Genomic DNA, 54,951 nt, shown 5'->3' with positions numbered 1-54,951 from the left:
ACGTTGCTCACGTGGATGGGAGCCTCCTGCGTCACGATGCCGCCCTGCTGGGCGCCGCGCTGCGTCGAGGAGATGCGGGTGTGCTTCTTCACGCGGCCCACGCCCTCGACCAGCACGCGCTGGTCCTTGGGGTAGGCGGCGATGACGCGACCCTTCGCACCCTTGTCCTTGCCGGACAGGACGACGACGGTGTCACCCTTCTTGACCTTCATGGACGGCGTCTTCTTGTTGTCAGCCATGGCTCACAGCACCTCCGGAGCGAGCGAGATGATCCGCATGAAGCGCTTGTCGCGGAGCTCCCGGCCGACGGGGCCGAAGATGCGCGTACCGCGCGGGTCGCCGCTGTCGCGGATGATGACCGCGGCGTTCTCGTCGAAGCGGATGTAGGAGCCGTCGGGACGACGCCGCTCCTTCACCGTGCGGACGACGACGGCCTTGACCACGTCGCCCTTCTTGACGCCGGCACCCGGCAGCGCGTCCTTGACGGTGCCGACGATGACGTCGCCGATGCCCGCGTAGCGTCGCCCGGAGCCGCCGAGCACGCGGATGCAGAGGATCTCCTTCGCACCGGTGTTGTCGGCGACTCGCAGCCGCGACTCCTGCTGGATCACGTCCTACTCCCAAATCTTGTGGTGACAGCCGGGCCGGAACGGTGAACCGGCTGTCCGGCATCCGCGTGCGGACGCACCGGCGGCGTGGCCGCCGGTGCGTCCGAAGCACGGGTACCGGGATGCGGCGCGCGGCCCCCGTGAAGGGGACACGGTGCGCGCCAGTCGTCCAGAGTACGCGTATCGCTCTGGTGTTGTGCTACGGCCCCGGAGGACCGCCCTTACTTGGCCTTCTCGAGGATCTCGACCAGCCGCCACCGCTTGGTAGCCGACGTCGGCCGGGTCTCCATGATCTGCACGCGGTCACCGATGCCGGCGACGTTCTGCTCGTCGTGGACCTTGAGCTTGCTGGTCCGGCGGATGACCTTGCCGTAGAGGGCGTGCTTCACGCGGTCCTCCACCTCGACGACGATGGTCTTCTCCATCTTGTCGCTGACCACCAGGCCCTCGCGGACCTTCCGGTACCCGCGGCCGGCCAGGCCGGGGCCCGAGGCTTCCTGGGTCTCGCTCATGCCACACCCTCGTTCGGGGCGACCGAGAGACCCAGCTCGCGCTCGCGCATGATCGTGTAGATCCGGGCGATGTCGCGGCGGACGGTCTGCAGTCGCCGGTTGTTGTCCAGCTGGCCGGTGGCCACCTGGAACCGCAGGTTGAACAGTTCTTCCTTCGACTCACGCAGCCGCGAGGCGAGCTCGTCGGCAGAGAGCTCGCGCAGCTCCGGAGCGGTCAGACCGGCGGCCATCACACTTCCCCTTCACGCGTGATGAAGCGGCACTTCATCGGGAGCTTGTGGATCGCGCGGCGCATGGCCTCGCGCGCCACCGGCTCGGCGACACCCGACAGCTCGAACATGATGCGGCCGGGCTTGACGTTGGCGACCCACCACTCGGGCGAACCCTTGCCGGAACCCATGCGGGTCTCGGCCGGCTTCTTGGTGAGCGGACGGTCCGGGTAGATCGAGATCCACACCTTTCCGCCACGCTTGATGTGCCGGGTCATGGCGATACGGGCGGACTCGATCTGCCGGTTCGTCACGTAGGCGGGCTCGAGGGCCTGGATCGCGTACTCACCGAAGTTGATCGCGGTGCCGCCCTTGGCGCGACCGCCACGGTCGGGGTGGTGCTGCTTGCGGTGCTTGACGCGCCGTGGGATGAGCATGGGTCAGCTCTCCGTGTTCTCGGTCGTCTCGGTCGCGGTGGTCTCGGCGGCCTGCTCCACGGCGGGAGTGGCCTCCGGACCGGCGACCTCGGCGACGGTCGTCTCGGGAGCGACGTCGCCGGACGTGACGGCGACGGTGCTCTCGGCGGTGTCGGTGGCCGGGCCGGTCGAGGACTCGACGGCGGCGCGGCCGGCCTCGGTCCCGCCGGCGGTGGTGCCGGACGAACCCGAACGACGCTGCGGGCGCTGGGCCCGCTCACGGCGCTGCTGACGCTCCGCGAGGGCCGCCAGGGCCTCCCGCTCGGCGCGCGAGCCGCTGACGTCACCCTTGTAGATCCACACCTTCACGCCGATGCGGCCGAAGGTCGTGCGGGCCTCGTAGATGCCGTAGTCGATGTTCGCGCGGAGCGTGTGCAGCGGCACCCGGCCCTCGCGGTAGAACTCCGACCGGCTCATCTCGGTGCCGCCGAGGCGACCCGAGCACTGGACCCGGATGCCCTTGACCTGCGGGCTGCGCTGGGCCGACTGCATGGCCTTGCGCATGGCGCGGCGGAAGCTGACGCGGCTGGACAGCTGCTCGGCGACGCCCTGGGCGACGAGCTGGGCGTCGGACTCGGGGTTCTTGACCTCGAGGATGTTCAGCTGCACCTGCTTGCCGGTGAGCTTCTCGAGCTCGCCGCGGATGCGGTCGGCCTCCGCGCCGCGACGGCCGATGACGATGCCCGGCCGGGCGGTGTGGATGTCGACGCGGACCCGGTCACGGGTGCGCTCGATCTCGACCTTGGAGATGCCGGCCCGCTCCATGCCCTTGGACATGAGCTTGCGGATCGCGACGTCTTCCTTGACGTAGTCCTTGTACAGCTTGTCCGCGTACCACCGGGACTTGTAGTCGGTGGTGATCCCGAGCCGGAACCCGTGCGGGTTGACCTTCTGACCCACTAGCGGGTCCCTCCCCTCGTGTTGTTCTGCTGGGTCGCCGGGCCGGACTGACCGGTGTCCCGGCGAGCCTTGCGCGACTTCTGCGCGAGGACGTCGCTGGAGGCGACCTCGCTCACCTCGACGGTGATGTGGCTGGTCCGCTTGTTGATGCGGAACGCCCGGCCCTGCGCACGCGGACGGATCCGCTTGAGGGTGGGGCCCTCGTCGACGTAGGCGGCGCTGACGACCAGCGCGGCCGGGTCGAGCTGCAGGTTGTGCTCGGCGTTGGCCACCGCGCTGGCGACGACCTTGGCCACCGGCTCGCTGGCGCTCTGCGGCGCGAAGCGGAGCAGGGCCAGGGCCTCGTCCGTGGGCAGGTAGCGGATCAGGTCCACCACCCGGCGGGCCTTCATGGGGGTCACGCGGACGAACCGGGCCGTAGCCCGGGCGACCGGCGCCTCCTGTCCCAACTGGGAAGTCATCTGAATCTCTCTCTACCTGGTCAGCCCCGCCGCGAGCGGCGGTCGTCCTTGATGTGCCCACGGAACGTGCGGGTGGGCGCGAACTCGCCGAGCTTGTGCCCGACCATCGCCTCGGTCACGAAGACCGGGACGTGCTTGCGACCGTCGTGCACGGCCAGGGTGTGGCCGAGCATGTCCGGGATGATCGTGGAACGACGCGACCAGGTGCGGATCACGTTCTTGGTGCCCTTGGCGTTCTGCGCGTCCACCTTGGCGAGCAGGTGGTCGTCGACGAACGGGCCCTTCTTCAGGCTGCGTGGCATGTCTGTCGGCTCCTATCCCGCTCAGCGCTTCTTGTTGGTGCGCCGGCGGCGCACGATCAGGGCATCACTGGCCTTCCGCTTGCGCGTCCGGCCCTCCGGCTTGCCCTTCGGGTTCACCGGGTGGCGACCACCGGAGGTCTTGCCCTCACCGCCACCGTGCGGGTGGTCGACCGGGTTCATGGCGACACCGCGGACGGTCGGGCGCTTGCCCTTCCACCGCATGCGGCCGGCCTTGCCCCAGTTGATGTTCGACTGCTCGGCGTTGCCCACCTCGCCGACGGTGGCGCGGCAGCGCACGTCGACGTTGCGGATCTCGCCCGACGGCATGCGCAGCTGCGCGAAGCGACCTTCACGGGCGACCAGCTGGACGCTGGTACCCGCGGAACGGGCGATCTTCGCGCCGCCACCGGGACGGAGCTCGATGGCGTGAACGACGGTGCCGACGGGGATGTTCCGCAGCGGCAGGTTGTTGCCCGGCTTGATGTCGGCCGAGGGGCCGCACTCCACCGTGTCGCCCTGCTTGAGGCGGGCCGGCGCGATGATGTAGCGCTTCTCGCCGTCCGCGAAGTGCAGGAGGGCGATCCGCGACGTGCGGTTCGGGTCGTACTCGATGTGCGCGACCTTGGCGGGCACGCCGTCCTTGTCGGCCCGGCGGAAGTCGATCAGCCGGTAGGCCCGCTTGTGACCGCCACCCTGGTGGCGAGCGGTGACCTTGCCGTGGACGTTGCGCCCACCGCGGCCGTGCAGCGGCCGGACCAGCGACTTCTCGGGATGGTCGCGGGTGACCTCGGCGAAGTCGGCGACGCTGGAGCCGCGGCGGCCCGGCGTCGTCGGCTTGTACTTACGGATAGCCATTGCTGACTCAGTCCCTGTCTCTATCTCTGGTCCGTGGGTCCGGGCGCGTCAGGCGCCCGGGCCCCCGAAGATCTCGATGCGGTCGCCGGGAGCGACGGAGACGATGGCGCGCTTGGTGTTCTTGCGCCGCCCCATCTGCGTGCCCCGGCTGCGCTTGCGCTTGCCCTGGCGGTTGATCGTGTTCACGCCGAGGACCTTTACGTTGAAGATCTGCTCGACAGCGATCTTGATCTGGGTCTTGTTCGCCTCGGGCAGCACGATGAAGGTGTACTGGTTGCCGTCGAGCAGCCCGTAGCTCTTCTCGGAGATGACCGGGGCGAGCAGGACGTCCCGGGGGTCGCGGACGCTCATGCCTGCTCCTCGGTGGTCTCGGTGGTGCCGTCCTCGCTGGGCGCGGTCGCGTCAGGGCCGGCGTTGGCGGCTTCGGCCTGCTCGACGGGGGCCTTGGCGGCCTCGTCGGCGGTGTCGGGAGCAGCCTTCTTGGCCGGCGCCTTCTTGGCAGCGGCCTTCGTCGCCGGGACCTCGGCCTCGGCGGCCGCGGCCTTCTTCGCCGGCGCCTTCTTGGCGGCCGCCTTCTTGGCCGGGGCCTCGGCAGCGGTCTCGACGGTGCCCTCGCCCTCGGCGGGAGCCACCGACGGGAGCCCACCCGGAGTCACACGGGTCGAGACGTCGGGCTTGGCGGCACCGCCGCTGCGGCCCTCGACGTACTCGGCCAGCGCCGACTCCGTGAAGACGACCTCGTCGGCCACCAGCACGTCGTAGGTGTTGAGCTGACCGGCCTCGATCAGGTGCACCTGCGGCGCGTTGCGCAGGCTGACCCAGTTGAGGACGTCGTCCCGGTCGAGCACGACCAGGACCCGCTGCGCCTGGGTCACCGCGTTGAGGGTCGCCAGGGCGGCCTTGGTCTTCGGGGCGTCGCCGTCGACGAAGGCGGAGACCACGTGCACCCGGCCCTCGCGGGCCCGGTCGGAGAGGGCACCGCGCAGGGCGGCGGCCTTCATCTTCTTCGGGGTCTTCTTCGTGTAGTCGCGCGGCGTCGGGCCGTGCACGATGCCACCGCCGGCGAACTGCGGCGCGCGGGTCGAGCCCTGACGGGCGCGGCCGGTGCCCTTCTGCCGGTACGGCTTGGCGCCACCACCGCTGACCTGACCACGGGTCTTGGTCGAGTGCGTGCCCTGGCGGGCGGCGGCGAGCTGCGCGACGACGACCTGGTGCATCAGGGAGACGTTCGCGTCCGCGTCGAAGAGCTCACCGGGCAGCGTCACGCTGCCGGTGGTCTCCCCCGCCGGGGTGCGGACGTCGACCTGGCGGTCGGTGCGCGTCTCGATCGACTGGCTCACTTCTTGTCACTCCCCACGGGGCCGCCCTTGACCGCGGAGCGGACCAGGACGAGACCGCCCTTGGGACCGGGGACCGCACCCTTGATCAGGATGAGCCCGCGCTCCGCGTCGACCTTGTGCACGACCAGCGAGAGCGTGGTCGTCTTCACCGCACCCATGCGGCCGGCCATCTTCAGGCCCTTGAACACGCGGCCCGGGGTGGACGCGCCACCGATGGAACCGGGCGACCGGTGCTTGCGCTGGGTGCCGTGCGACGCGCCGAGGCCCTTGAAGCCGTGACGCTTCATGACGCCGGCGGTGCCCTTGCCCTTGCTGGTGCCGATGACGTCGACCTTGGCCACGCCGTCGAACACGTCGGCGGTCAGCTCCTGGCCGACCGTGTAGTCGCCGGCGTCCTCGGTGCGCAGTTCGACCAGGTGCCGCCGCGGCGTGACGCCCGCCTTGGTGAAGTGCCCGCCCTCGGGACGGTTCACCTTGCGCGGGTCGATCTCACCGAACCCGAGCTGGACGGCCGAGTAGCCGTCGACCTCGGGGGTGCGCACCTGGGTCACCACACACGGGCCCGCCTTGACGACGGTCACCGGCACGAGGCGGTTGTTCTCGTCGAAAACCTGGGTCATCCCCAGCTTCTCGCCGAGGAGACCGCGAAATGTGCTCGCCATGTCTGCTGACTGCCCTTACTGGATGTTGACGTCGACCGAGGCCGGCAGGTCGATGCGCATGAGCGCGTCGACCGTCTTCGGCGTCGGGTCGAGGATGTCGATGAGCCGCTTGTGCGTGCGCATCTCGAAGTGCTCGAACGAGTCCTTGTACTTGTGCGGCGAACGGATCACCGCGTACACGTTCTTCTCCGTCGGCAGAGGCACCGGGCCGACCACACGCGCTCCGGTCTTGGTGACCGTCTCCACGATGCGCCGCGCCGAGGCGTCGATCGCCTCGTGGTCATAGGCCTTCAGCCGGATGCGGATCTTCTGTCCCGCCATCGCTGTCTTCTGCTCCTGCCGATCGGTTGTGAAAGTTCGAGTGGGTCTGCTGACCCGGGGGTGGGTCCGCGAGGACCCGGTGGTGGGCGGCGGCCGACCTGCGGCCGCCGCCCACCGGGGGGTGTTACTTGAGGATCTTGGTGACCCGGCCGGCGCCGACGGTGCGGCCACCCTCACGGATGGCGAACCGGAGGCCCTCCTCCATGGCGATGGGCTGGATGAGCTCCACCGTCATCTCGGTGTTGTCGCCGGGCATGACCATCTCGGTGCCCGCGGGCAGCGTGACCACGCCGGTGACGTCCGTCGTCCGGAAGTAGAACTGGGGACGGTAGTTGTTGAAGAACGGCGTGTGACGGCCACCCTCGTCCTTCGAGAGGATGTAGACCGAACCCTCGAAGTTGGTGTGCGGGGTGATCGAGCCGGGCTTCACGACGACCTGGCCGCGCTCCACGTCCTCGCGCTTGATGCCGCGGAGGAGCAGACCGACGTTGTCACCGGCCTGGCCCTGGTCGAGCAGCTTGCGGAACATCTCGACGCCGGTGACGGTCGTCTTCGTCGAACCCTCGCGGATACCGACGATCTCGATCTCCTCGGAGACCTTGACGATGCCACGCTCGACGCGGCCGGTCACGACCGTGCCACGACCGGTGATGGTGAAGACGTCCTCGACGGGCATGAGGAACGGCTTGTCGATCTCGCGCTCCGGCTCCGGGATCGCGGTGTCGACGGCGTTCATCAGCTCCATGAGCTTGTCGCCCCACTCGGCGTCGCCCTCGAGGGCCTTGAGCGCGGAGACGCGGACCACGGGGACGTCGTCGCCCGGGAACTCGTACTCGGAGAGCAGCTCGCGGACCTCGAGCTCGACGAGCTCGAGGATCTCCTCGTCGTCCACCATGTCGGCCTTGTTGAGGGCCACCACGATGTAGGGGACGCCGACCTGGCGGGCCAGGAGGACGTGCTCCTTGGTCTGCGGCATGGGGCCGTCGGTCGCCGCGACCACCAGGATGGCGCCGTCCATCTGCGCCGCACCGGTGATCATGTTCTTGATGTAGTCGGCGTGACCCGGGCAGTCCACGTGCGCGTAGTGACGGTTCTCCGTCTGGTACTCGACGTGGGCGATCGAGATCGTGATGCCGCGGGCCTTCTCCTCGGGCGCCTTGTCGATCTGGTCGAAGGCGGACGCCTCGTTGAGGTCCGGGTACTTGTCGTGCAGGACCTTGGTGATCGCCGCGGTCAGCGTCGTCTTCCCGTGGTCGATGTGCCCGATGGTGCCGATGTTGACGTGCGGCTTGGTCCGCTCGAACTTGGCCTTGGCCACTGGGTTCCTCTCTTCGTGTCTTCGCAGTCGTGCGCGTGCTCTGGGGCTTGCGGTAGTGCTCGGGTGGTGCCGGGGTTACTCGCCGGTCGCCTTGGCGATGATCTCCTTGGCGACGTTGGCCGGGACCTCGGCGTACGAGTCGAACACCATGGTGTAGCTCGCCCGCCCCTGGGTGCGGCTGCGCAGGTCGCCCACGTAGCCGAACATCTCCGACAGCGGCACCAGGGCCCGGACGACTCGGGCGCCGGAGCGCTCCTCCATCGCCTGGATGGTCCCGCGGCGGGAGTTCAGGTCACCGATGACGTCACCCATGTAGTCCTCGGGGGTGACGACCTCGACGGCCATCATCGGCTCGAGCAGGGCCGGGCTGGCCTTGCGGGCGGCCTCCTTGAAGACCATCGAGCCGGCGATCTTGAAGGCCATCTCCGAGGAGTCGACCTCGTGGTACTGGCCGTCGATGAGGGTGGCCTTGACGCCGACCATCGGGTAGCCGGCGAGGATGCCGTACTGCATGGCGTCCTGCATGCCGGCGTCGACCGACGGGATGTACTCCCGCGGGACGCGCCCACCGGTCACGGCGTTGACGAACTCGTAGGTCGGGCCGTCGGCCGTGACCTCGAGGGGCTCGATCGTGACCTGCACCTTGGCGAACTGGCCGGACCCACCCGTCTGCTTCTTGTGGGTGTAGTCGACCTTCTCGGCCGCCTTGCGGATCGTCTCGCGGTAGGCCACCTGCGGCTTGCCGACGTTGGCCTCGACCTTGAACTCGCGCCGCATGCGGTCGACGAGGATCTCCAGGTGGAGCTCGCCCATGCCGGAGATGACCGTCTGACCGGTCTCCTCGTCCAGCTTGACCTGGAAGGTCGGGTCCTCCTCGGCCAGCTTCTGGATGGCCGTGCCCAGCTTCTCCTGGTCGCCCTTCGTCTTGGGCTCGATGGCGACCGAGATGACCGGCGCGGGGAACGTCATCGACTCGAGGATGACCGGCTTCTGCGGGTCGGAGAGCGTGTCACCCGTCGTGGTCTGCTTCAGGCCGTTGACGGCGACAATCTCGCCGGCGCCGACGCCCTGGCGCTCCTCGCGCTTGTTCGCGTGCATCTGGTAGATCTTGCCGACCCGCTCCTTGCGGTCCTTGGTGCTGTTGAGCACCGGGGAGCCGGCGTCGAGCTTGCCCGAGTACACGCGGACGTAGGTGAGCTTGCCGAGGTGCTGGTCGGTCTGGATCTTGAAGGCCAGCGCGGAGAAGGGCTCGTCCTCGTCGGCGTGCCGCAGGACCTCGGTCTCGCCGTCGAGCGCGGTGCCGACGATCGCCTCGATGTCCAGCGGGCTGGGCAGGTAGTCCGTGACCGCGTCGAGCAGGGGCTGGACGCCCTTGTTCTTGAACGCGGTGCCGGTGAGGACCGGGTTGACCTGGCCACCGATCGTGGCCTTGCGGATCGCGGCCTTGAGGCGCTCGACGGAGATCTCCTCGCCACCGAGGTAGGACTCCATGAGCTCGTCGTCGAAGTCGGCGATGCCCTCGAGCAGCTTCTCGCGGTACTCGGCGGCCTGGTCGGCGAGCTCGGCCGGGATCTCCTCGACGGCGTAGTCCTCGCCCATCTTCGTCTCGCCGCGCCAGGTGAGCGCGCGCATCTGCACCAGGTCGACGACGCCGATGAAGTCGGCCTCGGCACCGATGGGCAGCTGGAGCACGAGCGGGTTCGCCGCGAGGCGCTCCACCATCATGTCGACGCAGCGGAAGAAGTTCGCACCGGTGCGGTCGAGCTTGTTGACGAAGCACATGCGCGGGACGCCGTACTTCTCCGCCTGCCGCCAGACCTGCTCGGTCTGCGGCTCGACGCCGGCGACACCGTCGTAGACGGCGACGGCACCGTCGAGCACCCGCAGCGACCGCTCCACCTCGACGGTGAAGTCGACGTGCCCGGGGGTGTCGATGATGTTGATGTCGTAGCCGTTCCAGGTGCACTTCGTCGCGGCCGACGTGATGGTGATGCCGCGCTCCTGCTCCTGCTCCATCCAGTCCATCGTGGCCGCGCCGTCGTGGACCTCACCGATCTTGTACGTGATACCGGTGTAGAAGAGGATGCGCTCCGTCGTCGTGGTCTTGCCGGCGTCGATGTGCGCCATGATCCCGATGTTGCGGGTCTTGGCGAGCTCGGCCTTGTTGGCCATGTCCTACTCCTCTTCGTTGCGGTCCGCGTGCGGGTCGTCCGGGGGTCGCCCGGTGTCCCGCGGGCGGCGGGCGCCGGTGGTTACCAGCGGTAGTGCGCGAAGGCCTTGTTCGACTCGGCCATCTTGTGCGTGTCCTCGCGCCGCTTGACGGCAGCACCGAGGCCGTTGCTCGCGTCGAGCAGCTCGTTCATGAGGCGCTCGGTCATCGTCTTCTCGCGACGGGCCCGGCTGTACTGGATCAGCCAGCGCAGGCCGAGCGTGGTGCTCCGCGAGGGACGGACCTCGACCGGGACCTGGTAGGTCGCGCCACCGACGCGGCGGCTGCGGACCTCGAGGGCCGGCTTCACGTTGTCCAGCGCGCGCTTGAGCGTGACGACCGGGTCGGTGTCGCTCTTGGCGCGGCAGCCCTCGAGGGCGCCGTAGACGATCGCCTCGGCGACCGAGCGCTTGCCGTCGACGAGCACCTTGTTCACCAGCTGGGTCACCAGCGGCGACTGGTACACCGGGTCGGCGACGAGCGGACGCTTCGGGGCAGGGCCCTTGCGCGGCATTAGCTCTTCTCCTTCTTCGCGCCGTAGCGGCTGCGGGCCTGCTTGCGGTTGCGGACACCCTGGGTGTCCAGCGAGCCACGGATGATCTTGTAGCGCACGCCGGGGAGGTCCTTCACACGGCCGCCGCGCACGAGCACCATCGAGTGCTCCTGCAGGTTGTGGCCGACGCCCGGGATGTAGGCGGTCACCTCGATGCCACTGGTGAGGCGGACGCGAGCGACCTTGCGCAGCGCCGAGTTCGGCTTCTTCGGCGTCGTCGTGTAGACGCGCGTGCAGACTCCGCGACGCTGGGGCGAACCCTTCAGCGCCGGAGTCTTGGTCTTCTCGACCTTGTCCTCGCGGCCCTTGCGGACCAGCTGGTTGATCGTGGGCATGGGTGGCCTGGATCTCCTACCTGCGCTGGGGTGGTGCTGTCTTGGTCGTGTTGATGACTGGCGGTGCTGCGGGTGCCGGGCCCTCTCGGACCTTCCCGATTCTGGCCGCCAGGCACCCTCCGGTCCCCGCGGTCGGGCGTGTCGCCCGACCCGAGACCGGCCGATGTTCGTCGGACCGGATTCGGTCGCCCCTCGCGACTCGGCGCCGCCACCCTCCGGCGGAACCGGGGGGCGGTCCCCGGCGACCCGAAGGTCACCCAGGCGCACCGCGAACGGGAGCAGGCCCAGGGCACCCTGGGCACAGCAGACCACGATACCCGTGCGCTGGAGACCGGTCAAAGCCGGGTCCCTCACACACGCAGCCGGTGGTCGGCCGTCGTCCACCGGGGCGGACGACACCCGTGACAACGACCCCCGGACCGGTTGTCTTCCCGGTCCTCGGATCTCGTCCGGGGGGCTCCCGGCGGCAGGGCGGACGTTACCCCTGACGCGCCGCGATGGGGAGTACGCCGCGCGGCGACCGGGAACGTCGTACCCGGGCCCTAGCGTCCCTCTCCCCCGCCCCCGGCACCCGCCACCTGCGCCCTGGAGGACCGTTGGACCCCGATGCCGCCCGCGAGCTCAAGGCCCGCATCCTCGAGCGCCTGCCGTCGGCCGTGGAGGCGTCCAGCCAGGCGGCCGGGCACGACGCCCCGTGGCCCTGGGTGGCCGTCGGTCTGAGGCCGACGGGCGACGGGGCCCGGGTGGCCGTGCGCCTCCAGCGGGAGGACGACCGCGCGCTCCTGCCCGACCTCGGCCGCGTGGCGGAGGCCCAGCTCGACGTCAGGGTGATCGGTCCGGTGCGCTCGCTGACCTCGCCCGCCGACCTGCAGCGCCGCCTGCGGCCCCTGCGCCCCGGGCTGTCGGTCGCGCACCGATCGGTGACCGCGGGCACGCTGGGCGGCTTCGTGCGAACCCCGGCGGGGCTGGCGGTCCTGTCCAACAACCACGTGCTGGCGGCGAGCAACGCCGCCGCCCTCGGGGACGCCGTCCTGCAGCCCGGTCCGGCCGACGGCGGCACGCCGCAGGACCGGGTGGCCGCGCTGACCGCCGTCCAGCGCATGGTCGCCGATGGCGCGAACCTGGTCGACGCCGCCGTCGCGGTCCTGGACGACGGGGTCGCCGCGGAGCCGGGTGACCTGCCCGGCGGCCCACTGCTCGGCACCGTTCCCGCCGGCCTCGACGTGGACCCCGACGAGGCCGTCGAGAAGGTCGGCCGGACGACCGGGCACACGACCGGGCGCATCACCGCGGTCGAGGTGGACGGGGTCGCGGTTCAGTACGACGACGCGGTGTACCGGTTCGACGACCAGATCGAGATCGAGGGGCGAACCGGGGCGTTCAGCGCCGGTGGGGACAGCGGGTCGGTCATCTGGCGCAGCCGCGACCGCGCACCGGTCGCCCTCCTCTTCGCCGGCAGTGCGACCGGCGGCTCGGGCGGTACCGGCGTCACCTTCGCCAACCCGCTGGCGATCGTCCTGTCGGCCCTCGGGGTCACCTGGGTGAGCGGCTGACGCTGTCGCCGATCGCGGCGGCGGGGCACGATGGGCCCATGACCGACCGGGCCGCCGCGCGCGCCGCCAAGAGCGCCCTGGCCGCGCGCCTCTCCGGCGACCCCGGCGTCGTCGGCATCGGCCTGTCCCGCCGCGAGAGCGGCTACGTCGTCAAGGTCGACCTGGCCGACGCCGCCGTGGCACCCCGCGTGCCCGGCGACGTCGACGGCGTCCGCGTGGTCACCGAGGTGATCGGCGTCGTGCGACCCCTCTGAACGCGCCGGCGGGCAGCCGATAGCGTGCCCCGAGGCGCCGACGAGGGCGCCGCACGACCGAGGGAGTGCACGTGCGCATCGGCATCCAGGCGAGCTACAGCGGCGGGTTCCAGGAGACGGCGGCCGAGATCCGCGACCTCGAGTCCGCGGGCCTCGACATCGCGGCGGTCGCCGAGGTCTACACGTTCGACGCGGTGAGCCAGCTCGGCTACCTGGCGGCGGTGACCGAGCGGGTCGAGCTGCTCAGCGCCATCTTCCCCATCTACAGCCGCACGCCCGCCCTGACCGCGATGACGGCGGCCGGCCTCGACTTCGTCTCCGGCGGCCGCTTCACCCTGGGCCTGGGCGCCTCGGGCCCGCAGGTCATCGAGGGCTGGCACGGCGTCCCCTACGACGCCCCCCTGCAGCGCACCCGGGAGGTCGTGGAGATCTGCCGCCAGGTGTGGCGCCGCGAGCGCCTCGACCACCAGGGCAAGAAGTACTCGATCCCGCTGCCGGCCGACCAGGGCACCGGGTTGGGCAAGCCGCTCAAGCTGATCAACACGCCGGTCCGCGAGCGGATCCCGGTCATGCTGGCCGCCCTCGGCCCGAAGAACGTCGAGCTGGCCGCCGAGATCGCCGAGGCGTGGGAGCCGATCTTCTTCTACCCGGAGAAGGCCGCCTCGGTGTGGGGCGACTCGCTCGCCGCGGGCAAGGCCAAGCGCGACCCGGGGCTGGGCGAGCTGCAGGTCATCACCGGCGTCCCGGTGGCCATCGGCGACGACGTCGAGCCGCTGCTGGAGTTCGTGAAGCCGGCGCTGGCCCTCTACATCGGCGGCATGGGCGCGCGCGGCAAGAACTTCTACAACGACCTCGCCGTGCGGTACGGCTACGAGGCCGAGGCGAAGACCATCCAGGACCTCTACCTGGACGGCAAGAAGGACGAGGCCGCGGCGCTCGTCCCGGACGACCTGGTGCGCGCGTCGTCCCTGATCGGGCCGGAGTCCTACGTCGCCGAGCGGATCGCCGCCTTCGCCGAGGCCGGCGTCACGACGCTGATGTTGCAGCCCCTCGACGGGAGCCGCGAGGCCCGCCTCAAGACCGTCGAGACCATGAAGCGGCTGAGCAGCTAACCCCACCGTCCTGGCTCACCGTTCCGGGTCCTGGCTCACCGTCCACCGTGAGCCAGGACCCGGAACGATCAGGTGACCTGATCGTTCCGGGCGGCCGGGCACGCGAAAGGGCCCCCAGGTCTGTCGACCTGGGGGCCCTTTCGTCACTCAGCCAGGGCGCTCAGCCCCGCCAGTCGTACTCCTCGAGGCGCACGGCCTCGCCGGAGCCCTGACCGAAGACGTCCGGGCTGTAGTACTGCCCGTCGTCGTAGCCGGCCATGGTGTAGACGGCGGCACGCGCCTCCTCGGTCGGCTCGACCGTGATGTTCCGGTAGCGGCTGATGCCCGTACCCGCCGGGATCAGCTTTCCGATGATCACGTTCTCCTTGAGCCCGAGCAGGCTGTCGCTCTTGCCCTGGATCGCGGCGTCGGTGAGCACCTTCGTCGTCTCCTGGAAGGAGGCCGCCGACAGCCACGACTCGGTCGCGAGCGAGGCCTTGGTGATGCCCATGAGCACCGGGCGGGCCGAGGCCGGCTCGCCGCCCTCGGCGACGACGCGGCGGTTCTCGGTCTCGAACAGCGTCCGCTCGACCAGCGCACCGGGCAGGAACTCCGTCGCGCCCGAGTCGATGATGGTCACCCGCTTCAGCATCTGGCGGATGATCACCTCGATGTGCTTGTCGTGGATCGACACACCCTGGCTCCGGTAGACCTCCTGGACCTCGCGGACCAGGTGCAGCTGCACCTCGCGGGGGCCCATGATCCGCAGCACCTCGTGCGGGTCGACGGCACCCTCGGTCAGCTGCTCGCCGACCTCGACGTGCGCGCCGTCCTCGATCCGCAGCCGCGAGCGACGCGACAGCTTGTCGATGACGACCTCGTCGGACCCGTCGTCCGGCGTGATGGTCAGCTTGCGGAACTGCTCGCCGTCCTCCACGCGGATCGTGCCGGCCAGCTCGGCGATCGGGGCCTTGCCCTTGGGGACGCGGGCCTCGAAGAGCTCCACCACACGCGGCAGACCGTGGGTGATGTCCTCACCCGCGACACCACCGGTGTGGAAGGTGCGCATCGTCAGCTGCGTGCCGGGCTCGCCGATCGACTGGGCGGCGATGATGCCGACCGCCTCGCCGACGTCCACCAGCTTGCCGGTCGCGAGCGAGCGGCCGTAGCAGGTGGCGCAGGTGCCGAGCAGCGACTCGCAGGTGAGCACCACGCGGACCTTGACCTCGGACACCCCGGCGTCGATCAGCTGCTGGATCAGCACGTCACCCAGGTCGGCGTTCGCCTCGGCGATGACCGTCCCGTCCTCGGCCACCACGTCGGCGGACAGGGCGCGGGCGTAGACGCTGGTCTCCACGTGGGCGTCACGGACGACCTTGCCGTCGACGACCGTGCCGATCGGCATGATGACGCCGCGGTCGGTGCCGCAGTCCTCCTCGCGGATGATGACGTCCTGCGAGACGTCGACCAACCGGCGGGTGAGGTACCCGGAGTCGGCGGTGCGCAGCGCCGTGTCGGCCAGACCCTTGCGGGCACCGTGCGTGGAGATGAAGTACTCCAGCACGGACAGACCCTCCCGGAAGTTGGCCTTGATCGGCCGCGGGATGATCTCGCCCTTCGGGTTGGCGACGAGCCCTCGCATACCGGCGATCTGGCTGATCTGCATCATGTTGCCTCGGGCGCCCGAGTTGACCATGACCCAGACCGGGTTGGTGGTCGGGAAGTTGTCCACCATCGCCTGGCTGACCTCGGCCCGCGCGCGGGTCCAGATCTCGATGAGCTCACCACGACGCTCGGCGTCGGTGATGACACCGCGCTCGTACTGGCGCTCGATCTTGGCGGCCTCGTCCTCGTGCCGGTCCAGGATCTCCTGCTTGACCGGCGGGGTGACGACGTCGTCGATGGCGATCGTGACGCCCGAGCGGGTGGCCCAGCGGAAGCCGGCCGCCTTGAGGGCGTCCAGCGTCGCCGCGACCTGCACCTTGGGGTAGCGCTCGGCGAGGTCGTTGACGATCGCCCCGAGCTCCTTCTTCGGCACCTGGTAGTTGACGAAGCGGTAGTCCTCGGGCAGTGCCTCGTTGAACAGCACCCGACCCAGGCTGGTCTCCACCACGGCCGGCTGGCCGGGGGTCCAGTCCTCGGGCTGCGTCCACGCCTCGTTGACCTTGCCGTTGTCGACGCCGAACACCTCGTCGAGGCGGATCAGCGCACGCTCCTGCAGGCCCAGGGCGCCCATGTCGTAGGCCATGAGGGCCTCGGCGGCGGACGAGTAGGCAGCAGGCTGGCCACCGTCGGCCTCGTGCCGCGAGGGCACCAGGGTCGTCAGGTGGTACAGGCCCAGCACCATGTCCTGGGTCGGCGCGGTGATCGGACGACCGTCGGCCGGCGACAGGATGTTGTTGCTCGACAGCATCAGGATCCGGGCCTCGGCCTGGGCCTCGGCCGACAGCGGCAGGTGCACCGCCATCTGGTCACCGTCGAAGTCCGCGTTGAACGCGGTGCAGACGAGCGGGTGGATCTGGATGGCCTTGCCCTCGACCAGCTGCGGCTCGAAGGCCTGGATGCCCAGGCGGTGCAGCGTCGGCGCGCGGTTGAGCAGCACCGGGTGCTCGGTGATGACCTCCTCGAGCACGTCCCACACGACGGGGCGGGCGCGCTCGACCATGCGCTTGGCGGACTTGATGTTCTGCGCGTGGTTGAGGTCGACCAGCCGCTTCATGACGAAGGGCTTGAAGAGCTCGAGCGCCATCTGCTTCGGCAGACCGCACTGGTGCAGCTTCAGCTGCGGGCCGACGACGATGACCGAACGGCCCGAGTAGTCGACGCGCTTGCCGAGCAGGTTCTGGCGGAACCGGCCCTGCTTGCCCTTGAGCAGGTCGCTCAGGGACTTCAGGGGACGGTTGCCCGGGCCGGTGACCGGCCGGCCGCGACGGCCGTTGTCGAACAGCGCGTCCACGGACTCCTGGAGCATCCGCTTCTCGTTGTTCACGATGATCTCGGGCGCGCCGAGGTCGAGCAGACGCTTCAGCCGGTTGTTCCGGTTGATCACGCGGCGGTACAGGTCGTTCATGTCGCTGGTCGCGAAGCGGCCACCGTCGAGCTGCACCATGGGGCGCAGGTCCGGCGGGATGACCGGGACGCAGTCCAGCACCATGCCCATGGGCGAGTTGCGGGTCTGCTGGAAGGCGGCCACGACCTTGAGCCGCTTGAGGGCCCGCAGCTTGCGCTGGCCCTTGCCGCTGCGGATGGTCTCGCGCAGCGAGACGGCCTCGGCGTCGAGGTCGAAGTCGGCGAGCAGCTTCTGCAGCGCCGCGGCACCCATGCCGCCCTCGAAGTACTCACCGAAGCGGTCGCGCAGCTCGCGGTAGAGGCCCTCGTCGGCGATGAGCTGCTTGACCTCCAGCTTGCGGAAGGTGTCGAGCACCTCCTCGAGGCGGTCGATCTCCCGCTGGGCGCGGTCGCGCAGCTGGCGCATCTCGCGCTCGCCGCCCTCGCGCACCTTGCGGCGGACGTCGGACTTGGCACCCTCGGCCTCGAGCTCGGCCAGGTCGGCCTCGAGCTTCTGCTGACGGGCCTCGACGTCGGCGTCGCGCCGGCCCTCGAGGTTGGACTTCTCGGCGCTGATCTCGGCCTCGATGGTCGGGAGGTCGCGGTGGCGCGCCTCGTCGTCCACCGTGGTGATCAGGTAGGCCGCGAAGTAGATGATCTTCTCGAGGTCCTTGGGCGCCAGGTCGAGCAGGTAGCCCAGGCGCGAGGGGACGCCCTTGAAGAACCAGATGTGGGTGACCGGAGCGGCCAGCTCGATGTGGCCCATCCGCTCGCGGCGGACCTTGGCACGGGTCACCTCGACGCCGCAGCGCTCGCAGATGATGCCCTTGAACCGGACCCGCTTGTACTTACCGCAGTAGCACTCCCAGTCCCGGGTGGGACCGAAGATCTTCTCGCAGAAGAGACCGTCCTTCTCCGGACGCAGGGTCCGGTAGTTGATGGTCTCGGGCTTCTTCACCTCACCGTGCGACCACTGGCGGATGTCGTCGCCGGTGGCCAGGCCGATGCGCAACTCGTCGAAGAAGTTGACGTCCAGCAAGTTGATGACCCCTTTCCGGGGCTCGTTACGGAACTTCTGATCGAAAGGTGGTGGCCGGCCGGCCCTGACTGCTCAGGGCCGGCCGGCGGCACGCTTAGACGTCCTCGACGCTGGAGGGCTCGCGGCGGGACAGGTCGATGCCCAGCTCCTCCGCGGCCCGGAAGACCTCGTCGTCGGTGTCGCGCAGCTCGATCGCCTGGCCGTCGCCGGAGAGGACCTCCACGTTCAGGCAGAGCGACTGCAGCTCCTTGAGCAACACCTTGAAGGACTCCGGGATGCCCGGCTCCGGGATGTTCTCGCCCTTGACGATCGCCTCGTAGACCTTGACGCGACCCAGGATGTCGTCGGACTTGATGGTGAGCAGCTCCTGCAGCGCGTAGGCCGCGCCGTAGGCCTGCATCGCCCAGCACTCCATCTCGCCGAAGCGCTGGCCACCGAACTGCGCCTTACCACCCAGCGGCTGCTGCGTGATCATCGAGTACGGGCCGGTCGACCGGGCGTGGATCTTGTCGTCGACCAGGTGCAGCAGCTTCAGGATGTAGACGTAGCCCACCGAGATCGGCTCGGGGAAGGGCTCCCCGGAGCGGCCGTCGAACAGCCGCGCCTTGCCGGTCTCCTTGACCATCCGGTCGCCGTCGCGGTTCGGGATCGTCGAGCCGAGGAGGCCGATGATCTCGTCCTCCTTGGCGCCGTCGAACACCGGCGTGGCGGTCCGGGTGCCGGGAGCGGCGGCCTTGGCGGCCTCGGGCAGGTTCTTCGCCCAGTCCGGGTCGCCGTTGACCTCCCAGCCCTGCTTGGCGATCCACCCGAGGTGGGTCTCCAGCACCTGGCCGACGTTCATGCGGCCGGGCACGCCGAGCGGGTTCAGGACGATGTCCACCGGGGTGCCGTCCTCGAGGAACGGCATGTCCTCCTGCGGCAGGATCTTCGAGATGACGCCCTTGTTGCCGTGGCGTCCGGCGAGCTTGTCGCCGTCGGAGATCTTGCGCATCTGGGCGACGTAGACCCGGATCAGCTCGTTGACGCCGGCGGGCAGCTCGTCGCCGTCCTCGCGCGAGAACACGCGGACGCCGATGACCTTGCCGGACTCACCGTGCTTGACCTTCAGCGACGTGTCGCGGACCTCGCGCGCCTTCTCGCCGAAGATCGCGCGGAGCAGCCGCTCCTCGGGGGTCAGCTCGGTCTCGCCCTTCGGCGTGACCTTGCCGACGAGGATGTCGCCGGGGACGACCTCGGCGCCGATGCGGATGATGCCGCGCTCGTCGAGGTCGGCGAGGACCTCCTCGGAGACGTTCGGGATGTCCCGGGTGATCTCCTCGGCACCGAGCTTGGTGTCGCGGGCGTCGACCTCGAACTCCTCGATGTGGATCGAGGACAGGACGTCGTCCTGCACGAGGCGCTGCGACAGGATGATCGCGTCCTCGTAGTTGTGGCCCTCCCACGGCATGAAGGCGACGAGCAGGTTCTTGCCCAGCGCCATCTCGCCCTGGTCGGTGCACGGACCGTCGGCGATGACCTGGCCGACCTCGACCCGCTGGCCCTCCTCGACGACCGGGGACTGGTTGATCGACGTCCCCTGGTTCGAGCGGCGGAACTTCAGCAGGCGGTAGGTCTGCCGGGTGCCGTCGTCGGCCATGACCGTGACGTAGTCGGCGGTGGAGTCCTCCACGACGCCGGCCTTCTCCGCGGTCACGACGTCGCCGGCGTCGACGGCGGCGCGCAGCTCCATGCCGGTGCCCACGAGCGGGGCCTCGGAACGGAGCAGCGGGACTGCCTGACGCTGCATGTTGGCGCCCATGAGCGCGCGGTTGGCGTCGTCGTGCTCGAGGAACGGGATCATCGCCGTCGCGACCGAGGTCATCTGCCGCGGCGAGACGTCCATGTAGTCCACGTTCTCGGGGGCGAGGTAGTCGACCTCACCGCCCTTGGTGCGGACCAGGACGCGCTCCTCGGCGAGGCGACCCTGCGCGTCGAGCGGGCTGTTGGCCTGCGCGACGACGAAGCGGTCCTCCTCGTCGGCGGTCAGGTAGTCGATCTGGTCGGTGACGGTGCCGTTCTCGACCTTGCGGTACGGCGTCTCGATGAAGCCGAACGCGTTGACGCGGCCGAACGAGGACAGCGAGCCGATCAGGCCGATGTTCGGGCCTTCCGGGGTCTCGATCGGGCACATCCGGCCGTAGTGGCTCGGGTGCACGTCGCGGACCTCCATGCCGGCGCGCTCACGCGACAGACCACCCGGGCCCAGCGCCGACAGGCGGCGCTTGTGGGTCAGGCCCGCGAGCGGGTTGGTCTGGTCCATGAACTGCGACAGCTGGCTGGTGCCGAAGAACTCCTTGATGGAGGCGACGACCGGCCGGATGTTGATCAGGGTCTGGGGCGTGATCGCCTCGACGTCCTGGGTCGTCATCCGCTCGCGGACCACGCGCTCCATGCGGGAGAGGCCGACCCGGATCTGGTTCTGGATCAGCTCGCCGACGGTGCGCAGGCGACGGTTGCCGAAGTGGTCGATGTCGTCGACGCCGTGGTCGGGCTCGCCGGCGTGCAGACGCACGACGTACTCGATGGTGGCGACGATGTCGTCCTCGGTCAGCGTGCTGGTGCTCTGCGGCACGGAGACACCGAGCTTCTTGTTCACCTTGTAGCGGCCGACCTTCGCCAGGTCGTAGCGCTTCGGGTTGAAGAAGAGGTTCTCCAGCAGCGCCTGGGCGGACTCGCGCGTCGGCGGCTCGCCCGGACGGAGCTTGCGGTAGATGTCCAGCAGCGCCTCGTCCTGCCCGGCGATGTGGTCCTTCTCGAGGGTGGCCAGGACGGTCGGCGACCACTGGAAGTGCTCGCGGATCCGGTCCTCGCCCCAGCCGAGCGCCTTGAGCAGCACGGTGACCGGCTGCCGGCGCTTGCGGTCGATGCGGACGCCGACGGTGTCGCGCTTGTCGACGTCGAACTCCAGCCACGCGCCGCGGCTGGGGATCACCTTGGCGCTGAAGACGTCCTTGTCCGACGTCTTGTCCAGGGTCTTGTCGAAGTAGACGCCCGGGCTGCGGACGAGCTGGGACACGACGACGCGCTCGGTCCCGTTGATGACGAAGGTGCCCTTGTTCGTCATGATCGGGAAGTCGCCCATGAACACCGTCTGCGACTTGATCTCGCCGGTGGTGTTGTTCATGAACTCGGCGGTGACGAACAGCGGCGCCGCGTAGGTCATGTCCTTGTCCTTGCACTCCTCGAGGGACGCCTTGACGTCCTCGAAGCGCGGGTTGGAGAAGGACAGCGACATCGAGCCGCTGAAGTCCTCGATCGGCGAGATCTCCTCGAGGATCTCGGCCAGACCGCCGACGGCGTCGGCCTGCTCCTCGGGAGCGAGCGTGGCCCGCCACTCGGGGCTGCCGATCAGCCAGTCGAAGGACGCGGTCTGCAGGGCGAGCAGGTCCGGGACCTCGAGGGGCTCGTTGATCTTCGCGAAGGAGACGCGCAGCGGCGCGCCGGGGATCTTCTGCTGGTCGGCCTCACCGGTGCGGGGGCCGTTCGTAATGTTCTTTTCGGTGGTGCTGGTGGGCGTGCTGGTGGGGCGAGAGCCTGCCAAGATGCGTCCTTCCAAGGACCTCACGACGTGCGGGCGGGTCTGTGCGGGTTTCGTCCTGGGTCGTCGTCGGTAGTGGCGGGCTGACCGCCTGATCTCCCTGGGGGTCCAAGCCGGACGGTCGACCGGGTGGCCGGGACTGCTCCCGGGCACCCCTGGTGACCCGTCTGTGGCGGGCAGGTAGTCAGAGGGCAGCGCAACAGGAGACCCTACCCCTGCTCGAGCGCGCTGTCCACGCCGGGGGGGCCGGTGCGACCGGCGCCACATCCCGGGGACCGCGACCCGTCGAGCGGGGTGCAGCGGGCGTGCGCCGCCCATGATGCCAGCCGGTGCGGCACCTCGGTAATGCCACGCCGCGCGGCGGTGCGATCCGCCGGCGGATCAGCTGGTGGTGAGCAGCGTCAGCTCGTCGATCTTCCAGTCGCCGTCGACCTTCACCACGCGGACCCGGACCGTCTGCGTGCACGATTGCGCGCCGTCGGGGGTGACCAGGCACTCCGAGCCCTCGGGCGCGGCCTGGTCCCCGCTGTTGACCGACTTGACCACGTACTGCCCGAAGACGACGAGGGTGGCGGTGTCCTGCGCGTCGTTGACCTGCTGCAGGCCGACCTCGAGCACCTCGTAGCTGGTCGTCGCCGACACCTGCTCGTAGGTGTCGATGATCCCGCCCTGGCCGAGGTCCTCCTCGTACTGGTCGCGCAGCTCACCGGTGAGCACGTCGAGCTTGCCCTGGACGCTGCCCTCGGAGTCCTCGTAGTCGTAGGCGTAGAGCGCCCGCACGCCGTCGCGGGCGGCGGCGAAGATCGAGGAGTCCACGTAGGTGGGGTTCAGCCGCTGGTAGAGCAGGAACCCGCCTCCTGCTGCGGCCGCCAGGCAGAGCAGGGCCAGGACCAGCGCGAGGGCCGGGAACCGGCGGCCGGACGACCGGTCGGCGGCCGGTGCCGCCTGGGTCCTCGCGGTGCGCGCTGCCCTGGGTCGCGCGGTGGCGGTCGCCCGCGACGAGGTCGCGGCGCCGGCGCTCGTGGCTCCGGTCGTCCCGGTCGTCGCCGTCCGGGGAGCGGCGTCGTCGCGGTCGCGCCGGCTGCCGGCGACCCGGGGCCGTGGGCTGGGCTTGGCGCCCGGGCGCGGGCGCGGCGTCGGCCGGGTGCGGCCGTCGGGGGTCTCACTCATTCTCGGTCCCGGTCCCCTTGATGCCCGACAGCAGCCAGCGCCCGTCGGCCTTCTCCATCGCGACCTCGATGCGGTAGCGCGCCACCTGCGCCTGGTCGCTCTGGTTGCTCTCCTGGGTCGACTGGATCACCAGCCAGACGGTGGCGGTCGAGGCGTCGGCCTTCGTGACGCCGCCGCCGACGACCTCGGTGTTGATGACCGCCTCGGCGTCGGTGATCTGCTGCCGCCGCGAGTCGAGCTCGGCGACGGCCTCCTCGCGCAGGTCGCCGGTGGTGACCCGGCGGATCTGCTCGATGTCGTCGTCGAGGGTCAGGTAGTCGAACGACGTCACGTCGACCACGCCCGAGCGGGCCGCCTGCAGCGCCTCGACGTAGTCACCCGTGCGCACCGACGAGGTGTCGGGCCGGGTGAACCAGAGGTAGGCCGTGCCGCCCAGCAGCAGGAGGAGCAGCACGAGCAGCGTCGGGACGAGCGGGAGGGAGAGCCGGCGGCCGCGGCGGGGGCGGTCGCCGTCGTCCCCGCTCCCCCGGCGCGGCTCCTGACCGGCCGCCGCGCGCTCGTCGTCCGTCGCAGCGTCCTCGGTCCCGGCAGCGTCCTCGGCCGGGGCGGCGTCCTCGGCCGCGGTGGCGTCCGCGGTCTCCGGAGGTTCGGGGGTGTCCGTGCCGCCGGGGGTGCCGGAGGTGTCGACCTCCTCCTCCAGGGGGCGCGCTTCGCTCGTCACGCGGGGGATTCTCCCTGTCCGGTCGTGGTGGGGGTGAGCGGCATGCCGCGGTTCACCCGACGGTGAAGGAGAACGGGTTGGCCGACAGCAGCTGCCCGAGCACCTGACCCGGGATCCCGCTCAGCGGCGGGATCTGACCGGCGGTCGAGCCCTGCGGCCCGCTGGACCGGGTGCCGCCGGACCGGCCGATGTTCTGCTCGCCACGGATGTCGGAGCCGTTCTCGTCGTAGCCGTCCCCAGGGTTCGGGTCGACCCCGTTGATGACGTCGCAGGAGACCGAGTCGACGTCGGCGGTCGCCACGGCGCCCTCGCTCGGCAGCTGCGTGGTCGGGATGTAGCCGGTCGTGCAGGCGTGCGGGTCGCCGGCGTTGAGCACGAAGCCGAAGTGCGAGCGCATCACGCCGTCGGCGTCGCGGCGGACGACGGTGAAGTTGCCGGAGACGACGTCGGGGTAGGTGACCAGCAGCTGCTCGACGGCGTCCAGCCGCGGGATCGTGACGCCGTTGAGGATGTCGATGTTGCGCAGGAGCGAGCCAAGGCCCGGCCCGGCGTCGGTGACGAGGCGGTCGAGCTGCTCGCTCGCGTCGGGTGCGTTCACCAGCAGGCCGCGCAGGTCGGGGTCGATGTCGACCAGGGTGTCGGTGAACGTGCGCAGCTCGGCGGCCCACGTCTGGATCGCCGAGCGGCTGGCCACCTGGGTCTCGAGCACGGTCCGCCCGTCGGTGATCAGCCGCAGCGTCTGGGGCAGCGACTCCTCCGCCCGGGCCAGCAGGACGTCGCCGTTGTCGATCAGGCGACCGAGGTCGTCGCCGGCCCCGGCGAAGGCCTTGCCCAGCTCGTCGACGACGGTCCGGAGGTTGTCCTGGTCGATCGAGCCGACCAGTGTGTCGATGTTGAGCAGCAGCTGCTCCACCGGCACCGGGATGCCGGTCCGGTCCTGCGGGATGACCGCGCCGTCCTCCAGGAACGGGCCCTGGTCGGTGTCGGGCCGCAGGTCCACGTACTGCTCGCCGACCGCGCTGCGCGTGGCCACGAACGCCGACGTCGACGCCGGGATGGGGTCGGTGTCGGGGTCGATGGTCAGGACGACGCGGACGCCGTCGTCCACCAGCTGCATGTCGCTGACCCGGCCGACCGCCACCCCGCGGTAGGTGACCTCCGCGTTGACGAAGATGCCGCCGGAGTCGCTGAAGTCGGCCGCGACCTCGTAGCCGTTGCCGAGCAGCACGCGGTCCAGGCCGATGTACTTGAAGCTCAGGTACGACATGCCCAGCAGCGCGACCACGGCGAAGGCCAGCAGCTGGAACTTGACCTTCCGCGCGATCACTGGGTCACCCCCGGGATCTGCGGCAGACCGATGCGGCCGGTCGCCTCCCCCACCCCGGGCACCTGGCCCACGACGCCGGGCAGCGTCGGCAGGGACAGCGCCGACTGCGTCGGCTGCTGCTGGCCGCCGGTGGTGCCGGCGTTGCCCGGCGGCGAGCCGGGCGCGCCGCACTCCTCGCCGACGGGCTGGATCTTGAGCGCTCCGGTCAGCTGGTCGATCGCGTACCGGCAGAGCAGCTCGGTCAGGTCGAAGTTGACCTCGGCGGTCATGTTGGTGAACAGGCCGTACCCACCGGTCTGCGCCTCCCGGTAGTTGAGCGCGGTCAGCGAGCTGTCCGGGAACGGGTAGGTGAGCAGCAGCTCCAGCGAGCCGGCCAGGTTGGGCCCCGCTGCGGCCAGCTGGCTGAGGATCGGCTGCAGCAGCTGGAGGTCTGCCACGGTGTTGGCGGCCGACTGGTTGATCACCCGCGTGCCGACGTCGCCGAGCCGCGCCAGGCTCTCGAGCATCGAGACCAGCAGCTCGCGCTGCTGGTTGATGACGTCGAGACCGGGGCCGATGGTGTCCAGGGCCGTCCGGATGGTCGCCGTGCGGGAGGCGAGCGTCTCGGCCAGCCGGTTGGCGCTGTCCAGCGCCCGGCTGATCTCGGACTTCTGCTCGTCCAGCCCGCCGATGAAGGTGTCGAGCTGGTCGAGGGTGCCCTTCAGCTCGTCCTCGCGGCCCTCCATCGCCTCGCCGAGCTCGCGGTTGATGGTCTGGAGCTGGGCCAGCCCGCCGCCGTTGAGCACCAGCGACAGCGCGCCCAGCAGCTCCTCGACCTCGACGTTGCGGTTCGTGCGCTCGAGCGGGATCAGCGGCCGGTCGCGCAGGTCGCCGGAGGGCTCGGCGTTGCCCGGCGGCGCCAGCTCGACGTACTTCTCGCCGAGCAGCGAGGACTGCTGGATCGCGGCGACGGCGTTGGCGGGCAGGTCGACGTCGCCGTTCACCACGATGGTGACCCGCGCCGACCAGTCCTCCTCGTCCAGCTCGATCTTCTCGACCCGGCCGACCGGCACGTCCGCGACGCGGACGGCCGACTGCTGGACCAGGTCCAGCACGTCCAGGAACTCGACCTCGACCTCGTACGGGTCGTCGCCGAGGTCGGCTCCGCCGGGAAGGCTGAACGAGTAGGCGCCGCGGAAGCCGCAGCCGCTGAGCAGCAGGGCCCCGGCCACCAGTGCGGTCATCCGTGTCGTTCGGCGGGTCATCCGGTCACCCCCGGGATCGCGGGCAGCCCGACCGGGGTGGGCCGGGAGCCGCCGCCACCGATGGCGCCCTGCAGCGCCTCGCGCAGCTCCTCGTAGTCCGGCCGGCCGTTGCCGTTGAGGTCGTCGAGGACGCCGTCGGCGTTGGCGTCGCCGGAGAGCAGCCGCGAGCAGATCGAGTCGATCGTGGTCGGCAGCGGCACCGGGTTCAGCGGGTCCAGCTGCACCGGGAGCTGGAGCTCGATCCGCCCGAGCTGCGAGAGCGCGCCGCACACCAGGACCTCGGCGTTCGCTGCCCCGAGGCTGTTGTCGCGGGTGTCGAGCGTGCCGTAGTCGGGGTTGTAGGCGTGGGCCAGGTTGCCCAGCGCCGCCGGCGCGACGTCGAGGACCTCCGCCAGCGCCGACCGCTGCTGCACGAGGGAGAGGGTCACGTCGGCGAGCCGGTTCACGTTCGTGGTCAGCAGCGTCGCGTTGTCCTGGATGAAGCCGGCCACGTCGGCCAGGGCCCGGGACAGCAGCTGCACCGCGGCCGCGAGGTCCTCGCGCTCGTCGGCCAGCAGCTCCGACACCGCGGCGAGGTTGTCGTTGAACTGGCCGACCTGCGCGTCGACGGTCGCGAGCGCCGTCGTGAAGGTCTGCAGGTTGTCCAGCGAGGAGAACAGGTCGTCCCGGTTGGTCGCCAGGGTCTCGACCGCCTGCGAGAAGCCGGTCAGCGTGCGGTTGAGCGACTCGCCGTTCCCGTCGAGGTTGGCGGCACCGACGTCGACGAGGTCGGACAGCGCCCCGTTCGCGTTGGCGCCGTCGGGCCCCAGCGCGGCCGACAGCTCGTCGAGCGCGCCGTACACCTGGTCCAGCTCGACCGGCGTGGCGGTGCGGTCGAGCGGGATCTCGTCGCCGTCCTCGAGCGTCGGGCCACCGTCGTACACCGGGGAGAACTGCACGTACCGGTCGGAGACCAGCGACGGCGCGAGGACGACGGCCTGCGCGTCGGCGGGGATGTCGTAGTCGTCGTCGATGTCCATGACGACGCGGACCTGGTCGCCCAGGGCGGTGATCTCGGCGACGTCGCCGACGTCGATTCCGAGGATGCTCACGCCGGATCCCTCGTAGAGGCCGACGGTGCCGGTGAAGTACGCCGTCACCCGATACTGGCCGGCGGGGCGGAGCACCGTCCAGCCCAGGGCCGCCAGCAGGACGAAGGCGGCGGCCAGTGCCACGCCGCGCTGCAGGGAGCCGCTCATCCCGTCTCCTCCGAACAGCCGACCGGGAGCGGCGTCTGCGAGACGGTGCCGCACACCACCGAGCCGAGGACGGTCGGCAGGAAGTCGTTCACGAAGCTGTCGAACCAGCGCCCGTTGCCCAGGGTGTTGGTGAACACCCGCACGAAGGGCGCGAAGTTGTTCACCGTCTCGGCCAGCGCGGCCCGGTTGCGGCTGAGGATGTCGGTGACCGTCGACAGCTGCTGGAGCGTCGGGGTCAGCGCCTCCCGGTTGTCCGCGACCAGGCCGGACAGCTGCTCGGCGAGGTCCTGCACGTTCGTGAGGATCGAGTCGATCAGCGCCCGCCGCTCCTGCACCTCGGTGAGCAGGGTGTTGGAGTCGAGGATCAGCTGGGTGAACTCGCCGTTGCGGTCGGCCAGCACCTGGCTCACCTGCCGGGTGGCCGACAGCAGCTCCTGCAGCTGCTGGTCGCGCGAGGCGATGGTGTCCGACAGCCGGGCCAGGCCCTGCAGCGAGGTCCGCACCTCGTCCGGGGTCTCGGCGAAGGTCTCCGCCAGCACCTCGAAGGAGCTGGCCAGCTGCTCGGTGTCGAGCTCCTCCACCGTGGTGGACAGGTCCGCGAAGGCCTCGACGACGTCGTACGGGGAGGCGGTGCGCTCCACCGGGATGGGCTGGTCGGGGTCGAGCTCGCCGGATCCGCGCGGCACCAGCGCGAGGTACTTCGCGCCCAGCACCGTCTCGATCTTGATGGCCGCCTCCGAGCGGTCCCCCACGAAGGCGTCCTTGACGCGGAACTCGACGAGCACGACGCCGTCCTCGAGCGACAGGCTCTCCACCTTGCCGACCTTGACGCCGGCGACGCGGACGACGTCGTCGGGCTGGAGCCCGGCGGCTTCGGAGAACTGGGCCTTGTAGACGGTGCCGCCGCCGATGAGGGGCAGCGACTGAGCGTTGAACGCCAGGAACACCAGCAGCGCGATGACCGAGAGGCTGATCGCGCCGATGGTGACCGGGTTGCGGTCGCGGAACGGCTTGGACTCGCGCGCCATCAGCTGCACCCCTCCGCCCCGCTGTCGAACCGGAACTGCTGGCCGACCTCCTGGCCGCCGGTGAGGGGAGTGCCGGGCAGGGTGACCGTCCCGCCGGCGGCGCACAGGTAGAAGTTGAACCAGCTGCCGTTGATGGCCGTGCGGGTGATCAGGTCGATTTTCACCGGCGAGAGCTGGAGGAACTCCTCCACCTTGTCGCCGTCGGCGGCCAGGTTCGTGGAGAGGTCGCCCAGCGCCTGGATGTCGGCTGCCAGCGGCGCCCGGGCGTCCTCGAGGAAGTCGGTCGTCGCGACCGCCAGGGTGTCGATCGTCTGCAGCGAGTCGAAGATCGCCTCGCGGTCGCCGGCGAGGCCGGTGACGAACTGCTGCAGGCTCACGACCAGGTCGGACAGCTGCTGGTCGCGGTCGGCGACGGTGTTCATCACGGTCGTCAGGTTGTCGATCATGCTGCCGATGACGGCGTCCTTGTCCGCGAGCGAGTCGCTCAGCGAGGCCACGTGGCCTAGCAGGCTCTGGACGGTCCCGCCCTCGCCCTGGAAGACCTGGATGATCTCGTAGGACAGCCGGTTCATGTCGGCCGGCGAGAGCGCCTGCAGCAGCGGGCGGAAGCCGCCGAACAGGGTGGTCAGGTCCAGCGCCGGCGTCGTCTGGGCGAGCGGGATGACGTCGTCCTCCTCGAGGGTCTCCCCCGCCGATCCGTCGCCGTCGGTCAGCGCGATGTAGCGCTGCCCGACCAGGTTGCGGTAGCGGATGGCGGCCTGGACGCCGGTGGGCAGCGGCACGTCGGCGGACACCTCGAGCTCGACGGACGCGACCGGGCGGTCGGTGCCCTCGGCCAGGCCGATGCCGGTCACCTGCCCCACGCGGACCCCGGCGATGCGGACCTCGTCGCCCTCCACGAGGCCGGCGACGTCGGAGAACTCCGCCCGGTAGGCGATCTGCTCGCCGTACCCGGCGTTGGTGATGGTGCTGATCAGCACGTAGCTGGCCAGGATCGTGACCAGCCCGAAGACGATCAGCTTGACCAGGGGGCCGACGAGGCCGCGCATCTTCTCCCTCATCGCAGCAGCACCTGCGTCCCCCGCAGGAGCGGCGCCAGCGTGGACGCCGCCAGGTCGGACACCCGGCCGGGCTCGCGGCCGGTCTGGTAGCCCAGGATGCTGCGCACGAAATCGAGTTCCGCCGTCGATCCGGCGAGCTGGTAGGGCAGCGACTGGCCCACCGTCGGGTTGGGGTCACCGGCGCCCGGCGGCACGTCGGTCGGGCCGCTGCCGCCGAGGCAGATCGGGTTCCCGGTCGACGGGTTGTCCGCCGAGTCCACGCCGTCCGCCGGCGGCGTCGGGCAGTAGTAGTCGCCGTTCTGCGAGGCGGCGATCAGCCCGTCGATGTCGGCCAGGCCCTGGCAGTCGGGGCCGGACTGGTCGAGGTACTCCGGCTGGTCCCCGGGCACGTAGGGGTTCCGCGGCGGAAAGCTCACCACGATGTTGAGGTTCAGCGCCGGGTCGCCGTCGCCGCCGAAGGACTCCGTGGTCAGCGGCGCCGCGCGGGTCAGGCCCTCGAGGATGCAGGGGTAGCTCGGCGAGTACTTCGCGAAGACGCCGAGGACGGGCCGGGACGACGCCGCCACGGAGATGATGTTCTGCTCGTTGACCTCGAGGAACCCGGCGGTCGTCCGGGCCGCCCTGTCGCCGACGGTGAAGGTGCGGCGCAGCTGCTCCTGCTGGTCGACCAGCGTCGTGTTGGTGACCGCGAGGTTGTCGAGGACCCCGAGCAGGTCGTCGGCGGCGGCGTCGTAGGTGTCGGCGAAGTCGGCCAGCAGGCTGATGTCGTCCTGCAGCTCCGGAAGCACCGTGTTGAGCTCGCCGATGTAGCGGCCGGTCGAGGCCAGGTTCGCGCCGAGGTCGTCGCCGCTGCCCCGCAGCGCGTCGGCGACCGCGCCCAGCGTGTAGCTGAGGTCCTGCGGCTCGACCGTCTGCAGCAGCGGGAGCAGGTCGTCGATCACCCGCTGCAGCTCGATCGCGTTCTCGCTCCGGTCCTGACCGATGACGTCGCCGTCGGCCAGCCGCTCCTGCGCGGGCGACTCGGGCAGCTCCAGGGAGACGAACCGCTCGCCGAACAGCGTCTTGGGCAGCAGCCGGGCGGTCACGTCGGCGGGGATCTGCTCGAGGTACTCGGGCTTGATCGCCAGGTCGATCGTCGCGCCCTCGGCGCTGGCCTGGACGTCGCGGACGTCGCCGACGATCACCCCGCGCACCTTGACGTCGGAGGCCTCCTGCAGCTGGTTGCCGGCCGTGTCGGTCTCCAGCGTCACGCGGGCGACGTCGGTGAACACCTTGTTGTACTGCGCCACCGCGAGCCCGAGCAGCATCGCCAGGACGACGAGGAACGCCAGCCCCTGCAGCCGGATGCGGATCTTCTTGCTCATCGCGCGCTACCCCGCGATCCGGACTGTCGTCGTCGAGCCCCAGATGGCCAGGGACAGGAACAGGTCGATGATGTTGACCGCCACGATCGAGAACCGGACCGCCCGGCCCACCGCCAGCCCGACGCCCGCGGGGCCGCCGCTGGCGCGGTAGCCGTAGTAGCAGTGGGTCAGGATGATCACGACGGAGAAGACGAGGACCTTCAGGAACGACCACAGCACGTCCTGCGGTGGCAGGAAGAGGTTGAAGTAGTGGTCGTAGGTGCCCGTCGACTGCCCGTAGGCGGTGGTCGCGATGGTCCTGGTGGCGAAATAGCTGGTGAGCAGGCCCAGCACGTAGAGCGGGATGACGGCGATGAACCCGGCGACGATGCGCGTCGTCACCAGGAACGGGAGCGAGGGCACGCCCATGACCTCGAGTGCGTCGATCTCCTCGTTGATCCGCATGGCGCCGATCTGGGCGGTGAAGCCGCAGCCGACGGTCGCCGACAGCGCCAGACCGGCGACCAGCGGGGCGATCTCCCGGGTGTTGAAGTACGCCGAGAGGAAGCCGGTGAAGGCCGACGTCCCCAGCTGGTCGAGGGCCGCGTAACCCTGCAGGCCGACCTCGGTGCCGGTGAAGAACGACAGGAAGGCGATGACCCCGACGGTGCCGCCGATGACCGCCAGCGCGCCGGTCCCGAAGGTGACCTCGGCGAGCAGCCGGAAGGTCTCCTTCTTGTAGCGCCGCAGGGTGCGCGGCGTCCACGCCAGCGCGCGGGCGTAGAAGGAGATCTGGTCGCCGAGGTCGTCCAGCGTGCCGAGCGGCTTCTGGTACGTCCGCTTCAGCTTGCGCAGGTTGACCCGGATCTTGTCCGAGGTCGAGAGCAGGGCCATCTCACTGACCCTTCGGCGGCACGAGCTGGAAGTAGATCGCGGTGATCACGAAGTTCACCGCGAACAGCAGGAGGAACGTGATGACGACGGACTGGTTCACCGCGTCACCGACCCCCTTGGGCCCACCTCCGGCCCGCAACCCCTTGTACGAGGCGACGATGGCCGCGATCAGGCCGAAGATCAGCGCCTTGATCTCGCCGGACCAGAAGTCCTCGACCTGGGCCAGGGCGCTGAACGACGCCAGGTAGGCACCCGGTGTGCCGCCCTGGAGGACGACGTTGAAGAAGTAGCCACCCGCGACGCCCACGACGCTGACCAGGCCGTTGAGCAGGACGGCGACCAGCATCGAGGCGAGCACCCGCGGGACGACGAGGCGCTGGATGGGGCTGATGCCCAGCACCTCCATGGCGTCGATCTCGTCGCGGATCTTGCGGGCGCCGAGGTCGGCGGCGATGGCCGAGCCGCCGGCACCGGCGATGAGCAGGGCCGTCACGATCGGGCTGGCCTCGCGCAGGACGGCGAGCACCGACGCCGACCCGGTGAACGACTGCGCGCCCAGCTGGCGGGTCAGCGAGCCGAGCTGGAGCGCGATGACCGCGCCGAAGGGGATCGCGACCAGCGCGGTCGGGATGATCGTCACGCTGGCGATGAACCACGCCTGCTGGAGGAACTCCCGGACCTGGAACGGCCGCTTGGGCAGCGCGCGGACGACGTCCAGGGCGAAGGCGAAGAGGTTGCCGCTGGCGGCGAGGGGACGGGTCGGCGAGAACTTCCCGTCGAGCAGGCCGGGGGCCTTCGGCTTGTCGGTCGCCGTCACCCCTCACCGCCCTGCCGGGGCAGCGTGGCGGTCGCGCCGCGGGCGCCGGCGTCGGCCTCGGGGGCCCAGTGGCGGCCGCCCGAACCGGGGGTGGAGGTGTAGGCGCCCGAGTCGGCCTTGGCCAGGAGGTCCTCGGGCAGCGACTTCCGGATGGCGGCCTGCGTCTCCTCGTCGAACTCGTGCAGCATGCGGGCGACCCGCTCCTGGCGCCGGCGCTCGGCCTTGCGCTCGGGCAGGCCCTCGGTGGGCGTCAGCTGCGGCGGGACGGCGTCCCCACCGCTCGCACCCTTCGGGCCGACCCCGTTGTGCGAGTCCCCGCCGCGCGCCTCGAGCTGCTTCATCTCGGCCTCGACCTGCGCGACGTCCTTCTCCTCGCTCATGCCGATGGGGCCCTCGCGCCGGCCGTTGAGGAACTGCCGGACGACCGGCTCCTGCGAGGTGAGCAGCTGCTCGCGCGGGCCGAACATCACCAGGTTGCGGCGGAAGAGCAGGCCGAGGTTGTCGGGCACGGTGCGGGCGGTGCCGATGTCGTGCGTGACGATCAGGAAGGTGGCGTCGATCTGCGCGTTGAGGTCGACGATCAGCTGGTTGAGGTAGGCCACGCGCACCGGGTCGAGCCCGGAGTCGGGCTCGTCGAACAGGATGATCTCGGGGTCGAGGACGAGGGCCCGCGCGAGCCCGGCGCGCTTGCGCATCCCGCCGGAGATCTCCCCGGGGAGCTTCCCCTCCGCACCCTGCAGACCGACCATGTCCATCTTCTCGAGGACGATGGACCTGACCTCCGACTCGCTCTTCTTCGTGTGCTCGCGCAGCGGGAAGGCGATGTTGTCGTAGAGGTTCATCGACCCGAACAGCGCGCCGTCCTGGAACAGCACGCCGAAGAGCTTCCGGACCTCGTAGAGGTTGTGCTCGCTGGTCCGGACGATGTCGGTGTCGTTGATGACGATCGAGCCCTTCTCGGGCTTCAGGAGCCCGACCAGGGACTTGAGGAACACCGACTTGCCGGTGCCGGACGGGCCGAGGAGCACCGAGATCTCACCCGGGGGCAAGGTCAGGGTGACGTCGCTCCAGATGTTCTGGCTCCCGAACGACTTGGTCAGCCCTTCGACCTCGACTGCGACGCCCACGACTGCCCGCCCCTCCGATCCGGCTGCGTTGCCGGTCCCCGCCTCGTCGCATCGACGAGCCCCGGCAGTGTGCGACGTCCCGGGCCGGTCCGCATGTCGGGTGCCCGCAACGCGCTTCTACTGACCAGTAACGACGATGCGAGCAACAGGTTACGTGTGTCACGGGGTTTGCGTGACCCGGATCTCCACGCATCCCCCGGGCGTGCCGGGAGGGTCGCCCGGGCGGGGGACGCAGCAGGGGCCGCCCTCCCGGAGGAGGACGGCCCCTGCTGCCGTGCGGTGGTGCGTTCCCCGGTCAGACCGGGGAGGGGGTCACGTGACCGTGACGTACCCGGCGATCGAGACCGCCGGGTGAGGGGTCACGTGACCGTGACGTACCCGGCGATCGAGACCGCCGGGTGAGGGGTCACTTGACGGTGACGGTGGCGCCGGCGCCCTCGAGGGCGGCCTTGGCCTTGTCAGCGGCGTCCTTGGCGACCTTCTCCAGGACCGGCTTCGGCGCGTTGTCGACCAGGTCCTTGGCCTCCTTGAGGCCGAGCGAGGTCAGGCCGCGCACCTCCTTGATGACCTGGATCTTCTTGTCGCCGGCGCTCTCGAGGATGACGTCGAACTCGTCCTGCTCGGCGGCGGCCTCGTCGCCACCGCCACCGCCGCCACCGGCGGGGGCGGCGGCCGCGACGGCCACGGGGGCAGCAGCGGTGACGTCGAAGGTCTCCTCGAACTGCTTCACGAAGTCGGACAGCTCCAGGAGGGTCATCTCCTTGAAGGCGTCGAGCAGGTCCGCGCTGGAAATCTTGGCCATGTCTGTCTCCTTGTGGGTCAGGCGTCACCGGCCGGGGCCTCGGCGGCCTCGGCGGTGTCGGGGGTCTCGGGGGTGGTGTCAGCAGCAGCGCTCTCGTCGGCGGCAGGAGCGGCGGCCTCGGCCGGGGCGTCGGCGGCCTTCTTCTCCTGCAGCGCGGCGGCGAGACGGGCGACCTGGGACAGCGGGGCCTGGAAGAGCCCGGCAGCCTTGGTCAGGTTGCCCTTCATCGCGCCGGCCAGCTTGGCCAGCAGGACCTCGCGGGGCTCGACGTCGGCGAGGCGGGTGACCTCGGAGGCGTCGACGGTGCGGCCGTCGACCACACCGCCCTTGACGACGAGCAGCGGGTTGGCCTTCGCGAAGTCGCGGATGGCCTTGGCGGCCTCGACCGGGTCACCCTCGATGAAGGCGATCGCGGTCGGGCCGTTGAGGAGCGGGCCGAGCTCGGAGAAACCGACCTCGTCCGCCGCCCGCTTCGTCAGGGTGTTCTTGACGACGGCGTAGCTGCTGCCCGCACCGAGGGAACGACGCAGCTGGGTCAGCTGCGCCACGGTCAGCCCGCGGTACTCGGTGAGCACCGCCGCACTCGAGTTCTGGAACCGCTCGGTGATCTCGTCGATCACCGCGGCCTTCGCCTGCGTGGGCATGGGCCTCCTCTCGTCTGTCGGGCGACCCCTGGCTCTCGCGCGAGCGCGGGCGATCGGTGGCCCCGGAGACGAGGAACGCCCCGGCGCAGAGCGCACGGGGCGAGGAGCGGGCGCGAGCGCCCGCCGATCGAACCGTCCACCTGCGCGGGTCGCCCGGGGTCCGGGACCTTCGATCGCACGCGGACGTGCGACGACCAGCGGTCTTGGGGGGAACGCGCACAAGAGTACGCGACGGACGGGCGGAAGCGGTAACCGGCCGGTGGATCAGCCGCGGGTGGCCGCGGCCAGGTGGGCGCGCAGCTGCTCGGCGTCGTCCTCGGCGCCGTAGCCGGGGGTGCCCGGCTCGATCCGCCAGCTGTCGGCCAGCGAGCCGAGGTCCACGACGTCGAAGCCGATCTCGTCGAGGAAGGCGGCGACGCGCTGCTCGGCCGTGGTGTCGTCCGCCGCCACCGCCAGGGCGCGGCGGTTCGGGGTCCCGGCCGGGGCCCGGTGGTCGACGATCTGCGCGGCGGCGATGTGGTTGAAGGCCTTGACCACCGAGGACGACGGCAGGTGCCGCTGCAGCAGCTCCGAGCTGGTGGCCCGCCCCTCGTCCAGCTCGGCGATCCGCCCGTCGCGCTGCGGGTAGTAGTTGCCGGTGTCGATGACGACCGTGCCGGCCAGCGGCTCGGCCGGCACCTGCGCCAGGGCGTGCAGCGGGATCGTCACCAGGGCGAGGTCGGCCGCCTCGGCGGCCTCCCACGCGGTGGCGGCCCGCACCGAGCCCCGGGCGGTGGGCCGCGCGCTCAGCTCGGCGACGAGGTCGGCCAGGCTCGCCGGACCGCGGGAGTTGGACAGGACGACGTCGTACCCGGCGTCGAGCGCGACGCGGGCGACGGCGCTGCCGATGTGGCCGGCGCCGATGGTTCCCAGGGTGGTCATGGCCGGGACAACCGCACCGGGCCCCCGGCGCTTCCAGGAGACGACGAGGGCCCCGCAGCGACGTGCGCTGCGGGGCCCTCGTGACGTGCTCGGTGCTTACGCGGTGGGCTCGTCCACCAGCATGTTGCGGGTGCGGTTCGGGTCGACCGGGATGCCGGGGCCCATGGTGGTCGAGACGGTGACCTTCTTGAGGTACCGGCCCTTGGCCGAGGACGGCTTGGCGCGCAGCACCTCGTCGAGGGCGGCCGCGTAGTTCTCGACCAGCTTGGCCTCGTCGAACGAGGTCTTGCCGATCACCAGGTGCAGGTTGGCCTGCTTGTCGACGCGGAAGTTGATCTTCCCGCCCTTGATGTCGTTGACGGCCTTGGTGACGTCGGGGGTCACGGTGCCGGTCTTCGGGTTCGGCATCAGGCCACGGGGGCCGAGGATGCGGGCGATGCGGCCGACCTTGGCCATCTGGTCGGGGGTCGCGATCGCGGCGTCGAAGTCCAGGAAACCGCCCTGGATGCGCTCGATCAGGTCGTCCGAGCCCACGACGTCGGCGCCGGCGGCCTCGGCCTCGGCGGCCTTGTCACCGGTCGCGAAGACGATGACGCGGGCGGTCTTGCCGGTGCCGTGCGGCAGGTTGACCGTGCCGCGGACCATCTGGTCGGCCTTGCGGGGGTCGACGCCCAGGCGCATGGCGACCTCGACGGTGGCGTCGTAGGACGTCGTCGACGTCTCCTTGGCCAGCTTGGCGGCCTGGAGGGGGCTGTACAGGTTGTCGCGGTCGACCTTCTCGGCCACTGCGCGGAACTTCTTGCCGTGCTTCGCCATGGTGGTTCCTCTCCCCCGGTCGGTGCCGGGGATCGTGTGGTTCGCGGGCCTGGCGTGGCCCTCCCACGAACTGCTGGGTGGTGCGGGACTCAGCCCGTGACCGTGATGCCCATCGACCGGGCGGTGCCGGCGATGATCTTCTCGGCCTGGTCGAGGTCGTTGGCGTTGAGGTCGGCCATCTTGGTGGTGGCGATCTCGCGGACCTGGTCACGGGTGACCGTGGCGACCTTGGTCTTGTGGGGCTCGCCCGAGCCCTTCTCGACACCGGCGGCCTTCAGCAGCATGCGCGCGGCCGGCGGGGTCTTGGTGACGAACGTGAACGACCGGTCCTCGAAGACCGAGATCTCGACCGGGATCACGTTGCCGCGCTGCGACTCGGTCGCGGCGTTGTAGGCCTTGCAGAACTCCATGATGTTGACGCCGTGCTGGCCGAGCGCCGGACCCACGGGCGGCGCGGGGGTGGCCGCACCGGCGTTGATCTGGAGCTTGATGACCGCGGTCAACCGCTTCCTGGGGGGCATGACTTCCTTCTATCTCTGCTGAACGGGTCCAGAGGGTGGCGGGTTGGGCCGGAGGACCAGTTCAGATCTTCTGGACCTGGCTGAACGACAGCTCGACGGGCGTCTCGCGGCCGAAGATGGAGACGAGCACCTGCAGCTTCTGCTGCTCGGCGTTGATCTCGTTGATGGTGGCGGGCAGCGTCGCGAAGGGCCCGTCCATGACGGTGACCGACTCGCCGACCTCGAAGTCGACGACGGCGGCCGGCGCGGCGGCGGCGCCACCGGTCGTGGCCTCGGCGCCGGTGGTGCGCGCGGCCTGCGGCGCCGTCGCCGGGACGAGGATCTTGACGACCTCGTCGATGGTCAGCGGCGAGGGCTTGGAGGTCGCCCCCACGAAGCCGGTGACGCCCGGGGTGTTGCGGACCGCACCCCACGACTCGTCGTTGAGCTCCATGCGGACGAGCAGGTAGCCCGGCAGGACCTTGCGGTTGACCTGCGCGCGCTTGCCGTTCTTGATCTCGGTGACCTCCTCGGTGGGCACCTCGATCTGGTAGATGTAGTCCTCGACGTCCAGCGACTGGATGCGCGCCTCGAGGTTGGTCTTCACCTTGTTCTCGTAGCCCGCGTAGGAGTGCACGACGTACCAGTCGCCGGGGGCGATGCGCAGCGCCTTCTTCATGGCCTCGACCGGGTCCTCGTCGTCGGCGTCGACGGCGGGCAGGTCCGAGGGAGCGGCCGGCTCGACCAGGGGGTCGGTCACCAGGCTGTCGGTGTCGCCGCCCTCGATCTCCGGCGTGACGTCGGAGACCTCGGTGTCGGTGTCGAGGTCGGTGGTGTCGATCGAGCTCTCGGCCGCGCCGGTCTCGCCGGCACCGGTCTCGACGTCGACGGTGCCGCGCTGCTCGACGCGGGGATCGTCCAGATCCGTGGCGGTCGCGCCTTCGACCGGGGTGGCGGTCTCGAAGGGCTCGCGGGGGTCGGTCACAGGTTCTTCTTCCTTGTCTGGGGACGTGCGGGCGGGCGGAGGTCAGCCGAAGACGGCGATCACGCCCTTGGCGAAGAGCAGGTCCAGGCCGGCGACCAGCGCGACGATGAACGCCACGAACACGATGACCACGGTGGTGTAGGTGATCAGCTCGCGGCGACCGGGCCAGATGACCTTGCGCAGCTCGGCGACGACCTCGCGGAGGAACCGTGCCAGCGAGCGCTTCTGCCCGCTGGCGGCCCGCTCGCGCTCGGCGGCCGCCCGGGAGCGGGTCGCCCCGCCCTCGCGCGTGGCCGGACGGGTGGACGCGGGGCGGCGGGACCGGGCGGGCCGGTCGTCGTCCTCGTCCTCGTCGTCGTCGGCCGTGATGCGGCCCCGGCGGCGGCGCGTCGGCGCGGCGACGACCTTGTCCTCGTCGGCCTCCGCCTCCTCGGCGAGCTCGTCCTCGGCGGCCTCGAGCTCCGCGGCGTCGTCGACCCCCGGGGTCTCGCGGTCGAGCTGCTCGTCGGTCAGCTCGGCGTCGCGGGCGTCGTCCCCGCGTCCCGGCTTCTCGTCGCTCACTGCGCCTCGCTCGCCTCGTGGTGGTGACCGCTCGGTCGAGCGGTCGATGTCGTCGGTCGTGGTGCTCGGTGGTCCTGCCGTGCGGTGGCAGGGGTGACAGGACTTGAACCTGCAGCCTGCGGTTTTGGAGACCGCTGCTCTGCCAATTGAGCTACACCCCTAGTCCCCTGGGCGGGGCCCGGGACCGCCCGCCTCACCACGGCAGCGCGGAGCCTCGGGGAGGTTCCGGGGCACGCCGGTGGCGGGGTCAGCTGCCCCAGGACGGCCAGTGTACGGGACCGGACGGCGGGACAGCCAACGTCCTGCCGGGCCCGCCCCCCGGACCGCTCCGGTCCCCTCCCCACGTGCGGTCGCGCAGCCGATCCGGGTGCGACTCCGCCGCAGCCCGGCCGACTTTGACACGATGGGGGCATGACCGCCGTCTCCTCGGAGTCCGCCCAGTCCGCCGCCCCCTCGGGCCCGAGCCGCATCTCGCGCCGCATCGCCGCGATCAGCGAGTCGGCCACGCTGGCCGTCGACGCGAAGGCCAAGGCGCTCAAGGCCGCGGGCAAGCCGGTCATCGGCTTCGGCGCGGGCGAGCCGGACTTCCCGACGCCCGACTACGTCGTCGAGGCCGCGGTGGCCGCCTGCCGTCAGCCGGCCATGCACCGCTACACCCCCGCGGGCGGGCTCCCGGCGCTCAAGGAGGCGATCGTCGCCAAGACGGCGCGCGACTCGGGCCTGCAGGTCACGCCGGCGAACGTCCTGGTGACCAACGGCGGCAAGCAGGCCGTCTACGAGGCCTTCGCGACCCTGCTCGACCCCGGTGACGAGGTCCTGCTGCCGGCGCCGTACTGGACCACCTACCCGGAGGCCATCAGGCTGGCCGGCGGCGTCCCCGTGCCGGTCGTCGCCGACGAGCAGAGCGGCTACCTGGTGTCGGCGGCCCAGCTGGAGGCCGCGCGGACGCCGCGGACCAAGGTCCTGCTGTTCTGCTCGCCGTCCAACCCGACCGGCGCGGTCTACCCGGCCGAGCAGGTCGAGGAGATCGGCCGCTGGGCCCTGGACGCCGGCCTCTGGGTGCTCACCGACGAGATCTACGAGCACCTCACCTACGGCGGCGTGACCGCGCCGTCGATGCCGGTGGTCGTGCCCGAGCTGGCCGAGCGGTGCGTCGTGGTCAACGGCGTCGCCAAGACCTACGCGATGACGGGCTGGCGGGTCGGCTGGATCCTGGGCCCGACCGACGTCGTGAGGGCCGCGACCAACCTGCAGTCGCACGCCACGTCGAACGTCGCGAACGTGTCGCAGGCGGCGGCCGTCGCGGCGCTCACCGGCGACCTGTCGGCGGTCGCGACCATGCGCGAGGCGTTCGACCGTCGGCGGCAGACGATCGTGTCGATGCTCCGCGAGATCCCGGGGGTGGCCTGCCCCGAGCCGCAGGGCGCGTTCTACGTCTACCCGTCGGTCAAGGGCCTTCTCGGCCGGCCCATCGCGGGCCGGACGGCGGAGACGAGCGTCGAGCTCGCCGAGATCATCCTCGAGGAGGCCGAGGTGGCCGTCGTCCCGGGCGAGGCCTTCGGGACCCCCGGCTACCTGCGGATGTCCTACGCGCTCGGGGACGAGGACCTCGTCGAGGGCGTCTCCCGGATGCAGCGGCTGCTCGGCTCGGCCGGCTGAGGCGCAGCCCTCAGCGCGGGGCGTCGTCCTCGCCGAGCGCCTCGGCGCCCTCGAGGACGTCGAGCGCCGGGGGCACGTCGCCCAGGGCGCGGTAGAGGTCGGTCGGGGTGGCGATGCTCCACGCCGTCGCGTCGACGTAGCAGCGGATCGCCGCCGCGAACGGCTCCTCGCCGGCGGCCCGCTGCGCCGCCAGCAGGGCCGCGCCGCCCTTGTCGTAGACGAGGCGGAAGTAGCTGCCGGTGCTCGCGTAGTCGGCCATGCTGGCGCCGACCGGGCCGGTCAGGGTCAGCGCCTCCTCGGTCACCAGCCCGGATCCGGGGTCCACGGTGGCCTCGGCCCAGGACGCGAAGGCCTCGTCGAGCCAGGGGTCGCGGAACTGCGAGTTGCCGACCATCCCGTAGAACCACTGGTGCGCGACCTCGTGCACGAGGACCTGCGGGCTGGGCGTCGCCTCCAGGATCATGCTCGGGTACTCGATGCCGCCGCCGAAGTCGGGCAGCAGGGCCACCGAGAGGCTGTCGTAGGGGAACGGCCCCAGGAACTCCTCGAGGGCGCCGATGGCGTCCACCGTCCACGTGCTGAGGACGTCCCCCGGCACGTCGCCGTCCGGCAGGACACCGGTGGTCACCCGCGTCCCGCCCGGGGTCGTCGCCTCGGTGGTGGTGAACGGACCGGCGGCCACCCCGACGTCCCGGGCGACCGGCTCCTCGGAGGTCCAGGTCCGCCGTCCCTCGCGCGGCGCCGAGGGCTGCGCCTGCGCCCCGGTCATGAGGACCGTGAGATCCTCCGGCGCGGAGACGGTGACGGTCGTGTCGGCGGCGGGGCTCGACGCCGTCTCGCCGCTGACCGGCACGAAGGGATCCCGGGCCCAGCCGACCCCGGGCTCCCAGGCCAGCAGCGGCGCGCCGCTGGCCCACCAGGAGACCGGCCCGTCGACGCCGACCCGGTCGAAGGTGCCGCTGCCCAGCGTGAGCGTGAAGTCGAGCGAGACCTCGGTGGACTCCCCCGCCTCGAGCTCGTCGTCCAGCTGGACGACGTAGAGGCCCCCGGGGTCGCTCGCGGCAGCGGCCTCGTAGCGGCCCTCGGCGACGTCGTCGCCCCGGACGGCGTCGACCACCAGGCGGTTGCCGGCGGGCGCGGAGTCGGGGCCGTTCGGCACGAGCCGGAACACCAGCTCGCCGACGTCCAGGTCGGGGGTGAACACGACGGTCTCGGTGCCGGTGACGGTGCGCCGGTCGTCGGCGAGCGTGAAGTCCAGATCGATCTGGGGCCGGTCGGGGTCGGGTTCCGCCCGCTCGGCGGGGCAGCCCTCCTCCTCGGCTCCCGGGGCCGCGGCGGTCGCGGACGGGCCCGGACCGGCGGGCGGGCCCGCCGTGTCGGCGAACGACGTGCACCCGGGGAGGAGCAGCGCCGCGACCGTGACGACGGCGAGCCGCCGTGCGGTCATGCCAGCCGGACGATCGCGCGCGCCAGGGAGAGCACCTTCTCCCCGCCGCTGGTCACGGTGAGGTCCACGCGGGCCCGGCCGTCGTCCAGGAGCGCCCCGACCTTGCCGCGCACGGTCACCTCGGCGCCCTCGTCGTCGTCGGGGACGACGACGGGCCGGCCGAAGCGGACGTGCTGCTCGACGAGGGCGGCGGGGTCGCCGGTCCAGGCCGTGACGGCGCGGCCGGCCAGCGCCATGGTGAACATGCCGTGGGCGATGACGCCCGGCAGCCCGACCGCGGTGGCGGTGCGGTCGTTCCAGTGGATCGGGTTGAAGTCGCCGGAGGCGCCGGCGTAGCGGACCAGGTCGGCGCGGGTGACGCGGTACACCTGCTCGGGCAGCTCGGTGCCGACCTCCACCGCCATCACTCCCCCCGGGCCACGAGCATCGACGTCGCGGTGCACACCGGCTCGCCGCCCTCGGTGGCGAGGTCGACCCGCGCGGTCAGCATGTCGTTGCCGGCCACCGTGCGGGCCGCGTCGATCGTGGTGGTGGCGACGAGGCGGTCACCGGCGCGGATCGGCCGGTGGTGGGCGAACCGCTGCTCGCCGTGCACGACCCGGGAGTAGTCGATCGCGACGTCCGGGTCGTCGAGGACCACCATCGCGGCCTCGAGGCTGACCACGATCGCGAAGGTCGGCGGGGCGATGACGTCGGAGTGGCCGGCGGCGCGGGCGGCCTCGGGATCGCGGTGGACCGGGCTGTCCTCACCGACGGCGGCCGCGAACTCGGCGATCTTCGCCCGGCCGACCTCGTAGACGGCAGAGGGCGGGTAGCTGCGCCCGACCAGTTCCCGGTCCAGCGCCATGCTCCCGCCTTCGGCTCAGCTGTCGGCGCGCGTCAGCGCGTCTCGCGGTGCAAGGTGTGCTTGCGGTCCTTGGGGCAGTACTTCATCAGCTCGAGCCGGTCGGGGTCGTTCCGCCGGTTCTTGCGGGTGATGTAGTTGCGGTTCTTGCACTCCTGGCAGGCCAGGGTGATCTTCGGACGGATGTCGGTCGCTGCCATGAGGAGTGCTCCTAGCCTTGTGCCTGCGCCCCGGCGGCTGCCGGTGCGGTGTTCCTGACGTGCGGACGGACCCCGGCCGTGCGGGGTCCGTCGGGAGTAGCGGTGACCGGACTTGAACCGGTGACACAGCGATTATGAGCCGCTTGCTCTACCAGGCTGAGCTACACCGCCGGGATGACCGTGCGGCCCGGTCTCGCGACTGGACCGGCTGGTCACTGAGCCCCTTTACGGAATCGAACCGTAGACCTTCTCCTTACCATGGAGACGCTCTGCCGACTGAGCTAAAGGGGCGTGCTCGAAGAGCCGTCGAGAACTGTACCTGACCGCTGCCGTCCCGTCGGGCAGGGGGTTCGGCGCGTGCTCAGGTGCGGACGAACAGCCTCCGGTGGGTGGCTCCCGGCGCGGCCTTGCGCACCCCGGTCCGGGCCAGGAGCCAGCTCTCCAGGCGGTCGTCGGGCAGCGGCCGGCTGACCAGGAAGCCCTGCAGCTTGTCGCAGCCCATCTCCGCCAGCAGGTTGCGGGTCAGCTCGTCCTCGACACCCTCGGCGACCACGCGCAGGCCCAGGTTGTGGGCCAGTTCGATGATCGACCGGGCGATGAACGACTCCCCCTGGCTGGTCGACATCCCGAGCACGAAGGACTTGTCGATCTTGACCTCGTCGATCGGCAGCTGGCGCAGCTGCGAGAGCGACGAGTAGCCGGTGCCGAAGTCGTCCATGGACAGCCGGAGCCCGAGGCCGTGGAGGTCGGCCAGGACGGTGCTGTCGCGCACCGAGTCGTCGACGACGCTGCCCTCGGTCAGCTCGAGGGTCAGCAGCTCGCCGGGGACGCGGTGGCGCTGCAGGGCGCGGCGCACGCGGGCGACGAGGTCGGGCTCGGTGAGGCAGTGCACCGACAGGTTCACCGCGACCGACAGGGCGATGTCCTGGTCGAGCCACCGCCGGCAGCGCGCGAGCGCCAGGTCCAGGACGTGGTCGGTCACCGCGCCGATGCGGCCGATCTGCTCGGCCAGGTGGATGAAGTCGTCCGGGGGGATCGAGCCGTAGCGCGGGTGCGCCCACCGGACCAGCGTCTCGACCGAGACGATGTCGGAGGTCTGGGCGTCGATGATCGGCTGGAAGACGACGCTGATCTGACCGTCGGCCATCGCCTGCTCGAGCTCCGTGCCCAGCTGCAGGCGGCGCAGGCTCTGCTGGTCCAGCACCGGGTGGTAGCTGGCCACGCCGCCCGAGTCCGCGGCGGCGAGCAGCGCCACGTCGGCGCGCTGCATGAGCATCCCCGAGTCCGTGCCGTGCACCGGGGCCGCGGCGACGCCGATGGTGAGCGTGACCTCCAGGTCGAGGCCGGCGACCCGGGCCCGCGTGGAGGCCGCCTCCCGCAGCCGCCGGGCGGCGCGCTCGGTGGCCTGCAGGGACAGCCCGGGCAGCAGGACGGCGAACTGCTCGCCCTCCATCCGCGCCAGCAGCGCCGTCGGCGGGGCGTGCTCGCGCAGCAGACCGGCGGTGACCAGCAGCAGCTCGTCGCTGGCCGCGTGCCCGAGGGTGTCGGTGACGTCGGTGTAGTTGCCCAGCGCCGCGAGGATCAGCCCGGCGCGCGCGGTGACCGGGTCGGCCGAGAGGAGCTGGTCGATCTCGGCGGCCAGGCGCTGCCGGTTGGGCAGCCCGGTGAGCCGGTCGTGGTCGGCGTCGTAGCGGATCTGGGTCAGCAGCTGCTGGTGCCGGATGGCCGCGTTGACGTGCGTGAGCATCGAGTCCAGGGCGGCGCTGTCGCTGTCGCCGAACGAGATGATGTCGCTGCGCCGGTCGCACACCTCGAGGTAGCCGGGCTCACCGGCGGCGGTCATGACGGCGGCGCCCAGCAGGTCGGAGACACCCCGCCGCACGAGCGCGGCGGCCTCCTCGTCGTCGGCCCGGCTGAGCGAGACGCGGACCGGGCCGTCGGTGGACTCGACCGCGCGGCGGCGGAACAGGTCGTCGGGGTCGCCCGGGCCGTCGTACCAGACCGCGCCGTTCTCGGCGACGACGACGAGGCGGGGCTCCTCGTCGAGGTAGGGCGGCAGCCACAGGGCCACGCGGTCGGCGTTGAGCAGCTCGCGCACGGCCTCGACGATCTGCCGCGTGCCGGACTCGTCGGGCGGGACCTGCTCCACGCGGCGGGCGAAGTCGTAGACCCGCTCGACGCTGTGGCCCTCGCGCGTGACGGCGGCGAACCGGCGGTAGAGCAGCGCCAGCGCGACGAGCAGCGGTGCGATCAGCAGCCACACCCACGGGCTGACGCTGACCAGCAGCAGCACCGCCAGCCCGACGATCACCGCCACCGGGCTGACCATCAGCACCGGTATGAACAGCGAGGTCCAGAGCGCCCGCCCGGGGTAGCCCTGGGTGGCGGTGATGGCGGCGGCGATCAGGCCGGCCCCGAGGACGGTGGCGACCACGACGGCGACCAGGTAGGCCAGCCAGGTCCGCGGCTCGGAGATGTCCCCGGCGGGGAGCACCCGCAGGACGCCGACGGCGATGCAGACCTCGATGACGACGAGGCTGACGTTGAACGCGGCCTTGGGCGGGGCGTACCCCTGCGCCAGGCCGACGAGGCCGACCGCGATCGCCCAGGCGACCGCCGTCCAGGCGGGACCGACCGCGACGAGCGCCATGACGAAGGCGATCTCGCTCGGGGACCAGGCGAACGTCTGGCGCCGGAACTCGAAGTCGACGTTGAACGACTCCGCGGCGACCAGGCCGACGAACGCCGCGATCAGGAGGACGGGCTCGACGGATCCGGCCAGCGGCGGGAGGACCCAGAGGGAGATCGGGATCGCGACGGCGAGGCCGATCCAGGCCACGCTCCAGGGGTTGCGGAGACGCAGCGACCGCGACGGCGCTCGGTCCTGCTGCTCGGCCACTCGTACCTGCATTTCCCCTGGGAAGTCGGGCGCGCCGAGGCTAACAGCGAGGCGGCCCCGCGCAAGGCTCCACGGCCCCGTCGGGTGAGACGGGTCGCAGGGCGGCGGGACGGGGCGACACCGTGCGGGGCGCCCCGTCCTGCGCGGGAACTGCGGGGCCGATCAGGCCCACTTGCCTCCGCGGGCCCACTTGCCGCCACGCGCCCACTTGCCGCCACGGGCCCACTTGCCGCCACGGTTCGAGACGGACATCTGCACACTGCTGCTCACGATTGCCTCCCAGGCATGACTGACTGCGACGTGCGGCAGCCACCTACGCGCGGGGGCAGAGCGTCGTTCAGTACGGACCGCGCTGGAGACATTGCTTCCCGTCACCCGTCCGGACAAGCATCGAAGATCACGACCGGGTGAACGAATGTCGCGTCGTCGCTCTCAGTGATCGAGGTTCCACCAGCGGTCACTAATTCGGGTGGAAAACGATGTCAGCGACGCCCAGGCAGGAACTCGGAGATCGTCGCGGCCCGGGTGGCGCGGTCCTTCGCCCCGTCGATCAGCTGACCGCCCGCCAGGTCGGCCACGAGGTCGGTGGTGGCGGCCGCGTAGTCACGCCGGACCCCGTCCGGGGCCGCTGGGGCGCCGAGCACCGCGCCGGCGCGGCGGAACGACGCCTCGGCCTGCGCTCCGACAGCAGCGGCGCGGCCGGACAGTTCCGGCGGGAGCACGGCCAGCGCACCGTCCACCGCGTCGTCCGCGTCGAACCGCAGCCCGCCGTCGGGTCCCACCTCGTACGAGCCGTCCACGCCGAGCAGCAGCGGGGCGTAGGCCCCCACGACGTCGGCGAGGAGACCGACAGGCTTGGCCGGCGCGTAGGAGACCACCTCCAGGAGCAGGCCTGCCGTCCAGTCCCAGAGGGCCGCCTCGTCCTCCGCCTCGTCCTGGACCTCGAAGCCGTCCATCGCGTGGCTCAGCCGCTGCCCGTACTCCCGCACGGCCAGGTAGGCCGACGGCACGGCCACGGCCGGGAGCGGCTCCGACCGGCTGCTGCCCGCGAGGTCGTGCGGCTGGGCGGCGGCCCACCCGGCCAGAGCCTGCTCCAGGGTGGCCGCCGCCTGCCGGTCCACCGAGACGGAGCCCAGGCCCCTCAGCACGTCCCCGACGGCCTCGCCGCCGCGCTCCGTCGCGACCGACGACAACGCGCCGGCCACGACGTCCACGTGGGCGGCCACCGCAGCCGCCAGGTCCCGCGACACGGCCTCGACCACCCCGCGGTCCAGCGTCCGGTCGTCCGGGTCGCCCGCCACCAGGCCGGCGCCGATCGTCTCCAGCCCGGCCAGCACGGCACGCTCGCCCGCCGCCCCGGCGTCGCTCCCGGCGAGGCGCACCACCTCACCCAGCGCCGCCCCGTCGTCACCCCAGAACCGGCCCAGGGCGCCTTCCCAGACCGCCCCGTCCGCGAGCAGGGCTGCCGCGGCCCCGGGATCCCCGCTGCGGGCCAGCGTGCCGACGGCGACGGCGAGGGGGTCGCCGGCCTCGCCCCTCCGGCCCCAGCCCGTCACCGTCATCCCGGCGGGGGTGCCCAGGTGCCGTTCCCGCCGGAGCAGCTGCCGCGCCCACTCCGCCACGGTGCCCGCCCGCGGCCCGCCCGACCGCTCCCCCGCGACGAGGACCGCAGCCATCCCGATGGCGATCGCGTCGGCACCGAGGTCGTCGGCCCGGACGTAGGTGGCGCCCAGGGCGGCCGCGATCCCGTCCCGCCGGTGGTCACCGGGCACGGCGGCGCCCAGAGCGGCCGCCAGCAGAGCCGCCACCGGGTCGTCGGCGGCCTCCACCGGGTCCGACCCCAGCGCCCGGAGCAGGCCCGCCACCCCCTCGGTCCCCAGCCCGCGCACCAGCGTGGTGGCGAAGGCCGGGCTGCCCGAGTACGCCGCCGCCTCGGCGGCGAGGGCAGCACGTTCCGACGGCGTCAGCGGCCCGTTCCTCAGCCGGGCGGCCAGCTCGACCCCGCGGGACGCCAGCTCCGGGTCGCCCCAGCCCGGCAGCTCGGCGGCGAGGTGGGCGAGGACGCGCCCGCCGTCCCCGGCCCGCCCGGTGCCCCCCAGGGGTCGCCCGGCATCAGCGAGCGCACGTGCCGTGGCCGCGGCGTCGTCCGCCAGCTCCTCGAGCAGCACGCGGTGCCTCCGGCAGCGGCGCGCCTCCGACGCCTCCACCTCCGCCACCTCACCGGCCCAGGCCGGCGCGCCCGTCATGACGGCGAGCTGGAGGTCCTGCGCGTCACCGAGCCGCCGCCACGCCGAGCGGAAGTCCTCGTCCTGCTCCTCGCGCAACGCGGTGACCTCCCGGCGGGTGTCGCGGAGCAGCTCTCCGTGGGCGCTCAGCCGGCTGCGCGCCGCGAGCACCGCGTCCGCGGCCGCACGCGTGATCCCGGCGACGCGCGCCAGCTGGGTGGTGGCGGCGGTCGCATCCGCCCCCAGCCAGCCCGGTGCCGCCGCGGCGGGGCCGGCCAGGACGTCGGCGAGCGACGCCAGCCGGTACCCGGCGCCCTCGACGTCGCGCACCAGGTCGTCGACCGCCGACGGGTCCCCGGGGGGCAGGTCGAGCGGGGTCTTGCCGGGCATCGTCACGCTCATCCCGCCACCGCCCGGCCGCGCGAGGCGAGCAGGCCCCGGTCGAGCGCCAGCCACGAGTCGGCGACGGCGGCGACGGTGCCGGCCAGCCAGCCGAGTTCCCCGGCCACGACCCGCCCGGCCGTGCGGTGGCAGTCCAGGAAGGCCTCGACGGCCGGCTGCAGGGTCTCCCCCACGTCGCCCGCCCCGTCCAGACGCGGCGCGATCTCCTCGGCGTCGGCCGCGGCCGCACGGAGGGTGCCGGCGAGGGCGTGGACCTCGGCGGCGGGCATCTCGATGGACATGGGCGGAGTCTGGCGCCGGCGTCGGGCGCGCGGGGCCGCCGTCCACAGGCACCCGCGCGGCGCAGGGCGCCACCCGATCGGGTGTCCACAGTGTCCACAGATCCTGTCCACAGGCGGTGGACAACTCCTCCCGCACCTACGCTGCCCCGGTGCGGCAGGGCCAGGAGGACGGGGAACGGGGTTCGACCCTGCCGTTCGTGCTGGTCTGCTGGACGGTCGCCGCCCTGATGGCGTTCGGCGCGATCGCCGCCTCCGACGCGTTCCTCGAGCAGCAGGAGGTGCAGGCGGTGTGCGACGGTGCCGCCCTCGCGGCGGCCAACCGCACCGACGAAGCGGCCGTCTACAGCCGGGGAGTGGGTGCCGAGCTCCCCCTGACGCGAGCCACCGCGCAGGCCGCCGTCGCCGACCAGCTCGCCGACGGCGGGACGGTGCTGGACTCCTGGTCCGCGGAGACCGACGGCGCCGAGGTGACGGTCCGCTGCACGCGCCACGTCGAGATCGCCTTCGGCTGGCTCTTCCTGGGCGGCGAGCCGCTGGAACGCACCGCGACGGCCAGCGCCCGCGCACCGACGCTCCCCTGAGCACGCGAACGGCCCCCGACCTGGAGGGGTCGGGGGCCGTCGTACCGGGCGTGGCGGGTGAAGGATTCGAACCTTCGTAGGCTAAGCCGACGGATTTACAGTCCGCTCCCATTGGCCACTCGGGCAACCCGCCGTGCGGTGGTACCGGAGCAGCGTACAAGAACGGCGGACGGCGTCCTCGGAAACCCCCCGGGGGACCGGCCGCCCAGCGGAAGGGAAGAGCCATGGCCGACGCGTCCTTCGACGTCGTGAGCAAGGTCGACCGCCAGGAGGTCGACAACGCCCTGAACCAGGCGGGCAAGGAACTGTCGCAGCGCTTCGACTTCCGCGGGACCAACGCCACGATCGCCTGGGCCGGCGAGGACGGCGTCACCCTGCAGGCCGACACCGAGGAGCGCGTCAGCGCCGCGCTCGAGGTCTTCAAGGAGAAGCTGATCAAGCGCAACATCTCGTTGAAGGTCCTCGACGCCGGCGAGCCGCAGGCCTCGGGCAAGACCTACAAGATCGGTGCGCGGATCAAGCAGGGCATCGAGTCCGACGTCGCGAAGAAGATCGCCAAGCTGATCCGCGACGAGGGCCCGAAGGGTGTGCAGGCGCAGATCCAGGGCGACCAGCTCCGGGTCAGCGGCAAGAAGCGGGACGACCTGCAGGCCGTCCAGCAGCTGCTGCGCGGCGCCGACCTCGACGTCGCCCTCCAGTTCGACAACTACCGCTGACGCCGGGCCCGGAGGTCAGGAGACGGCCGCGCCCACCAGCGCCGCCACCTTCTCCTCGACCTCCGGGGTCCAGGCCACGAGCGCGAACGACACCGCCCACATGTCCCCGTCGTCCAGCCGGGCGGGGTCCTGGAACTCGAGGGTCGAGTAGCGCTGGCCGAACTTGCCCGCGTTCTTGAAGGCGAGCACCACCTTGGCGTCGTCGTCGGCGAAGGCGGGCATGCCGTACCAGGTCCGGGGGGCCAGGTCGGGGGCCGCGGCCGTCACGGTGACGTGCACCCGCTCGGCCAGCGCCCGGTCCTCCGGGGTCATCGCGGCGATCGCGTCGAGCAGCGCCTGCAGCCCGTCGGCCTTCTTCGCGCCCTTCCTGCCCTCGGCGCGCAGCTCGGCCGCACGCGCCTTCATGGCGGCGCGCTCCTCGGCGGAGAAGCCGTCGGTCCGGTCCTTCTCGGTGGTCGCGGGCATCTCGCTCGGTCCTTCCTGACGTCTGCCGGGGGAACGCCGGGAACGCTAGGGCCGGCCGGGCGCTGCGGGCTTCTCGATTCCTGACCGGTCCGCCGGTCAGCGCTCGCCGAGCTCCCGGGCCAGCGCCTCCAGCCGGGCGATCCGTTCGGGCATCGGCGGGTGGGAGGCGAACAGCGACGCCATCCCCTGCCCCCGGAACGGGTTGGCGATCATCAGGTGGCTCTGGGTGACCAGCCGGTCGTCCTGGGGCAGCGGCAGGGCCGCCGTCCCCCGCTCGATCTTCCGGAGGGCACTGGCGAGCGCGAGCGGGTCCTGCGACAGCAGGCCGCCGGACTGGTCGGCCTGGAACTCCCGGCTCCGGCTGACCGACATCTGGATGAGGCCCGCGGCGATCGGGCCGAGGAGGACCAGCAGCAGGCCGCCGAGGGCGTTGCCGCCGCCGCGGTCGTCGGAGCGGCCCCCGAACAGCGACGCGAACATCGCCATGTGCGCCAGGTAGGTGATGACCGTGGCCATGGCGCCGGCGACGGAGCTGATCAGGATGTCGCGGTTGTAGACGTGGGACAGCTCGTGGGCGAGGACGCCGCGCAGCTCGCGCCGGTCGAGCAGCTCGAGGATCCCCTGGGTCACGCAGACCGCGGCGTTGCGCGGGTTGCGGCCCGTGGCGAACGCGTTGGGCTGGTTGGTCGGGCTCACGTACAGCCGCGGCACCGGCTGCCGGGCTTCGGTGGCCAGTTCGCGGACGATCGCGTAGTACTGCGGCGCCTGCGTCTCCGTGACCGGGAAGGCGCGCATCGAGCGCAGGGCCAGCTTGTCGCTGTTGAAGTACGCGAAGCCGTTCACGCCGAGGGCGACCACCAGGGCGATCAGCAGCCCACCGCGGCCGCCGACGAGTCCCCCGACGGCCAGGATCAGCCCGCCCATGGCCCCCAGGAGGACGGCGGTCTTGAGTCCGTTGTTCCAGCGCTGCACGCCCCGTCCAACGCCGTGCCGGAGGGCGCCGTTCCCCGCGCGGGTACGGCGTCTCCCCCGACGGAATGAGGAACGACGACGTCCTGTTAGGGCACCCCAAGAACGTCGTGTCCGGATCCACATCCCGGCCGCGGACGCACGCACGTAACCTCGGCCGGTGGAGGTACACCACTCATGACTGCGATCGAACGGCCCGGGACGGCCCCCAGCTCGGCTCCGGGCGGGCTGGTGAAGAGCGTCGTCGCGCTCGACCGCGTCGTCATCCGGCTCGCCGGCGACTCCGGCGACGGCATGCAGCTCACCGGCAACCGGTTCACCAGCGAGACGGCGAGCTTCGGCAACGACCTGTCGACGCTGCCCAACTTCCCCGCCGAGATCCGGGCGCCGACGGGGACCCTGCCCGGCGTCAGCTCCTTCCAGCTGCACTTCGCCGACCACGACATCATGACCCCCGGCGACGCCCCCGACGTCCTCGTGGCGATGAACCCGGCGGCGCTGAAGGCCAACCTGGCCGACCTGCCCGGCGGCGGCCTGCTCATCCTCGACTCGGACGAGTTCACCCCGCGCAACCTGGCCAAGGTCGGCTACGCGACGAACCCGATCGAGGACGGCTCGCTCGAGGGCTGGCAGACCGTCAGCGTGCCGCTGACCTCCATGACGCTCGACGCGCTCGCCGACTCCGGCCTCGGCAAGAAGGAGGCCGAGCGCTCGAAGAACATGTTCACGCTCGGGCTGCTCTCCTGGATGTACCACCGGCCCACCGAGGGGACGATCCGCTTCCTCGAGCGCACCTTCCGGCGCAAGCCCGAGATCGCCGCGGCGAACATCGCCGCCTTCCGCGCCGGCTACAACTACGGCGAGACGACGGAGGCCTTCGCGGTCTCCTACGAGATCAAGCCGGCCCCGATGGCGCCGGGCCGCTACCGCAACATCTCCGGCAACCAGGCGCTCGCGCTGGGGCTCGTGGCCGCCGGGCAGCGCTCGAAGCTGCCGGTTTTCCTCGGCGCCTACCCGATCACCCCGGCCTCGGACATCCTCCACGAGCTGTCCAAGCACAAGGCGTTCGACGTGCGGACCTTCCAGGCCGAGGACGAGATCGCCGGCATCTCCGCCGCGATCGGCGCCTCCTTCGGCGGGGCGCTGGGCATCACGACGACGTCCGGCCCGGGTGTCTCGCTGAAGTCGGAGGCCATGGGCCTGGCGGTGATGACCGAGCTGCCGCTGGTGGTCGTCGACGTGCAGCGCGGCGGCCCCTCCACCGGCCTGCCGACGAAGACCGAGCAGTCGGACCTGCTGCAGGCGATGTTCGGCCGCAACGGCGAGGCGCCGATCCCGGTGATCGCGCCCCGCTCCCCCGGCGACTGCTTCGACGCCGCCCTCGAGGCGTGCCGGATCGCCCTGGCGTACCGGACGCCGGTCATCCTGCTGTCCGACGGCTACCTGGCCAACGGTGCCGAGCCGTGGGCGATCCCGGACGTGGACGCGCTCCCCGACCTGACGTCGGCGGTGGGCTTCGCCACCGAGCCCAACGGTGAGGACGGCGAGTTCCTCCCGTACCTGCGCGACGAGGAGACCCTCGCGCGGCCGTGGGCGATCCCGGGCACCGCGGGGATGCAGCACCGCATCGGCGGGCTCGAGAAGGCCGACCGGACGGGCAACATCTCCTACGACCCGGCCAACCACGACTTCATGACCCGGACGCGGCAGGCGAAGGTCGACGGCATCGCCGCGTCGATCCCGCTGACCGACGTGGACGACCCGGACGGCGACGCCTCCGTCGCCGTCATCGGCTGGGGCTCGACCTACGGGCCGATCGGGGCCGCCTGCCGGCGGATCCGCCGGTCGGGCCGGAAGGTGGCGCAGATCCACCTGCGGCACGTGAACCCCATGCCCGCCGACCTCGGCGAGGTGCTGGGCCGCTACGACCGGGTGATCTGCCCCGAGATGAACCTCGGCCAGCTCTCCCTGCTGCTGCGGGCCAAGTACCTGGTCGACGTCGAGAGCCACACCCAGGTCCGCGGGCTGCCCTTCCGGGCCGCGGAGCTGGCCGCGGTGATCCAAGAGGTCATCGACCGCACCAGCGAGCCGACCGCTCCGCAGCTGAGCGAGGCCGGGAACGGAGCACCGCAGTGACCACCGTCGAACTCGGCATGCCTGCCGAGGGCCCGATCGCCGACGCGATCGCGCACTCGGTCGACGTCCACGGCCCGAAGCAGACCGAGCTCAAGGCCAAGGACATGAAGACCGACCAGGAGGTGCGCTGGTGCCCCGGGTGCGGTGACTACGTCATCCTCAACGCGGTCCAGAGCTTCCTGCCCAGCCTCGGGATCGCCCGCGAGGACATGGTCATCGTCTCCGGCATCGGCTGCTCGTCCCGCTTCCCGTACTACATGAACACCTACGGGATGCACTCGATCCACGGCCGGGCCCCGGCGATCGCGACCGGCCTGGCCGCCTCGCGCCCCGACCTGTCGGTGTGGGTCGTCACGGGGGACGGCGACGCGCTGTCGATCGGCGGCAACCACCTGATCCACGCCCTGCGCCGCAACGTCAACATGACGATCCTGCTGTTCAACAACCGCATCTACGGGCTGACCAAGGGCCAGTACTCCCCCACCTCCGAGGTCGGGAAGGTCACCAAGTCCACGCCGATGGGCTCGCTCGACCACCCGTTCAACCCGGTCTCGCTGGCCATCGGCGCCGACGCCACGTTCGTGGGCCGGGCGATGGACTCCGACCGCAAGGGCCTCACCGAGGTGCTGCGGCAGGCGGCGGAGCACCAGGGCACGTCGCTGGTGGAGATCTACCAGAACTGCAACATCTTCAACGACGGCGCCTTCGAGCTGCTCAAGGACCCGGCCACCGGCACCCAGTGGTCGATCCCGCTGGTCCACGGCGAGCCGCTGGTCTTCGGTCCGGACGGCGCCTCCTGCGTGGTGCGGGACGACGTCGGCGGCCTGCGGATCGCCGAGACCAACCAGGTCGACGCGTCCGAGATCGTGGTGCACGACGCGCACCGCGAGAACCCGGCCTACGCGTTCGCCCTGTCCCGGCTCTCCAGCCAGGACCTGCGGTACACGCCGATGGGCGTCTTCCGCTCGGTCGCGAAGCCGACGTACGACGCGATGATGGCCGAGCAGCTCGACGTCGCCCGCGTGCAGGAGCCGGGCGACCTCGGCGCCCTGCTGGCCGGCGGCGACACCTGGACCGTCGAGGCCTGACCGACCTCAGGGGCGGGGAACGACCCGCAGCACCGCGTCCTCCCCGCCCCCGTTGTCGGTGGTGGCGTACAGCGCCCCGTCGGTCCCCTGGGTCAGGCTGCGGATCCGGCCGCGCCCCTCGAGGTCGGGCAGCCGGAACTGCTCCTGGACCGCACCCGCGTCGTCGAGCCGCAGCGCCAGCACGCCTTGGCCCTTGAGCAGCGCGACCAGCAGCAGG

General features: G+C 71.4%; 55 protein-coding genes and 4 tRNA genes (2 of these 59 cut by a window edge). 8 read left to right on the top strand and 51 right to left on the bottom strand.

Annotated features, from left to right (window positions below):
- The 17 genes from rplX to rpsL form a co-directional block, all read right to left on the bottom strand.
- Window positions 1–239, bottom strand: partial view of a 50S ribosomal protein L24 gene (rplX, locus tag DCS98_RS09305; protein ID WP_456556421.1) — the 5' portion only. It extends 103 nt beyond the left edge of the window; only the first 239 of its 342 coding nucleotides appear in the window; its start codon is at window positions 237–239; its stop codon lies off the left edge, out of view.
- Between the two features lie 3 nt (window positions 240–242).
- Entirely contained in the window at window positions 243–611 is a 369-nt protein-coding gene (gene rplN / locus DCS98_RS09300; protein WP_091929103.1) for a 50S ribosomal protein L14, read from the bottom strand.
- Between the two features lie 218 nt (window positions 612–829).
- Window positions 830–1,120, bottom strand: coding sequence for a 30S ribosomal protein S17 (gene rpsQ / locus DCS98_RS09295; RefSeq protein ID WP_116451059.1), 291 nt, complete (start codon window positions 1,118–1,120; stop codon window positions 830–832).
- Window positions 1,117–1,350 (bottom strand): 50S ribosomal protein L29, encoded by a 234-nt coding sequence (gene rpmC / locus DCS98_RS09290; protein ID WP_097194642.1) that lies wholly within the window; start codon window positions 1,348–1,350, stop codon window positions 1,117–1,119. Before rpmC ends, rpsQ begins: the two co-directional genes overlap by 4 nt.
- The gene (gene rplP, locus DCS98_RS09285) at window positions 1,350–1,766 is read right to left on the bottom strand and encodes a 50S ribosomal protein L16 (RefSeq protein ID WP_089336467.1); all 417 of its coding nucleotides are present in this window, start codon (window positions 1,764–1,766) and stop codon (window positions 1,350–1,352) included. Before rplP ends, rpmC begins: the two co-directional genes overlap by 1 nt.
- A gap of 3 nt (window positions 1,767–1,769) precedes the next feature.
- Complete coding sequence (gene rpsC, locus DCS98_RS09280) at window positions 1,770–2,705, bottom strand: 30S ribosomal protein S3 (RefSeq protein ID WP_116451058.1); 936 nt, start codon at window positions 2,703–2,705, stop codon at window positions 1,770–1,772.
- On the bottom strand, window positions 2,705–3,166 hold the full coding sequence (gene rplV, locus DCS98_RS09275; RefSeq protein WP_116451057.1) for a 50S ribosomal protein L22: 462 nt from the start codon (window positions 3,164–3,166) through the stop codon (window positions 2,705–2,707). Before rplV ends, rpsC begins: the two co-directional genes overlap by 1 nt.
- Window positions 3,167–3,186: 20 nt before the next feature.
- Complete coding sequence (gene rpsS, locus DCS98_RS09270; protein ID WP_089336464.1) at window positions 3,187–3,468, bottom strand: 30S ribosomal protein S19; 282 nt, start codon at window positions 3,466–3,468, stop codon at window positions 3,187–3,189.
- 21 nt (window positions 3,469–3,489) lie between these two features.
- Entirely contained in the window at window positions 3,490–4,323 is an 834-nt protein-coding gene (gene rplB, locus DCS98_RS09265) for a 50S ribosomal protein L2 (RefSeq protein WP_089402108.1), read from the bottom strand.
- A 48-nt stretch (window positions 4,324–4,371) separates the two neighbouring features.
- Complete coding sequence (rplW, locus tag DCS98_RS09260) at window positions 4,372–4,674, bottom strand: 50S ribosomal protein L23 (RefSeq protein ID WP_116451056.1); 303 nt, start codon at window positions 4,672–4,674, stop codon at window positions 4,372–4,374.
- Entirely contained in the window at window positions 4,671–5,663 is a 993-nt protein-coding gene (gene rplD, locus DCS98_RS09255; protein ID WP_241037405.1) for a 50S ribosomal protein L4, read from the bottom strand. Before rplD ends, rplW begins: the two co-directional genes overlap by 4 nt.
- Window positions 5,660–6,325: a 50S ribosomal protein L3 gene (gene rplC, locus DCS98_RS09250; RefSeq protein ID WP_116451055.1), complete on the bottom strand. Its 666-nt coding sequence runs from the start codon at window positions 6,323–6,325 to the stop codon at window positions 5,660–5,662. Before rplC ends, rplD begins: the two co-directional genes overlap by 4 nt.
- A 15-nt stretch (window positions 6,326–6,340) precedes the next feature.
- Window positions 6,341–6,646: a 30S ribosomal protein S10 gene (gene rpsJ / locus DCS98_RS09245; RefSeq protein WP_014377994.1), complete on the bottom strand. Its 306-nt coding sequence runs from the start codon at window positions 6,644–6,646 to the stop codon at window positions 6,341–6,343.
- Window positions 6,647–6,770: 124 nt separating this feature from the next.
- Complete coding sequence (gene tuf / locus DCS98_RS09240; protein ID WP_116451054.1) at window positions 6,771–7,964, bottom strand: elongation factor Tu; 1,194 nt, start codon at window positions 7,962–7,964, stop codon at window positions 6,771–6,773.
- 75 nt (window positions 7,965–8,039) lie between these two features.
- On the bottom strand, window positions 8,040–10,136 hold the full coding sequence (fusA, locus tag DCS98_RS09235) for an elongation factor G (protein ID WP_116451053.1): 2,097 nt from the start codon (window positions 10,134–10,136) through the stop codon (window positions 8,040–8,042).
- An 80-nt stretch (window positions 10,137–10,216) separates the two neighbouring features.
- Window positions 10,217–10,687 (bottom strand): 30S ribosomal protein S7, encoded by a 471-nt coding sequence (gene rpsG, locus DCS98_RS09230; RefSeq protein ID WP_089336457.1) that lies wholly within the window; start codon window positions 10,685–10,687, stop codon window positions 10,217–10,219.
- Entirely contained in the window at window positions 10,687–11,061 is a 375-nt protein-coding gene (gene rpsL, locus DCS98_RS09225) for a 30S ribosomal protein S12 (protein WP_012950487.1), read from the bottom strand. Before rpsL ends, rpsG begins: the two co-directional genes overlap by 1 nt.
- A 596-nt stretch (window positions 11,062–11,657) precedes the next feature.
- On the opposite strand from rpsL, the gene DCS98_RS09220 reads away from it, so the two are divergent.
- From DCS98_RS09220 to DCS98_RS09210, 3 genes are all read left to right on the top strand, one after another.
- Window positions 11,658–12,614 carry a chymotrypsin family serine protease gene (locus tag DCS98_RS09220; RefSeq protein ID WP_116451052.1) on the top strand — a complete coding sequence of 319 codons (957 nt, stop codon included), beginning with the start codon at window positions 11,658–11,660 and terminating at the stop codon, window positions 12,612–12,614.
- Between the two features lie 38 nt (window positions 12,615–12,652).
- Window positions 12,653–12,868: a hypothetical protein gene (locus tag DCS98_RS09215; protein ID WP_116451051.1), complete on the top strand. Its 216-nt coding sequence runs from the start codon at window positions 12,653–12,655 to the stop codon at window positions 12,866–12,868.
- Between the two features lie 71 nt (window positions 12,869–12,939).
- Window positions 12,940–13,980, top strand: a complete 1,041-nt coding sequence (locus DCS98_RS09210; RefSeq protein ID WP_116451150.1) for an LLM class F420-dependent oxidoreductase — start codon at window positions 12,940–12,942, stop codon at window positions 13,978–13,980.
- 160 nt (window positions 13,981–14,140) lie between these two features.
- Here DCS98_RS09210 and DCS98_RS09205 read toward each other — a convergent pair whose 3' ends face one another.
- The 21 genes from DCS98_RS09205 to DCS98_RS09105 form a co-directional block, all read right to left on the bottom strand.
- Entirely contained in the window at window positions 14,141–18,046 is a 3,906-nt protein-coding gene (locus tag DCS98_RS09205; RefSeq protein ID WP_116451050.1) for a DNA-directed RNA polymerase subunit beta', read from the bottom strand.
- A 94-nt stretch (window positions 18,047–18,140) separates the two neighbouring features.
- Window positions 18,141–21,626: a DNA-directed RNA polymerase subunit beta gene (gene rpoB / locus DCS98_RS09200; RefSeq protein WP_241037403.1), complete on the bottom strand. Its 3,486-nt coding sequence runs from the start codon at window positions 21,624–21,626 to the stop codon at window positions 18,141–18,143.
- A gap of 378 nt (window positions 21,627–22,004) precedes the next feature.
- Window positions 22,005–22,793 carry a hypothetical protein gene (locus tag DCS98_RS09195; protein ID WP_116451049.1) on the bottom strand — a complete coding sequence of 263 codons (789 nt, stop codon included), beginning with the start codon at window positions 22,791–22,793 and terminating at the stop codon, window positions 22,005–22,007.
- On the bottom strand, window positions 22,786–23,514 hold the full coding sequence (locus DCS98_RS09190; protein WP_116451048.1) for a hypothetical protein: 729 nt from the start codon (window positions 23,512–23,514) through the stop codon (window positions 22,786–22,788). The genes DCS98_RS09195 and DCS98_RS09190 overlap by 8 nt, the downstream gene beginning before the upstream one ends.
- Window positions 23,515–23,566: 52 nt before the next feature.
- Entirely contained in the window at window positions 23,567–24,841 is a 1,275-nt protein-coding gene (locus tag DCS98_RS09185) for an MlaD family protein (RefSeq protein ID WP_116451047.1), read from the bottom strand.
- A complete protein-coding gene (locus tag DCS98_RS09180) occupies window positions 24,838–26,064 on the bottom strand; it encodes an MCE family protein (protein WP_241037400.1) in 1,227 nt (408 codons plus the stop codon). The genes DCS98_RS09185 and DCS98_RS09180 overlap by 4 nt, the downstream gene beginning before the upstream one ends.
- Before the next feature lie 17 nt (window positions 26,065–26,081).
- Window positions 26,082–27,323: an MCE family protein gene (locus tag DCS98_RS09175; protein ID WP_116451045.1), complete on the bottom strand. Its 1,242-nt coding sequence runs from the start codon at window positions 27,321–27,323 to the stop codon at window positions 26,082–26,084.
- Entirely contained in the window at window positions 27,320–28,351 is a 1,032-nt protein-coding gene (locus DCS98_RS09170) for an MCE family protein (RefSeq protein WP_116451148.1), read from the bottom strand. Before DCS98_RS09170 ends, DCS98_RS09175 begins: the two co-directional genes overlap by 4 nt.
- Complete coding sequence (locus DCS98_RS09165) at window positions 28,351–29,412, bottom strand: MCE family protein (RefSeq protein WP_116451044.1); 1,062 nt, start codon at window positions 29,410–29,412, stop codon at window positions 28,351–28,353. Before DCS98_RS09165 ends, DCS98_RS09170 begins: the two co-directional genes overlap by 1 nt.
- Complete coding sequence (locus DCS98_RS09160) at window positions 29,409–30,776, bottom strand: MCE family protein (protein ID WP_116451043.1); 1,368 nt, start codon at window positions 30,774–30,776, stop codon at window positions 29,409–29,411. Before DCS98_RS09160 ends, DCS98_RS09165 begins: the two co-directional genes overlap by 4 nt.
- A gap of 6 nt (window positions 30,777–30,782) precedes the next feature.
- Window positions 30,783–31,649 carry an MlaE family ABC transporter permease gene (locus tag DCS98_RS09155; protein WP_241037398.1) on the bottom strand — a complete coding sequence of 289 codons (867 nt, stop codon included), beginning with the start codon at window positions 31,647–31,649 and terminating at the stop codon, window positions 30,783–30,785.
- A gap of 1 nt (window position 31,650) precedes the next feature.
- Window positions 31,651–32,466 carry an MlaE family ABC transporter permease gene (locus tag DCS98_RS09150; RefSeq protein WP_241037396.1) on the bottom strand — a complete coding sequence of 272 codons (816 nt, stop codon included), beginning with the start codon at window positions 32,464–32,466 and terminating at the stop codon, window positions 31,651–31,653.
- The gene (locus DCS98_RS09145; RefSeq protein ID WP_116451042.1) at window positions 32,463–33,593 is read right to left on the bottom strand and encodes an ABC transporter ATP-binding protein; all 1,131 of its coding nucleotides are present in this window, start codon (window positions 33,591–33,593) and stop codon (window positions 32,463–32,465) included. The genes DCS98_RS09150 and DCS98_RS09145 overlap by 4 nt, the downstream gene beginning before the upstream one ends.
- A 406-nt stretch (window positions 33,594–33,999) precedes the next feature.
- Window positions 34,000–34,395: a 50S ribosomal protein L7/L12 gene (rplL, locus tag DCS98_RS09140; protein ID WP_116451041.1), complete on the bottom strand. Its 396-nt coding sequence runs from the start codon at window positions 34,393–34,395 to the stop codon at window positions 34,000–34,002.
- A 17-nt stretch (window positions 34,396–34,412) separates the two neighbouring features.
- Window positions 34,413–35,039 (bottom strand): 50S ribosomal protein L10, encoded by a 627-nt coding sequence (rplJ, locus tag DCS98_RS09135; RefSeq protein WP_116451040.1) that lies wholly within the window; start codon window positions 35,037–35,039, stop codon window positions 34,413–34,415.
- Window positions 35,040–35,303: 264 nt separating this feature from the next.
- Entirely contained in the window at window positions 35,304–35,960 is a 657-nt protein-coding gene (locus DCS98_RS09130; protein ID WP_116451039.1) for an NADPH-dependent F420 reductase, read from the bottom strand.
- A gap of 96 nt (window positions 35,961–36,056) precedes the next feature.
- Window positions 36,057–36,776, bottom strand: a complete 720-nt coding sequence (gene rplA / locus DCS98_RS09125; RefSeq protein ID WP_116451038.1) for a 50S ribosomal protein L1 — start codon at window positions 36,774–36,776, stop codon at window positions 36,057–36,059.
- An 89-nt stretch (window positions 36,777–36,865) separates the two neighbouring features.
- Window positions 36,866–37,297: a 50S ribosomal protein L11 gene (gene rplK, locus DCS98_RS09120; RefSeq protein WP_092194914.1), complete on the bottom strand. Its 432-nt coding sequence runs from the start codon at window positions 37,295–37,297 to the stop codon at window positions 36,866–36,868.
- Window positions 37,298–37,358: 61 nt separating this feature from the next.
- Window positions 37,359–38,261 carry a transcription termination/antitermination protein NusG gene (gene nusG / locus DCS98_RS09115; protein ID WP_116451037.1) on the bottom strand — a complete coding sequence of 301 codons (903 nt, stop codon included), beginning with the start codon at window positions 38,259–38,261 and terminating at the stop codon, window positions 37,359–37,361.
- Between the two features lie 42 nt (window positions 38,262–38,303).
- Window positions 38,304–38,822: a preprotein translocase subunit SecE gene (secE, locus tag DCS98_RS09110; protein ID WP_116451036.1), complete on the bottom strand. Its 519-nt coding sequence runs from the start codon at window positions 38,820–38,822 to the stop codon at window positions 38,304–38,306.
- Between the two features lie 85 nt (window positions 38,823–38,907).
- Window positions 38,908–38,983: transfer RNA gene (locus tag DCS98_RS09105), tRNA-Trp, on the bottom strand.
- Between the two features lie 250 nt (window positions 38,984–39,233).
- On the opposite strand from DCS98_RS09105, the gene DCS98_RS09100 reads away from it, so the two are divergent.
- Window positions 39,234–40,481, top strand: a complete 1,248-nt coding sequence (locus tag DCS98_RS09100; RefSeq protein ID WP_116451035.1) for a pyridoxal phosphate-dependent aminotransferase — start codon at window positions 39,234–39,236, stop codon at window positions 40,479–40,481.
- Window positions 40,482–40,491: 10 nt separating this feature from the next.
- Here the strand turns inward: DCS98_RS09100 and DCS98_RS09095 are convergent, their stop codons facing one another.
- The 9 genes from DCS98_RS09095 to DCS98_RS09055 form a co-directional block, all read right to left on the bottom strand.
- Window positions 40,492–41,928 (bottom strand): M1 family aminopeptidase, encoded by a 1,437-nt coding sequence (locus tag DCS98_RS09095; RefSeq protein WP_116451034.1) that lies wholly within the window; start codon window positions 41,926–41,928, stop codon window positions 40,492–40,494.
- Entirely contained in the window at window positions 41,925–42,332 is a 408-nt protein-coding gene (locus tag DCS98_RS09090; protein ID WP_116451033.1) for a MaoC family dehydratase, read from the bottom strand. Before DCS98_RS09090 ends, DCS98_RS09095 begins: the two co-directional genes overlap by 4 nt.
- The gene (locus DCS98_RS09085) at window positions 42,332–42,775 is read right to left on the bottom strand and encodes an FAS1-like dehydratase domain-containing protein (protein WP_116451032.1); all 444 of its coding nucleotides are present in this window, start codon (window positions 42,773–42,775) and stop codon (window positions 42,332–42,334) included. The genes DCS98_RS09090 and DCS98_RS09085 overlap by 1 nt, the downstream gene beginning before the upstream one ends.
- A 32-nt stretch (window positions 42,776–42,807) precedes the next feature.
- Window positions 42,808–42,972, bottom strand: a complete 165-nt coding sequence (gene rpmG, locus DCS98_RS09080) for a 50S ribosomal protein L33 (RefSeq protein WP_116451031.1) — start codon at window positions 42,970–42,972, stop codon at window positions 42,808–42,810.
- A 97-nt stretch (window positions 42,973–43,069) separates the two neighbouring features.
- Window positions 43,070–43,143: transfer RNA gene (locus tag DCS98_RS09075), tRNA-Met, on the bottom strand.
- A gap of 47 nt (window positions 43,144–43,190) precedes the next feature.
- A tRNA-Thr gene (locus DCS98_RS09070) sits at window positions 43,191–43,263 on the bottom strand.
- Window positions 43,264–43,333: 70 nt separating this feature from the next.
- Window positions 43,334–45,883 carry a putative bifunctional diguanylate cyclase/phosphodiesterase gene (locus DCS98_RS09065; RefSeq protein WP_116451030.1) on the bottom strand — a complete coding sequence of 850 codons (2,550 nt, stop codon included), beginning with the start codon at window positions 45,881–45,883 and terminating at the stop codon, window positions 43,334–43,336.
- A gap of 470 nt (window positions 45,884–46,353) precedes the next feature.
- A complete protein-coding gene (locus DCS98_RS09060) occupies window positions 46,354–48,498 on the bottom strand; it encodes a hypothetical protein (RefSeq protein WP_164704476.1) in 2,145 nt (714 codons plus the stop codon).
- Window positions 48,495–48,779 carry a hypothetical protein gene (locus DCS98_RS09055; protein WP_116451028.1) on the bottom strand — a complete coding sequence of 95 codons (285 nt, stop codon included), beginning with the start codon at window positions 48,777–48,779 and terminating at the stop codon, window positions 48,495–48,497. The genes DCS98_RS09060 and DCS98_RS09055 overlap by 4 nt, the downstream gene beginning before the upstream one ends.
- Before the next feature lie 149 nt (window positions 48,780–48,928).
- Between DCS98_RS09055 and DCS98_RS09050 the strand changes: the two genes are divergently transcribed.
- Window positions 48,929–49,360 carry a pilus assembly protein TadG-related protein gene (locus DCS98_RS09050; protein ID WP_116451145.1) on the top strand — a complete coding sequence of 144 codons (432 nt, stop codon included), beginning with the start codon at window positions 48,929–48,931 and terminating at the stop codon, window positions 49,358–49,360.
- 51 nt (window positions 49,361–49,411) lie between these two features.
- On the opposite strand, the gene DCS98_RS09045 is transcribed toward DCS98_RS09050, so the two are convergent.
- Window positions 49,412–49,493 (bottom strand) — tRNA-Tyr (locus DCS98_RS09045).
- Between the two features lie 91 nt (window positions 49,494–49,584).
- Here DCS98_RS09045 and DCS98_RS09040 point away from each other — a divergent pair.
- On the top strand, window positions 49,585–50,076 hold the full coding sequence (locus DCS98_RS09040; protein WP_116451027.1) for a YajQ family cyclic di-GMP-binding protein: 492 nt from the start codon (window positions 49,585–49,587) through the stop codon (window positions 50,074–50,076).
- A 15-nt stretch (window positions 50,077–50,091) separates the two neighbouring features.
- On the opposite strand, the gene DCS98_RS09035 is transcribed toward DCS98_RS09040, so the two are convergent.
- Together DCS98_RS09035 and htpX are read right to left on the bottom strand one after the other, a co-directional pair.
- Entirely contained in the window at window positions 50,092–50,541 is a 450-nt protein-coding gene (locus DCS98_RS09035; RefSeq protein WP_116451026.1) for an iron chaperone, read from the bottom strand.
- 96 nt (window positions 50,542–50,637) lie between these two features.
- Window positions 50,638–51,513, bottom strand: a complete 876-nt coding sequence (gene htpX, locus DCS98_RS09030; RefSeq protein ID WP_206340168.1) for a zinc metalloprotease HtpX — start codon at window positions 51,511–51,513, stop codon at window positions 50,638–50,640.
- Between the two features lie 174 nt (window positions 51,514–51,687).
- On the opposite strand from htpX, the gene DCS98_RS09025 reads away from it, so the two are divergent.
- Together DCS98_RS09025 and DCS98_RS09020 are read left to right on the top strand one after the other, a co-directional pair.
- Window positions 51,688–53,646 (top strand): 2-oxoacid:acceptor oxidoreductase subunit alpha, encoded by a 1,959-nt coding sequence (locus DCS98_RS09025; RefSeq protein WP_206340167.1) that lies wholly within the window; start codon window positions 51,688–51,690, stop codon window positions 53,644–53,646.
- Entirely contained in the window at window positions 53,643–54,734 is a 1,092-nt protein-coding gene (locus tag DCS98_RS09020) for a 2-oxoacid:ferredoxin oxidoreductase subunit beta (protein ID WP_116451024.1), read from the top strand. Before DCS98_RS09025 ends, DCS98_RS09020 begins: the two co-directional genes overlap by 4 nt.
- 6 nt (window positions 54,735–54,740) lie before the next feature.
- Here DCS98_RS09020 and DCS98_RS09015 read toward each other — a convergent pair whose 3' ends face one another.
- A protein-coding gene (locus tag DCS98_RS09015) for a PQQ-dependent sugar dehydrogenase (RefSeq protein ID WP_116451023.1) crosses the window boundary here: on the bottom strand, window positions 54,741–54,951 show its final stretch. It continues 920 nt past the right edge of the window; only the last 211 of its 1,131 coding nucleotides appear in the window; the start codon falls outside the window, past its right edge; the stop codon is at window positions 54,741–54,743.

It is taken from the genome of Blastococcus litoris, from assembly GCF_003075095.1.
Lineage (GTDB): Bacteria > Actinomycetota > Actinomycetes > Mycobacteriales > Geodermatophilaceae > Blastococcus_B > Blastococcus_B litoris.
This window is presented reverse-complemented; position numbering and strand designations above follow the sequence as displayed.

Coding starts and splice junctions, on each gene's coding strand:
- fusA (WP_116451053.1), bottom strand. CDS start 10,136: ATGGCCAACAAGGCCGAGCTCGCCAAGACCCGCAACATCGGGATCATG.
- rpsS (WP_089336464.1), bottom strand. CDS start 3,468: ATGCCACGCAGCCTGAAGAAGGGCCCGTTCGTCGACGACCACCTGCTC.
- DCS98_RS09095 (WP_116451034.1), bottom strand. CDS start 41,928: ATGACCGCACGGCGGCTCGCCGTCGTCACGGTCGCGGCGCTGCTCCTC.
- DCS98_RS09215 (WP_116451051.1), top strand. CDS start 12,653: ATGACCGACCGGGCCGCCGCGCGCGCCGCCAAGAGCGCCCTGGCCGCG.
- DCS98_RS09025 (WP_206340167.1), top strand. CDS start 51,688: ATGACTGCGATCGAACGGCCCGGGACGGCCCCCAGCTCGGCTCCGGGC.
- DCS98_RS09160 (WP_116451043.1), bottom strand. CDS start 30,776: ATGAGCAAGAAGATCCGCATCCGGCTGCAGGGGCTGGCGTTCCTCGTC.
- DCS98_RS09165 (WP_116451044.1), bottom strand. CDS start 29,412: ATGAGGGAGAAGATGCGCGGCCTCGTCGGCCCCCTGGTCAAGCTGATC.
- DCS98_RS09130 (WP_116451039.1), bottom strand. CDS start 35,960: ATGACCACCCTGGGAACCATCGGCGCCGGCCACATCGGCAGCGCCGTC.
- DCS98_RS09175 (WP_116451045.1), bottom strand. CDS start 27,323: ATGAGCGGCTCCCTGCAGCGCGGCGTGGCACTGGCCGCCGCCTTCGTC.
- rplP (WP_089336467.1), bottom strand. CDS start 1,766: ATGCTCATCCCACGGCGCGTCAAGCACCGCAAGCAGCACCACCCCGAC.
- rpsL (WP_012950487.1), bottom strand. CDS start 11,061: ATGCCCACGATCAACCAGCTGGTCCGCAAGGGCCGCGAGGACAAGGTC.
- rplL (WP_116451041.1), bottom strand. CDS start 34,395: ATGGCCAAGATTTCCAGCGCGGACCTGCTCGACGCCTTCAAGGAGATG.
- DCS98_RS09040 (WP_116451027.1), top strand. CDS start 49,585: ATGGCCGACGCGTCCTTCGACGTCGTGAGCAAGGTCGACCGCCAGGAG.
- rpmC (WP_097194642.1), bottom strand. CDS start 1,350: ATGGCCGCCGGTCTGACCGCTCCGGAGCTGCGCGAGCTCTCTGCCGAC.
- rpsJ (WP_014377994.1), bottom strand. CDS start 6,646: ATGGCGGGACAGAAGATCCGCATCCGGCTGAAGGCCTATGACCACGAG.
- rplJ (WP_116451040.1), bottom strand. CDS start 35,039: ATGCCCACGCAGGCGAAGGCCGCGGTGATCGACGAGATCACCGAGCGG.
- DCS98_RS09090 (WP_116451033.1), bottom strand. CDS start 42,332: ATGGCGGTGGAGGTCGGCACCGAGCTGCCCGAGCAGGTGTACCGCGTC.
- DCS98_RS09195 (WP_116451049.1), bottom strand. CDS start 22,793: ATGAGTGAGACCCCCGACGGCCGCACCCGGCCGACGCCGCGCCCGCGC.
- DCS98_RS09100 (WP_116451035.1), top strand. CDS start 39,234: ATGACCGCCGTCTCCTCGGAGTCCGCCCAGTCCGCCGCCCCCTCGGGC.
- DCS98_RS09155 (WP_241037398.1), bottom strand. CDS start 31,649: ATGGCCCTGCTCTCGACCTCGGACAAGATCCGGGTCAACCTGCGCAAG.
- rpsQ (WP_116451059.1), bottom strand. CDS start 1,120: ATGAGCGAGACCCAGGAAGCCTCGGGCCCCGGCCTGGCCGGCCGCGGG.
- DCS98_RS09180 (WP_241037400.1), bottom strand. CDS start 26,064: ATGACCGCACTGGTGGCCGGGGCCCTGCTGCTCAGCGGCTGCGGCTTC.
- rplB (WP_089402108.1), bottom strand. CDS start 4,323: ATGGCTATCCGTAAGTACAAGCCGACGACGCCGGGCCGCCGCGGCTCC.
- DCS98_RS09055 (WP_116451028.1), bottom strand. CDS start 48,779: ATGTCCATCGAGATGCCCGCCGCCGAGGTCCACGCCCTCGCCGGCACC.
- rplC (WP_116451055.1), bottom strand. CDS start 6,325: ATGGCGAGCACATTTCGCGGTCTCCTCGGCGAGAAGCTGGGGATGACC.
- DCS98_RS09085 (WP_116451032.1), bottom strand. CDS start 42,775: ATGGCGCTGGACCGGGAACTGGTCGGGCGCAGCTACCCGCCCTCTGCC.
- DCS98_RS09035 (WP_116451026.1), bottom strand. CDS start 50,541: ATGCCCGCGACCACCGAGAAGGACCGGACCGACGGCTTCTCCGCCGAG.
- rpsG (WP_089336457.1), bottom strand. CDS start 10,687: ATGCCGCGCAAGGGCCCTGCCCCGAAGCGTCCGCTCGTCGCCGACCCG.
- rpmG (WP_116451031.1), bottom strand. CDS start 42,972: ATGGCAGCGACCGACATCCGTCCGAAGATCACCCTGGCCTGCCAGGAG.
- rplK (WP_092194914.1), bottom strand. CDS start 37,297: ATGCCCCCCAGGAAGCGGTTGACCGCGGTCATCAAGCTCCAGATCAAC.
- DCS98_RS09170 (WP_116451148.1), bottom strand. CDS start 28,351: ATGGCGCGCGAGTCCAAGCCGTTCCGCGACCGCAACCCGGTCACCATC.
- rplA (WP_116451038.1), bottom strand. CDS start 36,776: ATGGCGAAGCACGGCAAGAAGTTCCGCGCAGTGGCCGAGAAGGTCGAC.
- rplV (WP_116451057.1), bottom strand. CDS start 3,166: ATGACTTCCCAGTTGGGACAGGAGGCGCCGGTCGCCCGGGCTACGGCC.
- DCS98_RS09060 (WP_164704476.1), bottom strand. CDS start 48,498: ATGAGCGTGACGATGCCCGGCAAGACCCCGCTCGACCTGCCCCCCGGG.
- DCS98_RS09065 (WP_116451030.1), bottom strand. CDS start 45,883: ATGCAGGTACGAGTGGCCGAGCAGCAGGACCGAGCGCCGTCGCGGTCG.
- rplW (WP_116451056.1), bottom strand. CDS start 4,674: ATGAGCGTCCGCGACCCCCGGGACGTCCTGCTCGCCCCGGTCATCTCC.